Source organism: Nonomuraea sp. NPDC049758, from assembly GCF_040674635.1.
Taxonomy (GTDB): domain Bacteria; phylum Actinomycetota; class Actinomycetes; order Streptosporangiales; family Streptosporangiaceae; genus Nonomuraea.
The window spans coordinates 281,268-336,263 of record NZ_JBFAMZ010000010.1 but is presented as its reverse complement, the minus strand read 5'-3'; the positions used below and the strand labels follow the sequence as shown (position 1 = coordinate 336,263).

Genomic DNA, 54,996 nt, shown 5'->3' with positions numbered 1-54,996 from the left:
CGCAGGGGACCGCGATCGCGGTGGCGATGGACATGACCGAGGGCATCGTCGCCAGGTTCAAGACCATGGCCATCGCCCGCGTCTCGGTCCTGACCGGGCACGTGCTCGGCGCGCTCGTGCAGAACTTCACCGCGATCGCCGCCGTGACGCTGACGGCCCTGCTGATCGGCTTCCGCCCCGCCGCCTCCGCGCTGGACTGGCTCGGGGTGGTGGGCGTGCTGGCCATGTTCACCTTCGCCGTCACCTGGCTGTCGGCCGCGCTGGGCATGGTCACCAGGAACGTGGCCACGGCCAGCAACCTGCCGATGCCGCTGATGCTGCTGCCGTTCCTGGGCAGCGGCGTAGTGCCGCCGGAGTCGATGCCGGGCCCGTTGCGCTGGTTCGCCGAACACCAGCCGTTCACGCCCGTCATCGAAACCCTGCGCGCGCTGCTGGCCGGGCGGCCGGCGGGGCCCAGCCTCGTGGCGGCGGCACTCTGGAGCGCGGTCATCGCGCTGGGCGGGTACCTGTGGGCCCGCAGGCTCTACAACCGGTGAGGTTTCCCCTTGGCGTCGGTCTTCCCGCTGACGGACTCCTGGTAGAGGTCGGCGTAGGTGCGGGAGTCCTTGATCAGGTCGTCGGCGAAGGCGGCGACGTCCTCGCCGATGAGTTCCAGGACTCCCTTGCCGGCCGCGACGCCCTCCTCGAAGAAGTCGACGATGCCCGGCAGCAGGGACCCGTCGGTCAGCCCGACCGGCCCGACCTTGAAGAAGTACCGCTGCATCTCCTTGTAGACGATCTGGTAGTCGGGCGGCAGCGCCTTGACCCGCGCCAGGTGCGCCCGCCACTGCTTCTTGCCCTCGATGATGTCCTGGATGCCCACGTCAGCCTCCCAGCCGGCCCAGCTTCTTCGCGACGTTCCTGTTCAGCTGCTCGCGCCACCGGTCGCGGAAGTTGCGGCCCCCGGCCTCGCCGGCCAGGGCCGCGCAGAATCCCGGGATGTCGTCGCCCAGCACCTCGTGGATGTTCTGCCCGTCGGCCGCCGTCTCCTCCAGCAGCCCCAGAACGCCGTCGAAGATCGGCATCAGGTTCCGGCCGGTGAAGTCCCCGTAGAGGAAGAGGTGACCTTTGATCTGTTCCCAGGCCGCCCGGTGGTCGGCCGGCAGTGCCGCGGCCCGGGCTTCGAACGCCTTGTAGTCCCTGGTGAGGTCGCTGCCGGTGATGGTCTCCCAGAAGCTCATTTCCCGCCCTCCTTGAGCTTGTCGATCCGGGATGTGATGTACGCCCATTTCGCCCAGAAGGTCGCCAGTTCCGCGCGTCCCGCGTCGTTGAGCGCGTAGAACTTGCGCGGCGGCCCCTGCTCGGACGGTCGTTTCGTCACCTGGACGAGCCCGTTCTTCTCCAGTCGCAGCAGGATGGTGTAGACCGTCCCCTCGACGACGTCGGCGAAGCCCAGGTCGTTCAGCCGGCGCGTGATGGCGTACCCGTAGGTCTCCTCGCTGCCGATGATCTCGAGCACGCAGCCCTCAAGCGTGCCCTTCAGCATCTCCGTCAGATTGTCCATGGTGGCTCTTCTTCCGCCGCCTTCCGAAGTACTCGGTGGTACCGAGTACTGCTATACGGTACCACAGAGTAGAGCCTTCGGGTCAGGGGCGCAGCAGGCTGCGTACCCGGTCGATCGTCGCCTCGGCCTGCTCCAGGTTCGCCAGCAGGGCGCCGGTCGAGTCGCGCAGCCGGGCGGCGACGAGCCCACGGCCGGTCAGGAGCGCCTCGCCCGCGCCCAGGAACTCCTCCAGCCGGGCGCGCTCCTCGGCCTCGGCCTGCCGCCTGGCCTGGTGGATCAGGCCGAGGACGGTCTCGGCCAGGCGCGCCGACTCCATGCGCATCGCCCGCGGATCCAGGCGCAGGTCCTGGACGCCGGACGTGCAGCTGTACTCGACGCTCACCCAGCCGTCCGGGGATTCGGCCCGAGCCGTGGCGGCTTCGCCGGGGAGCCGGCTCAGCCGGCCGAAGAGGTGGTCGGCGTCGGCCGCGAGCCGTTCGGGGTCGAGGCCGAGTGCCTGCGCGAAGTCCATGGCGGTCACTCCCAGGGGAACGAGTAGGAGCCTTCGGCGGCCTGCGCCGGCACGTGCCGGCCGGTGATCGTCTGGCTGCCGGTCATGACGTCGCCGAGCGCCTTGGCGCCCGCCGCCTGCGGGACGCCCTGGGGGAGCGGCCCGCCGGTGCCCGCGCGGCGGCCGGTGAGGCCGTGCGCGGTCAGGTCCCGCTCGATCCGGTTCGCGGTGCCCCAGACCAGCAGCGGGCCCTGGGCGAAGGTGGCGGCGGCGAGATCGCGCAGCCCGCCGCCGTCGCCACGGGCCGCTCTGGCGCCCGCGTCCACGGCCACCGCCGCGGACAGGGCGGCGGCGCAGCCGTGCAGCAGCGTGTCGAGCAGCGACTCCACTGCCCGGTAGTTCCCGTACAGGCCGGTCAGGCAGCGGGTGGCCGCCGTCCGGGCGGTGATCAGGCTGAGCGGTGTGAGCGCGGCGGTCAGCACCCAGAGCGCCAGCGCGGCCATGGCCGCCGCCACCAGGAACTGGTACAGGATCATCGCGACGAGCGCGGCGCCGACGGTGCGGAGGACGAGGGCGGTGACGACCGCGCGGATCTCGATCGAGCGCAGGCCGGCCAGGTAGGCGTCCATGCGGCGGTCGAAAGCCCGGCCGTCCTCGCTCCGCCAGCTCGTCGTGGCCACCTCGCCGACCAGCGCCTCGACGTTCAGCCGGGTGGCCGCCACGTCGTCGTGCACGGCCAGCCAGGTGTCCGCGCCGTCGAAGAACGCCTGCGGGTCGTACTGGTGGACGTACATCCTGCCGACGAACGGCCAGGCGGCGGGCACGCCGAGCGCGGACAGCGTCACCGCCGCGCCCGCGCCCGCCGCCAGGGCGTCGCGAGCCAGCTCGGCGGCGTTCACCGCATCCTCACGGTGGCGGCGGTCTCGGCGTCCTGCCAGGTGGTGACCGAGGTGTCCAGGTCGTCCTGGACGCGTGCGGTGTCGTCGAGGCGGCGGCGCACCTCGGTCATCGTGACGGCCTCGACCTCGTTGTAGGCCAGCGCCAGCGAGTAGGTGAACGAGGTGAAGGCCGACTCGGCCACGGTCAGCGACACCAGCTTGGGCACCACCTCGTCGAGCCGTCTGGCGGCCTCGGGCAGGCGCGAGCGCAGCTCCCTGAGCCGGGACCGGTCGATCTCGATCTCGTGGGGGCCGGAAGGTGTCCATGGATTCATCGGCATGCGTGACTCTCGTCCGTGCGGGAATGATCTGTCCAGCCTGTCCCGCCTGGGCGTGAACCGCCGCAATCCTGACGAAATCCCTACGCGCCGCGCCGCGTCACCGCCGTGGCGTCCGCCGACGGACGGCGAGCCGGCAGTGCCGCATGCGGCCGGTCAGGCGGACGCGCAACACCTCCGGCGTGTCGTCGTCGGGTTCCCTGTCGACCGCCAGCGTGCCGTGCCGTACCGAGAGTTCGTCGCTCTCCAGCACCATGCCCGGCGCGAGGACCAGTTCCACGCTGCCGCCGCTCACCCGCAGCTCGATGATCAGCTCGGGCGCGCCGCGCACCGCGCTGGTCAGGTCCAGCAGCACGTCGCTCCACGCGGTGCGCAGCGCCAACCGGTGCGGCAACGTCCAGCGGCCGTCGCGGCGCACCGAGCCGTGCTTCTCCTTGATGGTGAGCAGTTCGGCGGCCGGAGCCCCGGCGGGCGGCAGCGCGAGCGCACTGTGGCTGCCCGGTCCTGCGATCAGGTCGGTGACGAGCGGGGCCAGCGCGTTCACGGTGCGGGCGGACAACGCCACCTCCAGCCGCTCCTCGAACTCGGCCAGGTCGAGCCGGCCGTCGGCGACGGCCGTCCGCAGCAGTTCGGTGACGCGGTCGCGGTCCGTGTCGGAGGCCCGCAGCGCCGGCGAGGAGGGCTTCACGAGATCCGCTGGGAGATCTGCCATGGGGTGATTCCTCTCTGGAGCTCAGGGATCGGCGCCACCGGGGCAGGGTCAGGCGTCCCAGGTGACGGGGAGGCTCTTGACGCCGTAGATGTCGGCGAGCTCCGGTCGCAGGGCGACCTGGTCGGCCGGTACGGCCAGGCGCAGGGTGGGGAAGCGGCCGAGCAGCGCGGGGAAGGCGACGCGCATCTCGACGCGGGCGAGCTGCTGGCCCAGGCACTGGTGGATGCCGTGGCTGAAGGCCAGGTGGCCGCCGTCCTGCCGGCGCAGGTCCAGGGTGTGCGGGTCGGGGAAACGCTCGGGGTCGCGGTTGGCGGTGTTGAGAGACAGCAGGACCATCGTGCCGGCCTTGACGGTCTGGCCGGCCAGCTCGACGTCCTCCAGGGCGACCCGGTAGAACTGCTTGGCGACGGACAGGTAGCGCAGCAGCTCCTCGACGGCCTGGTCGGTGAGCGTGGGGTCGGCGCGCAGCGCGGCGAGCTGGTCCGGGTTCTGCAGCAGGGCGAAGGTGCCGAGGGCCAGCATGTTGGCGGTGGTGTCGAACCCGGCCGACAGCAGGATCAGGGCCATGCCCTGCAGCTCCTCGTCGGTCAGGTCGCTGTCGAGCAGGTCGCTGAGCACGTCGTCGGTCGGGTGGGCGCGCTTGGCGGCCACGAGTTCGGCCAGGTACTGCCGGGTGGCGAGGTAGGCGGCGATCAGTTCCTCGTCACCGGCCTCGCCGCCGAGGAACTTGTCGATGTTCTCCTGGAAGCGGTCCCGGTCCTCGTACGGCACGCCCAGCAGCTCGCAGATGACGATGGCGGGGATGGGCTTGGCGAACGCGGTCACCAGGTCGGCGGTGGGGCCGGCCTGTTCCATGGCGTCCAGGTGTTCGGCGGTGATCTGCTCGACGCGCTCGGTCAGCAGCCGCATCCGGCGGACGGTGAACCTGCCGACGAGCGGCTTGCGGTAGCGGCTGTGCTGCGGGTCGTCCATGAGCAGGAACTCGCCGGGCGGGGCCGGGGGCACCTCGATGTCGCCGTAGTCGATGGTCGGGTGGTGGCTCATGAGCTCCTTGCGGGAGCTGAAGCGGGGGTCGGCCAGAATCGAGCGGGCCAGGTCGTAGCCGGTGACCAGCCAGCCCTGGTGCCCGTCGGCGAAGGGGAAGCGGCTGATGGGGCCGTGCTCGCGGGCCTCGACGAGCTCCTTCGGCGGGTCGAACGGGCAGCCGGGAGGGCGTTCGGCGGGCATCGGCGTGACGGTGTGGAGGGAGTCGGTCATGATCGTCCTTTCAGGAGATCTTGCGGCGGTAGGTGTTCATGGCGAAGACGTAGGCGACGACCAGGATGCCGACGCACCAGGCGAGGGCGATCCAGATGTCGTTGCCGACGGGCTGCTCGGCGAACAGGGCGCGGACGGCGTTGACGATGGAGGTCACCGGCTGGTTCTCGGCGAAGACGCGCACCACGGTGGGCATGGTGTCGGTGGGCACGAACGCCGAGCTGAGGAACGGCAGGAAGATGAGCGGGTAGGAGAACGCGCTCGCGCCTTCCATGGTCTTGGCCGACAGGCCGGGGATGACGGCGATCCAGGTCAGCGCCAGGGTGAACAGGATCAGGATGCCCGCGACCGACAGCCAGGCCGACAGGCCCGCGCTCGATCGGAAGCCCATGAGCAGGGCGACGAGCATCACGACCACCAGCGAGACCAGGTTGGCGACCAGCGAGGTCAGCACGTGCGCCCACAACACCGACGAGCGCGCGGTCGGCATGGACTGGAAACGCTCGAAGATGCCGCCCTTCATGTCCATGAACAGCCGGTAGGCGGTGTAGGCGATGCCGGAGGCGACCGTGATGAGCAGGATGCCGGGCAGCATGTAGTTCACATACGAGTCCGACCCCGTCCTGATCGCGCCGCCGAACACGTAGACGAACATCAGCATCATGGCGATCGGCATGATCGCGGTCGTGACGATGGTGTCCGGGCTGCGGGAGATGTGACGCAGGGACCGTCCCAGCAGGACGGTGGTGTCACCGAAGAAGTGCTTGCTCATCGTGGGGTTCCTTAGGCTTTCGTGCCGACGAGGGTGAGGAAGACGTCCTCCAGGGTCGGCTGCTTCTCGACGTACTCGACCTTGGCGGGCGGGAGGAGTTGCTTGAGCTCGGCGAGGGTGCCGTTGACGATGATCCGGCCCTCGTGCAGGATCGCGATCCGGTCCGCGAGCTGCTCGGCCTCGTCCAGGTACTGGGTGGTGAGCAGCACGGTGGTGCCCTGGGCGGCCAGCTCCTTGACGGCCTGCCACACCTCGATGCGCGCCTGGGGGTCGAGGCCGGTGGTCGGCTCGTCGAGGAAGATGACCGGCGGGTCGCCGATGAGGCTCATCGCGATGTCGAGGCGGCGGCGCATGCCGCCCGAGTACGTCGCCGCCTTCCGGCCGCCCGCGTCGGTCAGCGAGAACCGTTCGAGCAGGTCGTCGGCGATCTTGCCGGGGTTCTTCAGGTGCCGCAGCCGGGCGACCAGCACGAGGTTCTCCCGCCCGCTGAGGATCTCGTCCACGGCGGCGAACTGGCCGGTGAGGCTGATGGACTCGCGCACCTGGGCGGCCTGCCCGGCGACGTCGAGGCCGTTGACACTGGCCGTGCCGGCGTCGGCCCTGAGCAGCGTGGCCAGGATCTTCACCAGCGTGGTCTTGCCCGCGCCGTTCGAGCCGAGCAGGGCGAAGATGCTGCCCCGCGCCACCTCGAAGTCCACGCCGCGCAGCACGTGGAGTTCCTTGTACGACTTCTCCAGGCCGTGCACCTGGATCGCCGGAGCTTGTCGTGTCGTCATCACTTGGCCCTGTCTTCTGTTCCGGGGGTCTCGCCGTCGGCGTGACTACTTAGTGGTGCTGACTACTGACTACATAGTGGCACGAGGTACCAGTACCTAGCAACACGGAATAGTCGTGATCGCCGAGGTGTTCATGGCGTTCACCTTCGCGGGCCGCGCTGACACCGCGCCGACGCCGGGCTGACACGGCACAACCCTGTCCTGACACCGTCAGGGGCGGCGGGATGAACCTTTCATCGCCTGCGGGACGTTCGCGCTGGTCGCCGGGGCCGCGCGAGGGCCGATATTGCGGCGGGGACGAGCCCTGTCGTGCAATTCACGGTGATCGCTTCTCACATAATCCGACCCTTGATGAGGGGAGAGCCGATGCGTCGCGCAATCACCGCCCTGGCGCTTGCCGCGGTCACCGTCCTGACGCCCGTCCTGGCCATGAGCGCGCCGGCGGACGCCACGTCCACGCTCCAGGTCGTCTACACCAGCCTGCCGTACGACGTCTGCGTCTCCTTCGGCCAGTCGGGCCAGCAGAACGGGCGCTGGCAGACCTGGTGGTGCAGCACGCACTACCCGCAGAGCTACCCGGGCTCCACCACCTACGACCTGTGGGCGTACGTGAACTGACGCCCTTCTTCCGCATATTCCGCTGGATAAGTTGCGTACATGGGCAATCAGCCCCGAACCTATGATCTCGGGGGACGTACCACATAGAGATCATGAGGGCGGATGGGCACCAAACGGGGCGCGGGGGCAGCCATCGGCTGGGCAGCGCTGTCGATCGTCATTCCGGGCGCGGCCCATCTGCGGGCCGGGTACCGCCTGCTCGGGCTCGGCCTGCTGGGGCTGTTCCTGGCCGCGGGCGTGGCGGTGGCCCTCGTCGTGGCCTCGGCGGGCGGGGTGGCCATGGCGACCCAGGCCACCTGGGCCTCGGCGATCAGCGGTGGCGCCATCGGCGTCGGCGTCGCGTGGGGGCTGCTGGTGGTCGCCTCCTACACCGTGCTGCGGCCGCGGCGGCGGCTGGTCTGGTCGGACGGCGTGGCGCTGCTGCTCGTCGCGGCCGTCGTGTCGCCGTTCGTGGTGGCCTCGCAGACGGTGTCGGAGGTCGACGCCACGCTGACCGACGTGTTCAACGCCCCCGAGCCCACGCCCATCAACCACGCCGACCCGTGGGCCGGCCGGACGAGGGTGAACATCCTGCTGCTCGGCGGCGACGGCGCGCGCGGCCGCAACGGGACGAGCATCCGCACCGACAGCGTCAACGTCGCCAGCATCGACGTCAGGACCGGCGACACCGTGCTGTTCGCGCTGCCCAGGGAGATGGAGAACGCGCCCTTCCCCAGGGGGAGCGTGATGGGGAAGCTGTTCCCGCCGCCCAAGGGCTTCTACATCGCCGGGGCCGGGCGGGAGTCGGAGGACCTGCTGAACGGCGTCTGGGCCTACGCCGACACCCATCCCGCGCTGTTCCGCAACTCGCCCACCCGGGCGCCGGACGCCGTCAAGGGCGCGGTCGGCGAGATTCTCGGCCTCAAGATCGACTACTACGTGCTGGTCAACATGTGGGGCGTGGCCCGGCTGATCGACGCGCTCGGCGGCGTGCGCATCCACGTCGAGCAGGACATCTGCTACGGCGTGGGCCGCAGCGACGGCGGCGTGATCAAGGCGGGCACCCGCCGGCTGAACGGCAACGACGCGCTCTGGTACGGCAGGGCCCGCGACCACGACGGCTCCAGCTGCGCCGGAGGCGACAACCACACCCGGATGCGCCGCCAGCACTGCGTCATCTCCGCCATGCTCGACCAGCTCGACCCGGCCAACGTGCTGCTGAAGTTCAAGCAGCTGGCCGGCGCGGCCCGGCAGACGTTCCGGACCGACATCCCGCGCGGGCTGCTGCAGGACCTGGTGCCGCTGGCCGACAAGGTCAAGGGCGCCCGGGTGGGGACGTTGTCGATCGTCCCGCCGCGCTACAACCCGGCCTATCCGGACTTCCCGCGCATCCGGGCCGATGTCCGCAGGGCCATCGTCCGCTCGCACCGCGCGCCCGCCACCGTCGCCGCGGGCACGCCGTCCGCCCGGCCGTCGGGCACGCCGTCGAGCACACCGTCCGCCCGGCCGTCCGGCACGCCCACCAGGACGGCGATGGCGTCGTCGGGGAAGCTGGCCGACTCCTGCGTGGCCTGAGCTACGGGCGCGCGCAGGGACCGGCGGGCGCCTTGCCGAGGCTCACCCGCAGGGCGTTCTCGATGAACTCGCTGCTCTGCTTCTTGGACACGGTCTCCGCCTGGGTGAGGGTGCCGGTCATCGCGAGCCGCTGCTTCGGCACGTAGATCTGGAACGCGCCGAAGAAGCCGCTGTGCCCGTAGGCGGCTTCGCCCGTCGCGGTCAGCCGGGCGATGCCCAGCCCGTACGGCGACCCGGCCTTGACGCTCTGCGGGGTGCTGCGCACCATCGTCCGCAGCGTCGCCGGGTTCTTGAAGAGCTTGCCCTCGAACAGGCCGCGCATGAAGCGGTTGAGGTCGGTCCCGGTGGAGACCAGGCCGCCGCCGCCGAACGTGTCGAAGGTCGGGTTGTAGTCGTAGGTGTCGCGCTCGCCGAGGTAGTTGTGGGCGCGCGGGCCGCGGTGCGGCTCCCACCACTCCAGGTACGTGCGGTCCATCTTCAGCGGCTCCAGCAGCAACGACCGGTACAGCCGGTGCAGCGGCTCGCGGCCGGCCCTCTCGATGACCATCCCGGCCAGGACGTAGCCCGTGTCGGAGTAGTGGTAGCCCTTGGCGGGAGCGAAGTAGGGCTTGCCCGACCGAAGCGCCCAGTCCACCAGTTCCAGCGGCTTCCAGGTCTTGTCCGGATGGTCGAGCACGTACTGGAACCACTTCTCGTCGCCCACGTAGTCGTACAGACCGGCGGTGTGGTCGAGGAGCTGCCGGACGGTGATCCGCGACCCGTACGGGATGCGCGCGACCAGCTTCCGGTCCAGGTATTCGCTGATGGGAGCGTCCAGGCGCAGGTCGCCGCGTTCGGCGAGGCGGAGCGCGACGGCCGCGGTCATCGTCTTGGTGACGCTGGCCGTGCGGAAGGCGTCGGAGCTGCGCAGGGCGCGTCCGCCCAGCTCGTACACGCCGGCCGCGCCGTCGAAGGCGCGGCCGGGGCCGGTCACGGTGAGGATCGCGCCGGGCACCGGCGGCTTGACGACGTCGTCCAGCAGGCAGCGGAGCTGCTCGTCCGTGGCGTCCGTGGCGCTGTGGGCCGCGGCGGCAGGAACATGCGCCGTCCGGGCGTGGGCCGGGACGGCGAGGCCGCCGCCGAGCACCACGCCGGCCAGGACTGCGCCGAGCAGGCAGGTTTTCTGGACGTGATGATGATTTTTTGACCGCATGGCCAGGATTTAATCCAGATGGTATGAGTGAGACAAGAGGTTCGCCCGGATCTTGCGGTTTCCCGCACCGAGGAGGTGCCACCATGCCCGACCCCGGCTGGGACGAGTCCCTGCTGCCTCGGGAGCGCGAGGTGCTCGCCCTGATGGCCGAGGGCTGGTCCAACACCGGCATCGCCGACCAGCTGTACGTGTCGCTGAGCGCGGTGGAGAAGCACGTCACCGCGGTGTTCGCCAAACTCGGCCTGCCCGCGTCGGCGGCCGGCAACCGCCGGGTGCTGGCGGTCCTGCACTACCTCGCGGCGACCGGCCGGCCCCGGGAACGGCCGGGCGAGGGGTGGGGGAAACCGCACAGTCGGTGAGCGGGGCTTGCCGCACGCCGTCCGCCGGGCTTGAATCCTGGCCATGCGGTCAAAAATCGATCAGGACGGCCAGAAGAAGGCCTCGTTCATCGAGGAGGCCCGGCGGCGGCAGATCGTGGAGGGCGCCATCTCCACCATCGCCAGCGCCGGGCTGCCCCAGGCGTCGCTGGCCCGGATCGCCCAGGACGTCGGCGTCAGCAGGGGCGTGATCTCCTACCACTTCGCCGGCCGGGACGAGCTGATCCAGCAGGTCGTCAACGCCCTGTTCACCGAGACCAACCGGTTCATCAAGGCTCGGGTGGACCGGGCGCCGGACGCACCGCACCGGCTGCGCGCCTTCATCGAGGCGAGCTTCGAGTTCATGGCGGCCAACCGCGCCAACTTCGTCGCGCTGGTGGACATCTGGGGCAGCTTCGGATCCCCCGAGGCCAAACGCCGGTTCAACGCCGACATGTACGACCCGTGCCGCCACCACCTGGAGGGCATCCTGCGGCGCGGCCAGGACAGCGGCGACTTCCGCGACTTCTCGCCGCGCACGCTGGCCGCCACCGTCCAGGGCGCGATCGACGGCGTCATGCTCCAGTGGGTCTTCGACGAGGGGGCCGTCGACCTGGCCGACTGCGCCGCCGAGCTGACGACGATGTTCGACATGGCCACCCGGCGGCGGGCGTGACGGCCGCGCCGCCGTCCGGCGGGGAAGCGGCCGAGCGGATCGCGGGCGGCCTCGGCGGGGGAGCGGCCGGGCGGATCGCGGGCGGCCTCGGCGGGTTGCTCCGGGACCGGGCCGCCGCGCACGGCGACCGGGTGCTGTTCCGCTTCGACGGCGTCGAGACCACCGTCGCGCAGGTGGAGCAGCGGACCGACCGGCTGGCGGGCGTGCTGGCCGCGCACGGCGTCCGCCGCGGCGACCGGGTGGCGGTGATGCTGGGCAACGGCGTCGGCTTCCCGGTCGCCTGGCTGGCGATCGCCAAGCTGGGCGCGGTGATCGTCCCGCTGAACCCCGGGTATCGCAGCGCCGACCTGGCCCACGTCGTCAAGGACTCCGCGCCGGCGCTGGCGCTGGCCGGCTCGGCCGCCGCGGCCGGTGCGCTGCTGGCGCTGGGCCTGGGCGAGGTCGGGCTGCTCGACGCCGCCGACGCCGGCCCCGCGCCCGAACCCGTCCCCGCGGGCGCCTTCGACGCGGGGGCCGAGAGCGCCGCCGCGTCCGGCGCCGCCGACCTGCCCGACGTCGGCTGGGACGACCTGCTCAACCTCCAGTACACCTCGGGCACCACCGGGTTCCCCAAGGGCTGCATGCTCACCCACCGCTACTGGCTCCACCTGGCCGAGCTGGCGGCCGACGTCGCCGCCGTCACCCCGGACGACGTGGACCTCACCGCCCAGCCGTTCTACTACATGGACCCGCAGTGGAACACGGTGCTGTGCCTGCTGACCGGCATCCCGCTGGTGATCCTGCCGCGTTTCTCCGCCTCCGGCTTCTGGCCGTCGGTGCGCGAGCACGGCGCCACCTTCTTCTACGTCCTCGGCACGATGCCGCTGCTGCTGCTCAAGCAGCCGCCCGACCCCGAACAGGACCGGGCCCACCGCGTCCGGCTCGTCCTGTGCTCGGGCATCGCGCCCGCCCTGCACGCCGCGATCGAGGAGCGCTGGGGCGCGCCCTGGCGGGAGGCGTACGGCAGCACCGAGGCCGGGGTCGTGCTGGCCGTCCGGCCGGAGGACACCGCGTGCGTCGGCACCGGCGCCATGGGACGGCCCGTCCCCGGCAAGGAGGTCAAGATCGTCTTGGCGGACGGATCCGACGCCCCGGACGGCGAGGCCGGCGAGATCATGGTCCGCGGCCGGCCGATGCTGACCGGCTACTGGAACCGGGACGAGCCGCTGCTGCGCGACGGCTGGTACCCCATGGGCGACCTCGGCCGCCGGGACGCCCGCGGCCACTACCACCTGGTCGGGCGGCTCAAGGAGATGATCCGGCGCGGCAGCGAGAACATCGCCGCCGCCGAGGTGGAGGCGGTGCTGACCGGCCATCCGGCCGTGCGCGCCGCCGCCGTGATCCCGGTGCCCGACGAGCTGTTCGGCGAGGAGGTCAAGGCGTTCGTGCAGGTCGCCGAGCCCGTCGAGCCGCACGAGCTGGTCGACTACGTACGGGCGCGGCTGGCCGACTTCAAGACGCCGCGGTTCGTGGAGTTCGTCGAGGCGTTCCCGATGACGCCGTCCGAACGCATCGCCAAACACCTGCTGCCGCCCGGACGGGACGGCGCCTACGACGCCCGGGAGGGCAACCGATGAGCACCGATCTGCGGGTGCGCCGCGCCGGCTCGGCCCTGGTGGTCGCCTTCGACCGGCCCGAGGTGCTGAACGCCTTCCGGCAGCGCACCTACGGCGAGCTGGTCGCCGTCCTGGACGAGGCCGCCCGCGACGACGCGGTGGGCGCGCTGGTGCTCACCGGCACCGGCCGCGCCTTCTCGGCCGGGACCGACCTGAAGGAGGCCGGCGCACAGCTCGCCGCCGGGTCCGACGCCGACCTGGTCGAACGGACCGCCGCGCTCCAGGACCTCACCCGCCGCTTCACCACCCACCCCAAGGTGATCATCTCGGCGGTCAACGGGATCGCGGTCGGCGTCGGCGTGGAGCTGGCCATCGCCAGCGACCTGCGGCTGGCCGGCCACGCCGCCTCGTTCGCCTTCAAGGAGGTGCACCGCGGCCTGTTCCCGAGCAACGGCGTGCTGTACTCGCTGCCCCGCCTGGTCGGCCACGGCCGCGCGGTGGACCTGCTGCTGACGGGCGAGACCGTCGGCGCCGCCGAGGCGTACCGCGCCGGGCTGGTCAGCAGGCTGGTCCCCGACGCCGACCTGCTCGACACGGCGCTGGAACTGGCCGAACGCGTCGCCGCCGCGGCGCCCACCCCGGTACGCCTGATCAAGCAGGCCATGCGGCAGGTCTGGGAGCTGGACCTGGAAGAGGTGCTCGACCTGGAGACCGAAGGGCTGCTGGCCTGCCTGCGCGGCCAGGACGTGCTCGAAGGCGTCCGCTCCTTCGTCGAACGGCGCCCCGCCGTCTACCGCGGCCACTGACTGCGGCCACTGACCGCGCCGCCCGTACCGCCCCCGCGATCAACCAGACCCCGCGATCAACCAGACCCCGGCCCGGCCATGGGCCGGGGTCCGACCTCCCCTATCCGAGAACAGCAGGGAGCCGAACGCCATGACCGGGCACGACAGCGGGGGATCGCTCCACCGCGGACTCAAACGACGCCACATGACCATGATCGGGCTCGGCGGCGTCATCAGCGCCGGCCTGTTCGTCAGCAGCGGCAAGGTGATCGCCGACACCGGCCCGGCGGCGCTGGTCGCCTACGCCCTGGGCGGCCTGATCGTCGTCCTGGTGATGCGGATGCTCGGCGAGATGGCCGCCGCCCGGCCCTCGGCGGGCTCGTTCGCCGACTACGCCCGTGCCGCCCTCGGGCCGCGCGCCGGGTTCCTGGTGGGCTGGTGCTACTGGCTGTTCGCGATCGTCGCGGTCGCGTTCGAGGGCGTGGCGGGGGCCAAGCTGCTGCACTCCCTGTCCGGCGCCGTCCCCGTGCTGCCGACGGCCGTCGCGCTGCTGGCGGCGCTCACCGCGGCCAACCTGGTCTCGGTGCGGCTGTTCGGCGAGACCGAGTTCTGGCTGGCCTCGGTCAAGGTCGTGGTGATCGTGGCCTTCCTCGCCGCCGGGGCGCTGTACGTCCTGGGGCTGTGGCCGTCCGGCGGCGGCGCCGGTCTCAGCGCGCTGACCGGGCACGGCGGATTCGCCCCCAAGGGCTGGGGAGCGGTCATCACCGCGCTCGTCACCGTGCTGTTCTCCTACTTCGGGGCGGAGATCGTCACCATCGCGGCCGCCGAGTCGGCCGAACCCGCCAAGGAGGTCGCGCGGGCCACCCTGCGGGTGGTCTGGCGGGTGCTGATCTTCTACGTCGGCTCGGTGCTGGTCATCCTGGCGGTCGTGCCGTGGAACCGCGTCCCGGCCAACGGCGCGGACAGCCCGTTCGCGGCCGCCATCGCCGAGCTCGGCGTCCCCGGCGCGGCGACCCTGATGACCTGGGTGATCCTGGTCGCGGTCGTGTCGGTGATGAACGCCGCGCTGTACGCCGCCTCGCGCGTCCTGTGCGCGATGGCCGCCCGCGGCGACGCTCCGGCCGCGGCGGCGCGGGTGCGGGCGTCCGGGGTGCCGGCGCACGCGCTGCTCGGCGGCGGCGCGCTCGCGCTGGCCCTGATGGCCGGCGCGTTCGCGGTCGGCGACGACGCCTTCGACCTGCTGATCAACACCGCGGGGCTGCTGGTGCTGCTGCTCTACGTCTTCGTGGCGCTCAGCCAGCTCCGGCTGCGCCGCCGTATGGAGGCCGAGTCGCCCGAGCTGCTGCGGCTGCGTATGTGGGGCTTCCCCTGGCTGAGCCGGGTGGTGGTGGCGCTGCTGGTGCTGGCGTTCGTCGCCGTGGCCTCGTCCGCCGAGGCGCTTCCCGTGGTCGGGGCGGTCGCCGTGGCCGTCGGCGGCACGCTGCTCGCCTACGAGATCAGATCCCGCCGCAAACGGCCCGCCGACGCGGTCGCCTGAACGGCGGCCGGTCGGCGGCCGTCAGCGCAATGAAGGTCGCCGACCGGCGCCGCCTCCACCGCGGCCCGTCGCCGTCGAGGCACGCCCGCATGACGCGCTCGTCGGCGGGGGCCGGCGACGAGGTCGACGACACGACCACGGCACGAGGGGCCCGACTCCGCGCCGGCATCGGACGTAGACCTTCGAGCGTCGCGACTGCGCCGAAGTAGTTCGTCGCGAGCAGCCCGGTCGTGCCGCCCCCGGCGACGGCGAGCACCGCGTCGACGGCCCCCGCCCCGCTCAATCTGGCCAGGTAACAAACTGACAAACCATATAGAACTTGCGAATTTTCGCAATTCGTATAACACTTATCTCGTCAAGGCAGGCATGAAGGCGGGGGACAGTGTGAGCGAGGCGTTCGCTGCGGCGATCCGGCGCCGGGTGGATGAGGCGGCCGGCGCGCTGCGCGCGGCCGAACAGGACGGCGACGCCGACGCCGCCCTGGCCGCCGCCGGTGGGCTGGACGAGGTGCTGCGGATGGCCCGCGCACACGGCGTCAACACCGACGAGAGCCCCGGCGCGGACCCCGGCCCGGCCCGCGGGGGAGAGGAGGCGCGCTGATGTCCGTCCCCCTGTACGAGGCCAAGGCCGAGCTGTTCCGGCTGCTCGGGCATCCGGTGCGGATCCGCGTGCTGGAGCTGCTCCAGGACGGCCCGATGCCGGTGCGCGACCTGCTGGCCGAGATCGAGGTGGAGCCCACCGGCCTGTCGCAGCATCTGGCCGTGCTGCGTCGCTCGGAGCTGGTCACCGCCCGCCGCGACGGATCGACCGTCGTGTACGCGCTGTCCGGCGGCGACGTGGCGGAGCTGCTGCGCGCCGCCCGCCACCTGCTGCAGGCCAAGCTCTCCGGCCGGCACGCCCTGCTGAACGAGCTGCTCGAGTCGGAGGCCGGCGAACGGTGACCTCAGTGCTCCGGGCGGGCTGGGCCCGTCTGCGTCCCGTCCTGCCCGGCCGGGCCGATCTGGCCGCGTTCGGCCGTCATCCGCGCCGCGACCTGCTGGCCGGGCTGACGGTGGCCATCGTGGCGCTGCCGCTGGCGCTCGGCTTCGGCATCTCCAGCGGGCTGGGCGCGCAGGCGGGGCTGGCCACCGCGGTGGTGGCCGGCGCGCTGGCCGCCGTCTTCGGCGGCTCGGCCCTGCAGGTGTCCGGCCCGACCGGGGCGATGACGGTGGTGCTCGTCCCGATCATGCACGCGCACGGCGCCGCGGGCGTGCTGACGGTGGGGCTGCTGGCCGGGCTGTTGCTGCTCGGCCTGGCCCTGGCCCGGGCGGGCCGGTTCATGATGCTGGTGCCCGCGCCGGTGGTGGAGGGGTTCACCCTCGGCATCGCCTGTGTGATCGGCCTGCAGCAGGTGCCCGCCGCGCTCGGCGTGCCCACGCCTGCGGGTGACAAGGTGCTGGCCGTGGCCTGGCAGGCGGTACGCGACTTCGCCGCCCGTCCGAACTGGGCCGCCCTCGCCATGGCCGCGGCGGTCGCGGCGCTGATCCTGGTCGGCGGACGCCGGCGGCCCGCTGTGCCGTTCTCGCTGCTCGCCGTCGTCGCCGCCACGCTCGTCGCGGAGCTGGCGGGGTTGCCGGTGACGCGCATCGGCGCCCTGCCCGCGGGGCTGCCCGCCCCGTCCCTGGAGTTCCTGGACGTCGGCGCGCTGAGCTCCCTGGTCGCCCCCGCGTTCGCCGTGGCCGCGCTGGCCGCGCTGGAATCGTTGTTGTCGGCCGCCGTCGCCGACGGCATGAGCGTCAACCATCGGCACGACCCCGACCGCGAGCTGTTCGGCCAGGGCATCGCCAACCTGGTCGCCCCGCTGTTCGGCGGCGTCCCGGCCACCGGCGCGATCGCCCGCACCGCCGTCAACGTGCGCGCGGGCGCGTCCTCCCGGCTGGCCGCGCTCGCGCACGCCGCCATCCTCGGCGTCATCGTGTTCACCGCCGCCGGCCTGGTCGCCCGCATCCCGCTGGCGGCCCTGGCCGGGGTGCTGCTGGCCACCGCGGCGCGGATGGTCGAGGTCGGCTCGGTGACGTCGATGTTGCGCTCCACCCGGGCCGACGCCGTCGTCCTGGTCTCGACCGCGGTCGCGACCCTCGTCCTCGACCTGGTCACCGCCGTCATCCTCGGCCTGATCGTGGCCGGGGCGCTCGCGCTGCGCGCCATCGCCGGGAACGTGCGCCTGGACACCGTGCCCCTGCAGGCCGACCTGCCCGGCGACCACGACGCCGAGGAGCACGAGCTGCTGGCCGAGCACATCGTCGCCTACCGGCTGGACGGGCCGCTGTTCTTCGCCGCGGCGCACCGCTTCCTGCTGGAGCTGTCGGAGGTCGCCGACGTCTCGGTGGTGATCCTGCGCATGTCCCGCATCACCACGATCGACGCCAGCGGCGCCCTGGTGCTCGGCGACGCCGTCGCCCGCCTGGAACGACGCGGCATCACCGTGTACGTCTCCGGCATCCGGGACGGCCACCACCGGCCGCTGCGCGCCCTGGGCGCGATCGCCCGCCTGGACGAGGCCGGCCAGGTGTTCGCCTCGACCCCGGAGGCCATCGCGGCGGCCCGCCGCCATCTCCACCGCACCGGCGTCCTCCCCGCCCCCATCGGCTGACCGCCGGCGAAGGCGAGGCGGGCAGGTGGTGCCGCGATCAGTAGCAGTACCAGGAGAAGGCGTTGCGCTCGTCGTGGAAGGCGGCGTGGGACAGGCCCGCGCCGTGTTGCCGGCGGCACGCGTCGTGCATGTTGATGCCGTGCATGGTGCCGTCCACGCCGACGCAGCGCCAGCTCCAGACCGACTTCGGATTCTGGGCCACCGAGTTGAGGTGGCCCAGGCTCTGGCAGTACGCGTGCAGCCGGTCCAGGCCCGGCTGGCCGGTCGCGGGGCCGGCCGCGTGGGTCGCCTGGGCGGGCGGCGCGGTCGGCCGCCTCGCACCTCAGGCAAGCGGCCGGGCCGGGGTGTCCAACAGCGGCTCGGACGGACCCGGACGGACTCGGCTGGCACCGTCCCTCCGGTACCGCCTCATTCGGAAGTCTGGTCCAGCAGGCTCTGGGCCAGGCGGCGGACGGCCGTGCGCAGCTCCGGCGGCGACACGATCGTGAACGGGAAGCCGAGCCCGGCGAGCATGGCGGCCATGCCGTCCAGGGACTCGGCGCGCATCCGCAGCAGCACTCCGTCCGGGGTCTCGGTGAGCGTGGCCACCGACGGCGGGACGCGACGGGCCGCCTCCGCGAGGGGCACGCCCAGCACGACCTCGACGAGGTGCGCGTACGGCACCCGGGTCAGCGACGCGGTGACCTGCCGCACCGGGTCGGACTCCGCGGGGATCTCGTAGGAGGCCGTCCCCGGGACGACGGAGGAGATCCGGTCGAGGCGGAAGGTGCGCAGCTCGCCGGACAGGTGGTCGAGGCCGGTCACGTACCAGCGGCCGGAGTGGAAGACCAGGCCGTGGCCGTCCAGTTCGCGTTCGGTGGTGGCGCCCTTCCAGGAGCGGTAGCCGAGCGTGACCCGGCGGCGGTCGCGGATCGCGGCGGCCAGGGTCAGCACGGCCCGGCTCGCGGGCGTCCGCGCCGCGCGGGCGGCGAGGGTGAAGTCGAGGGTCTCCTCCAGTGCGCCGGCCTGCTGCCGCAGCGTGGCCGGCAGCACCCGCCGGATCTTGGCCAGGGCGGCCTCGGTGGCCTCGGCGGCCAGGCCCAGGCGGCGTCCGGCGAGCAGGCCGAGGACGACGGCGGTGGCCTCGTCGTCGGTGAGCATCAGCGGCGGCAGCTTGTAGCCGGGCATCAGCCGGTAGCCGCCGTACCGGCCGCGCTCGGCGGCGACGGGGATGCCCAGGTCGGCGAGCCGGGCGGCGTAACGGCGGACGGTCCGTTCGTCCACGCCGAGCCGCTGGGCGAGGTCGCGGCCGGCCAGCACGTGGTGGGCCTGGAGCAGTTCGAGCATCGCCAGCATCCGGGTCGCCGGATATGACACAGGTCACCCTCTTTATCCGGGCGGGTTCTGTCCGCTTTCGGCTTTAGCGTAGCGACATCGGCTCACTTGGAAGGACGACGAGATGGCGAACTACGTGCTGGTACCCGGTTTCTGGCTCGGCGCCTGGGCCTGGGACGAGGTGGCGCACGAACTGCGCGCCGCCGGTCACCAGGTGCGGGCGGTCACCCTGACGGGGGTGGCGGAGCGGGCCGGCGAACTGTCACCGGAGGTCGGCGTGGAGACACACGTCGCCGACATCCTGGCGGCGATGGACGGATGGGACGAGGTCGTCCTGGTCGGGCACAGCGGGGCGAACGTCCCGGTGACCGCGGTCGCCGACCGGCATCCCGAGCGGCTCAGCCGGGTCGTCTACGTGGACGCCGGGCCGCTGCCGTCCGGGGCGGCGGTGATCGACTTCAACGACGAGAACACCCAGAAGGCCTGGCGCGCCCAGGTCGGGGACGGCCACGCGCTCGACGTGCCCGCCTACGAGCAGGGGGCGGGCAAGTTCGCGGGCCTGACCGAGGAACGATGGGAGCAGATCCGCGCGAAGGCGACGCCCCAGCCGTGGGGCGCGGCCGTGCAGCCGGCGCAGCGGCCGGAGCGGATCCCGGCGACGCCGAAGACGTTGGTCGCCTCGACCATGCCGGTGGCGCTGATCCGCGAGCTGATCGACTCGGGGAACCCGGCGTTCGCCGCGCTCGGCACGCCCGAGTGGACGTTCGCCGAGCTGCCGACCGGCCACTGGCCGATGTTCTCGCGGCCGGCCGAGCTCGCCGCGCTGCTCTGACGTCCGCCCGGGCGTTTCTGCCGGAAGGGGCGGGGTCAGCGCGGGTTCCCGCGGACGGGGGCCTGCTCGGGCGGGCGCGGCGTGCCGTCCAGGTAGGCGAGGACGGCGCGGACGCGGCGGTGGCCGGAGTCGTCCGGGGCCAGGCCGAGCTTGGCGAAGACGTTGCCGATGTGCTTGTGGACGGCGTTGTCGGAGATGCGCATGCGCTCGGCGATGGTGGCGTTGTCGTGCCCCTGCGCCATGAGGGCCAGGGACTCCCGCTCGCGGGCGGTGAGGGCGGCGAGGGGGTCGTCGGCGCGGCGGGCGAAGAGCTGGGCGACCACTTCCGGGTCCATCGCGGTGCCGCCGGCCGCGACCCGCCGCAGGGCGTCGACGAACTCGGCCACCCGGCCGATGCGGTCCTTGAGCAGGTAGCCGATGCCGCCGCGGCCGTCGGCGAGCAGTTCGCCGGCGTACTCGCGCTCGACGTACTGCGAGAGCACCAGGATCGGCAGCGCGCCGTGCTCGCGGCGGGCCCGCAGCGCGGCGTGGATGCCCTCGTCGCGGAACGACGGCGGCAGCCGCACGTCGACGATGGCGATGTCGGGACGGTGCTCGGCGACGGCGAGCAGGAACGCCTCGCCGTCGCCGACGACCGCGACGACCTCGCAGCCCCTGGCCGCCAGCAGCAGCTTCAGCCCACTGGCCAGCAGGACGTTGTCCTCGGCGATCACGACCCGCAAGGGGCCTCCTTCGACGGTCACGACGCGCACGGCATCCGGACGGCGAGCGTGGTGGGGCCGCCCGGCGGGCTGTCGAGGCGCAGCGTGCCGTCGAGGGCGGCGACCCGCCGGCGGATCCCGGGGATGCCGGTGCCGCGCGCCTCGTCGGCGCCGCCCCGGCCGTCGTCGGTGACCTCGATGGACAGCACGTCGCCGGCCCGCTCGATCCGCAGGGACGCCCGCGTGGCGGCGGCGTGCTTGGTCACGTTCGTCAGCGCCTCGGCGATCACGTAGTACGCCACCGTCTCCACGGACGGCGGCAGCACGCCCAAATCGGCGAGCTCGAGGCGGACCGGCACGCTCGACCGGGCGGCCAGCGCCGTCAGCGCGCCGTCGAGCCCGCGGTCGGCGAGGATCGGCGGGTAGATCGTCTGGAGCACCGCGCGCAGCTCGGCCATCGCCTCCTCCGCCGTCTCGTGTGCCTCCTGGAGCAGCAGGGCGACCGTGTCCGGGTCGTCGGCGAGCGACTCGCGGGCCAGGCCCAGGTGCATGGCGATGGTCACCAGGCGGGCCTGCGTCCCGTCGTGCAGGTCGCGTTCGATGCGCTGGAGCTCCGCGCCGTGGGCGTCGACCACGCCGACCCGGCTCCTGGTCAGCACGTCGACCCGCTCGGTGAGCCGGTCGCGGGCCGACGGCGCGAGCAGCGTCAGGGACAGCCGGGCGTGCAGCCGGGCCAGCGCGGGCAGCCCCCACCAGGCCGCCGCGCCGAGGACGACGATCTGGGCCGCCCCTCCGGCCAGCGCGGTCGCCCAATCGTCCACGGGGACGTCGAAGAACGAGAACAGCGTGGGACGCGCGTCCGCCGGGAACGCCTGCCACGCGACCATCGCCACCGCGGCGACCACGATGTTGCCCAGGCACAGCAGGGCGGCCAGCCCGAGCGGGAATCCGGTGGCGACGTGCGCGAGCGCCCAGGCGAGATCCCGCCGCCCGCCCGGCACCCCGCCGCCCGGGACGCCGAGCAGCCGGCCGGCCCGCCGGCGGTGCCAGGCCGCCCAGCCCCGCCCCGCCGCCGGCGCGAGCAGCACCGGGAGCGCGAGCGCCGTGGCCACGGCGGTGGCCAGCGCGCCCAGCAGGTAGGCCGACCCGGACGACAGCCGGGACACCGAGCCGGACGACAGCCAGGACGTCGAACCGGAGAACAGCCGGGAGACCGAGCCGGGGAGAGCGCGGTCACGCATGCGTACCTCCTCCTGACCTGCGTACCGGGGCACCAGTATCCCGTCACCGTCCGCGGCCGGACACTACAGCGGGCTGTACCAAGGGCGTGCGGCCGGCTGTATCGTGCCGGGCGTCCGGCCGGAATAGCGTCCCCGGCCATGAAACCGACACGTGTGCGGCCGCTCGGCCGTCTGGTCCCGGCCCTGGCCCTGATCGCCCTGTCCGTCGCCGTCGCACCCCCGGCCGGAGCCGATGCCGGCGCGCCCGCGGCGACCGGCCGGAAACCCCCGGCGCTCGACTGGAAACGCTGCGCCCTGGGCCCGGACGACGCCGTCGGCAGGCAGCTCGACCAGGCGGGCGCGCGTTGCGCGGAGCTCGCCGTCCCGCTCGACCACTCCAGGCCGGGCGGCCGCACCATCAAGCTCGCGCTGTCCCGCATCCCCGCGACCGACCGCGCCCATCGCATCGGCGCCCTGGTGCTCAACAGCGGCGGCCCCGGCGAAAGCACGCTCGGCATGCCCCTGCGGACACGCGCGGCCATGAAGGACGTCGCCGCCCGGTACGACGTCATCGGCCTGGACCCGCGTTTCGTCGGCCGCAGCACGCCGCTCGACTGCGGCTGGCCCATCGGCCTGTGGCTGCGCTCGGCCGGCTCGACCCGCGCCCGGTTCGACCACCAGGTGGCGGTGCAGCGCGACCTGGCCGAGCGCTGCGCCCGGCGGCACGCCGACGTGCTCCCGTACGCCAACACCCGCGACACGGCCCGCGACATCGACCTCGTGCGCCGCGCCCTGGGGGAGCGCCGGATCTCCTTCCTCGGCTACTCCTACGGCAGCTACCTGGGCGCGGTCTACACGCAGATGTTCCCCGGCCGCACCGACCGGGTGGTCCTGGACAGCGCGGGCGACCCGGGCACGTGGGGCCCCAGGGCGATGCAGGGCACCGAGGACGAGGCGGACCGCGCGCTGCGCGCCTGGGCGTCCTGGGCCGCCGGACGCCACGGAACCTACGGGCTCGGCGCGACCCGCGCCCGCGTGCTCGCCACCGTGGACACGATCGTCGCCGCCGCGGAGGAGCGTCCGCTGCGCGTCGGCGCGTACGAGGTGGACGACCAGGCGGTCCCGTACCTGCTCTCCGTCGGCTCCGCGAACGACCGTCCGGAGGCGCGCGCCGAGTTCGCCGCCACCGTCCGGACCCTGAACGAGGCCGCGCACGGCCGCCCGGCCGAACCCGGCGCCGAGCTCGCCGGATTCCTGGCGTTCGTCCTGACCAGCGCCGGTTCGCCGCTCGCGAGCCCGGCCGCCGCGATCACCTGCGGCGACCGGGCCGCGCCGGGCGACCCCGACGTCTACTGGGACGACGTCCAGCGCAGCCGGGCGCGCCACCCGCTCTTCGGCCCGGTCAAGAACAACATCTGGCCCTGCGCCTTCTGGCCGGACGAGCCGCGCGAGCCGCTCACGCACGTCGCCAACCCCACCCCCGCGCTGATCGTGTCCGCCACCGGCGACACCGCCACCACCTACGAGGGCAGCAAGGCCATGCACCGGGCGCTGACCGGCTCTCGCCTGCTCACCCTGCGCGGCGCCATCGCCCACGGGATCTACGGCGAGTACGGCAACGCCTGCGTGGACGCCAAGGTCAACGCCTACCTGGCCACCGGCGCACTCCCCGCCACCGACCAGACCTGCCGCCCCTGACCGGCCCGCCAGTGGGGGGCCTGGGAGCGCACGCGTCGGCGCCGATCGCCGCGTCCGGGCGGCGATCGGCGCCTTGTGGTTCGCCGCCCGCGTTAGCGGCCTCTCACCCGTACCTCCGCCAGGGCGAGCGGGTCGGTGCCGGAGGAGAGCTGGATGCGCACGTGCCGGCCGGTGGTGCCGGCGGGCAGTTTGACCGTGCTGGGCCGGCCGGCCTGTTCCTGGACGTGCACGGCGGTCACGCCCGGCGTCGTGCGGGCCGCCTCCAGGCCGTCGGCGGTGATCGGCTGCTCGGAGGACATCACCCAGTAGTCCCGCAACCGTTCGGCGCAGCAGTCGGTGCGGTTCCAGATCTCCACGCTGTCCAGCGCGGCCGAGGCCCCCAGATCGACCTGCCACCAGGCTTCCCTGGCCGGTTCCTGGGTGTGGGTGACCGAGCCGTTCCAGAAGCCGCCGTCGGTGTTGCCGTCCACGGCCCGCGCGGCCGGGGCGTCGTAGCCGGTGCTCTGCTGGGTGGCCGGCTTGCCCTGGGCCAGGTTCGGCAGCACCACCGAGACGGGGATCCGGTACGCCGCGCGCAGCCGTCCGGACTTGAGCGTCGCCTGGATCCCGAGCGCGGCGGGCTCGGCCCCGGGCGGCACGGTCACGGTGACCGGCACCTCGGCGCTCGCCCCGGCGGCCAGGTGGCCGATCCGGGTGCTCGCCGGGGTCACCGTCCAGCCGTCGGGCGCGGCGAGGGTCAGCGAGGCCGCGCGCAGCGGCGTGGAGCCGGGGTTGGTGACGGTCACCTTGCCGGTGAGGGTCTCACCGGCCTGCGCCTGCTCGGGCAGGTCGGTGCCGAAGCGCGGCAGGGCCGTCACCCCGGGCGTCTCGATCTTGAACGAGTAGGCGTACTGCCCGGTCTCGGCGGGCGTGGTGACGACCACCCGGCCCTGCTCGTCGCGCTGCCACGGCAGCGGGCCGGCGTCGGAGCCGAGCAGCGTGATCCGCGTCCCGGGGCCCGCCGGCACGTCCGCGCCCAGCGTGAGCCGCTCGCCCGGCCACTTCAGCGCGGTCGCGTAGAGGACGCCGTCCTTGGCGGTGTACCGGACGTCGTCCGGGCCGCCCTTCTCCTCGGCGCGCGTCCAGTACGTGGTGCCGTACATGGCCTCGCCGTTGACCTTCAGCCAGGAGCCCATGTCCAGCAGCCGTTCCCGCTGCACGTCGGGGATGGTGCCGTCGGCCTTCGGGCCCACGTCCAGCAGCAGGTTGCCGTTCTTGCTGACGATGTCCACGAAGGAGTCCACGAGCTGGTCGGAGGTCAGGTAGTCCTCGATGGGCTCGTTCTGGTTGTAGCCGTAGGAGTGCGCGATGCCGCGGCTGGCCTCCCACTTGACGGGGTCGATGTCCGGCTTGACGGAGTACTCGGGCGTCTGGAAGTCCAGCTCGTGGCTCTCCAGCGCGCCGCTCTCGATCTTGCACCGGTTGGCGACCGCCACCTCCTTGCCCTTCTTGGCCGCCTTGTTGTAGTAGTCGGCGATCACCCCCGCGGTCTGCCACTGGGCGGCCGAGCGGTCCCACTGGCCGTCGCACCACAGGATGTCGGGGTCGTAGCCGTCGATCAGCTCGCGCATCTGCGGGAGCATGTAGTCCTTGACGTAGTCGCCGCTCTGCGGGGCCCCGGTGTAGGGCACCGGCTGGCCGGTGTACGGGTTGGTCGCCGGGTGGCCGGTGAACAGCGGGTTGTACCACTCCATGAGCGAGTAGTAGAAGCCCGCGCGCAGCTTCCCGTCGGCGCGGGCCGCGGTGAACAGCTCCTTGGCCAGGTCACGCTTCGGGCCCAGCGCCATGGTGTCGCGCTCGCTCACCTTGCTGTCCCACAGGGCGACGCCCTCGTGGTGCTTGGAGGTGAGGACGAAGTACTTGGCCCCGGCGTCGTTGAAGAGCTTGACCCAGTCGGCGGCGTCGAACTTCTCGGCCTTCCACTGCTCGGCGAAGCGGTCGTAGGCGAAGTCCGGCCCGTAGGTGTCCCGGTGGTAGCTGTTGGTCGCGTTCCCGGGGGAGTTCATGTAGTACCAGTACCACTCGGCGTAACTGCCGCGCGGGCCCCAGGCCGGGACGGAGTACGCCCCCCAATGGAGGAAGATGCCGAACTTGTCGTTGTTGAACCACTTAGGGGTCGGGTGACTGTTCAGGGATTCGACGGTCGGCTCGTAGGGGCCGTCCGTAGCGGCATGAGCAGGAGCGGGAAGACATCCGATGACACTGAGCATGGAGACGGCGAGAAGTCGACGTAAGCGGGCCATGTCCACTCCAAAGCGGTGAAGAGATTGGAGGAAAGGTAGCCCGATCTTTGTTCTCCCGGCAAGAGCTGCACGGAGATTCATCCGATGTCTGCTTGGGGAGGCGCAGCTGTCAGAAGTAGTCCGCCGGCCAGTGCGCGGCGTTCTCCGCGCCCACCACGGGGCCCGGGTCGCCCAGGATCGCGCGGGCCATCCCCGTGCGGTCCCGCTCCCGGACGACGCTCGCGAACAGGTGCGGCAGGGCCGGCTCGGCCCAGGTCAGCCTGGCCCTGCCGGTACGGACGCCGCGGGCCGTCGCCTCGGCGGCCAGCGCGGAGAGCACCCCGGGCAGGTCCCCTGCCACCTCCAGCACGTCGAGGACGCCGCCGTCCCAGCGCACGGCGGCGTACCCGGCGTCCCCGGCCAGCAGCTCGACCGGGTCGCCGTACCAGATCGGCAGCCGGTCCCGCCAGTGCGCCTCGTCGCGCACGGCGGTCAGCGGACGCCGCGCGTTGTGCCGCTCGTACACCTCCCTCAGCACCGCCGCCTCGCCGGCCGGGATCCTGCGCAGCGCCCGCCCGGCCGGGCCGGTCCGGCGCAACGGGCCGGACACGGTCCGCAGCTCGAAGCCGGTCCACTCCTTGTAGACCCCCGGCGTGCCGGTGAACAGCAACGACCAGGCGCAGCCGTCGGCCGCCATCGCCTCGGCCGCCAGCGCCAGCAGCCGCCGGACGTGCCCGCGCCCGCGGACCGACGGATGGGCGGCGACGTTGGCCACGCCGCCGGCCCGCACCTCGCCGCCCAGGCCGTCGTGCAGCCGGCGCGGCAGGTAGTACACGCAGGCCGACACGTCGCCGGTCACGAACGTCCTGCCGTACCGGCCGGGGTCGGTCTCGTACAGGGGCACCACGTGCGGGGCGTCGAAGCAGGCGGCCCACAGCGCGTAGAGCGCCTCCCGGTCGCCCGGACGGGCGGTGCGCAGGGACGTCATCCCATCCTCCCCAGCAGCTCCGGCGTCACCTCGTGCGCCAGCGGGACGCCACCGGCGTACCGGGCGATCTCCTCGACCACCACCCGGCCCTGACGGGCCCGCCCCGAATCGGTGCCCGCCGCCTGGTGCGGGGTGAGCAGCACGTTCGGCAGCGCGCGGAACGGGTGCCCGACCGGCAGCGGCTCCTCGTCGAAGACGTCGATCGCCGCGTCCAGCCGTCCCGGACGCAGCTCGGCCAGCAGGGCGGCCTCGTCCACCAGCCACGACCTGGCGGTGTTGACCAGCCCGGCGCCGTCGGGCATCAGCGCCAGCTCCCGCGCCCCGAGCAGGTGGCGCGTCTCCGGCAGCGCCGGTGCGTGCACGGCCACGATCCGGCTGGTGGCCAGCAGCTCGTCCAGCTCAACGGCACCCTCGTGGTACGGGTCGGCGACGGTGACCTCGGCGCCGAGCGCGCGGACGAGGTCGAGGTAGGCCCGGCCGGTCCTGGAGGCGCCGATGACGCCGATCCGGCAGCCGAGGATCTCCCGCCTGGCCGGCGCCCGCTCGGCCGCCTCCCACGGCCGGCCGCCGCGCAGGGCGTGGTCGAAGCGGTGCACCTGGTGCAGCAGCGCCAGCGTGAACGTCAGCGCCACCTCCGCCACCGACCGGGCCATGGCCGCGCCCGCCTGCGTCACCCGGACGCCCCGCGCCCACAGCTCGCCGGTGACGAACGGCTTGACCGTCGCTCCGGTGTGCGCGACCAGCCGCAGCCCCGGCGCCCGGTCGAGCAGCTCGGCGGTCAGCGGCGGCACGCCCCACGAGGTCACCAGCACCTCGGTGCCGGGCAGCGCCTCGGGCAGCGCGCGGTGGTCGTCGAGCAGCCGCACGTCCCCCAGGGCCAGCAGGGCGGCGGGGTCGGGGAAGAACTGCGCGCGCAGCGGCGGCGGGACGCTGACCAGGACGCGCACGGCGGAGTCAGCCGAGCCAGGCATCGCGGTGCTCCGCCACGAAGTCGTCGTCGGTCAGCCACGGGTAGGCGGCGCTGACCCGGGTCAGCTCCTCGGCCTGGCCGGGGGAGAGGCCCTCGTCCGGGTCGAGGCACCAGGTGCCGGCCAGCAGGCCCTGCCTGCGCAGCACCTCGTGGACGCCGGCGATGCAGCCGGCGAAGGCGTTGGCGCTGTCGAAGACGGCGGCGTTGGCGTCGGTGAGCGCCGTGGCCCGGCCCCACCACCGCGCCGGATCGTCGCGCAGGCCGTCGACCATCTCCACCGCAGCCCGCGTCCACACCGCCCACTGGCCGAGCAGGCCGCCGGCGAAGCGCAGGCCGCCGGGCAGCTCGGCCAGCAGGTCGCCGATGATGTGGTCGTCGTTGCCCGTGTAGAGGGTGACCTGGTCGGCCCGGTCGGAGGCGGCCACGCCGTGCGCCACGTCCAGCGAGCGGTAGCGGTCGAACGCCGCCACCTTCACCGCGACCGTGGAGGGCTGGTCGGCCAGGGCCCGCCAGAAGCCGCGCGACAACACCGGCCCGCCGATCGCCGCCTGGAGGTAGAAGCCGACGACCGGCAGCACCTCGCCCACGGCCCGCGCCCGCGCCAGCAGGTCGTCCTCGGAGGCGCCGGGCACGACCGGCGAGAGCAGCACGGCGTCGTACCCGAGCGAGGCGGCCAGCTCGGCCTCGGCCACCGCCTGCGCGGTCGGCCCGCACGCCCCGGCGACCAGCACCGGCCGCTCCCGGGCGGACTCGCGGGCGGACTCATGGGCGACGTCGGCGGCCAGCCGGAGGACCGGCTCCAGCAGCCCGGCCCCGCGGATCCCGAACTGGGTCGTGTGCACGCCCACGGCCAGGCCGCCGGCCCCAGCCGCCAGGTAGTACCGGGTGAGCGCGGCCTGGCGGCGCTCGTCCAGCGTCCGGTCCGCGGTGAGCGCCAGCGGGTGGGCGGGGATGACGGTCCCCGCCCGCAGGCGCGACAGCGCGGGATTCGGCGTGGGCATCAGAATCTCCCGTCTCGTACGGCGAACTTGGTGGGCTTGCCCGACGTCGGCAGCCCGGCGGCCAGCCAGTCGGCCTGCCAGTCGACCAGCGTGCCCAGCGGCACGTGCGGGTAGCCGAACAGGCGGTGGCACAGCGTCGCGTCGTTCAGCAGCGCCGTCGCGGCCTCCGCGCCCTCGAAGGACACCGGCGTGCCGAGGCGCGCGCCGAAGGCGGCGGCCACCCGGCGCACCGAGGCGGTCTCGGGGCCGGTCAGGTTCAGCGTGAACGGCGTGCCCGCCGTCGCGTGGGCCAGCGAGCGCAGCACGACCTCGTTGGCGTAGCCCTGCCAGACAACGTTGACGTGCCCGGTCGTCACGTCCACCGGAGCGCCGGACAGCACCCGCTGCCCGATGTCGGCCAGCACGCCGTACCGCAGGTCCACGGCGTAGTTGAGGCGGACGATCGTCACGGCCGTGCCGCGGGCGGCGGCCGCGTGCTCGAAGACGCGCTCGCGGCCGAGGCAGCTCATCGCGTACTCGCCCACCGGCCCGACCGGGTCGCCCTCGACGCTCCCGCCGGAGGACAGGGGCACCAGCGGATAGACGTTGCCCGTGGACAGCGCCGCGACGCGCGCACCGCCGTACCGTTCGGCGACGCGGGCGGGCAGGGCCGCGTTGACGACCCAGGCCAGGTACGGCGCGGCGGACGTGCCGAACTTCGCCCCGACCATGAAGACCACGTCCGCGGCGTCGGGCAGCGTGCCCAGGTCGCCGTCGAGCAGGTCGAAGGGGACGACGTCCACGCCGTGCCCGGCGAGGGCGCCGGCCGCCGCGCGGTCGGACCACCGGGAGACGGCGAAGACGCGGTCGGCGCCGCGCCCGGCCGCGTCCAGGCCGCGCCGGGCCAGGCGGCACAACGTGGGCCCCATCTTGCCCCCGGCGCCCAGCACGACCAGGTCGCCGGAGCCGGCGGCGAGGTCGGCGACGAGCGACTCGGACGGGCGGGTGAGGTGCTCTTCCAGATCGTCGACGGAGGTGAACATCAACCCTTGATCCCCGACATCGTGACTCCTTCGGTGAAATAACGCTGGCCGACCAGGTAGGCGGCGAAGATCGGTACGAACGCGACCGTGGCCCCGGCCAGCACGACGCTGAGCGGGACGTTCTCCGTCTGCAGGGAGGCGATGCCCACGGTCAGGGTGCGCATGTCGGCGCCGCCGCCGATGATGAGCGGCCAGAGCAGGTCGTTCCAGTGCCACAGGAAGACGAAGACGCCCAGCGTGGCCAGGATCGGCTTGCACAACGGCAGGACGATCCTGATGAAGATCCGCCATTCGGAGGCGCCGTCGAGCCGGGCCGCCTCGAACAGCTCGTCCGGCAGGCCCATGATGAACTGCCGCATGAGGAAGACCGCCTGCGCGTTGGCGAGCGTCGGCAGGATCAGCCCCCAGTACGTGTCCACCCCGCCCAGCTCGGCGATGAGCATGAACGTCGGGATGAGCGTCACGTGGTAGGGCACCATGACCATGGCCAGGAACGACCAGAACATGGGCTCGCGGCCGGGGAAACGCTTCTTGGCGAAGGCGTATCCGGCCAGCGAGGCCAGCAGCAGCACGGCCACCACGCTGACGACGGAGTAGATGAGCGTGTTGACCGTCCAGGTGACCAGGTCGCGTCCGCCCAGCACCTCGCCGTAGGCGCTGAAGTCGACCGGCCAGGGCAGCATGCTCTCCGGGAACGTCACGGCCGTGCCCGGCTTCAGCGACAGCACGACCATCGCGTAGAACGGGAACAGCGTGACCGGCGTGGCGACGGCCAGCAGGACGAACCTGGCCACCTTCCCGGCCCTGGTCGGCTCCAGCGCCTTGTACGAGCGATATGTCGTCACTTCGACCTCCCGATGATCAGACGCTGGACGAGCGCGACCACGAGGGTCATGACGAACAGCGCGACGCCGATGGCGCTGGCGTAGCCGAAGTCGAAGTTCTTGAACGCCTGCTCGTACAGGGCCATGACCAGCGTGAAGCTGCCGTGCGCCGGGCCGCCGCCGGTCATCACGTAGACCAGGTCGAACACCTGGAAGGAGTTCGTCGTCTCGATCACGGCGACGAAGAACAGCGCGGGGCGCAGCTGCGGGGCCACGATGTAGCGGAACCGCTGCCAGGTGGAGGCGCCGTCGGTGAGCGCGGCCTCCTCCAGCTCCCGCGGCAGGTCCTGCAGCCGGGCCAGGACGATCAGCATGCCGTACCCGAACCTGGACCAGACCGAGACGATCACCAGGGCCGGGATGACCAGCGTGGTGGAGGCCAGCCAGGACTGCCCGGTGAGCTTGGTGATCGGCCCCTCGGAGGAGAACAGCCAGGTGAAGACCGTCCCGGCCAGGACCAGGCTGGTGACGACGGGCAGGAAGAAGACCGAGCGGAAGAAGGCCGCCCCGCGGAAGGCGCGGCGCACCAGCAGCGCCATGCCCACCGAGGCGGCCATCGACGCCGGCACGTACAGGATCGTGTAGATCAGCGTGATGCGCAGCGACTCCCAGAAGACGGGGTCGGCGGCCATCCGCCGGTAGTTGTCCACGCCGGTCCACTCCGGGCTGGCGCCGATGGAGGAGTCGAAGAACCCCAGCAGCACCCCGGCGACGGACGGGCCGAACCGGAACAGCAGGAAGAGCAGGAGGCACGGCAGGACGAACAGCAGTCCGGTCCGCGCCTCCCACCGCCTGACGTCGATCGCCGCCATCAGCCACCCAGCAGCGCGTCCGCGGCCTTGGCCGCGTCGGCGAGCGCCTGCTCGGGCGTCTTCTTGCCGATCAGCGCGGCCTGGATCTCGGGAGCCAGGACGCCCATCACGTCACGCGCCTTCTCGTGCAGCGGCCCGGCCGTGGTCAGGTCGAGCGCCTTCTCCACCTCGGCCTGCACCGGGTCGGCCGCGTACAGCGAGCCGGTGGACTTGCGCGGGGAGAAGTAGCCCGAGGCCAGGTCGTAGGCCTTGCTCGGGGCGGCGCCGGTGGCGAAGCCGATCCACTTGCCCGCCGCCTCCTTGTGGTCGGACGCCTTGAGCAGGGCCAGCGAGCCGACCGTGCCGTAGGCGACCTGCTTGGCGTCGGTCAGCGGCGGCAGGACCTTGATGTTCTCCTTGCCCCAGAACGACTCGACGTCGGCGGGCAGCTGCTGCCAGGTGCAGGCCACCTTGTTCTGCGCGGTCCTGGTCTGCTCGAACTTGGGCAGCCCGGTCAGCAGGTCCTTCTCCACGTAGCCGCCATCGGCCAGCTTCTTCAGGAAGGTCAGCGCCTTGACGCCCTCGGCGCCGCCGAAGGCCGCCGACTTGCCGTCGGGGCTGAACACGTCGCCGCCCGCCTGCCACAGCAGCGGGTAGAACGACTGGTTGAGGGTGGCGGCGGGGTCGGCCCAGTAGTTGGTGACGTCGACGTCCTTGGCCTTGAACTTCGGGGCCAGGGCGAGCACGTCGTCCCAGGTCTTGGGGAACTCGGTGACGCCGGCGGCGTCGAAGGCCTTCTGGTTGCAGACCAGCGGGTTGGCCGACATGAGGATCGGCGCGCCCATGACCTTGCCGTCGATGGTGACCGACTTCAGGGCGTTGTCCCGGTAGTCGGCCTTGTCGGCGAGGTAGGCGTCCACCGGCTCCAGCGTCCTGGCGTACTTGGGGAGCTGGTCGGGGATGAGGTAGACCACGTCGGGCGCCTTGTTGCCGGCGATCGCCGTGGACAGCGCCTCATCGCGCTTGGCCCACGGGTAGATCTCGACCTTGACGTCGATGTTCGGGTTGGCCGCCTCGAACGCCTTGGTCTGCTCGTCCCAGAACGCCTGGTGCTTGGGCTGGTCGGCGATGTTCGGGTAGATCCACATGGTCACGGTCTGCTTCTCGTCGCCTCCGGAGCCGCCGCCGCAGGCGGTCAGCGTGCCGAGGGCGGCCGCAGCGGCGGCCAGCGCGCGCAGTCGCATGATGGTTCCTTCCTAGAGTGCGGGCACGGTGACGACCGTGCCGCTGTGCCGGGCCTTCTCGGCGGCGAAGACCGCGAGGTGGCTGTGGAGCGACTCGGTGGGGCCCGAGCGCACGTGTGCGGGGTCGCCGGTGGCCAGCGCGGTGACGAAGGCATCCATCACGCCGTCGTCGCCGCCGCCGTGGCCGTCGCCGGCGTTCGAGCCGGTCTCGGCGACGCTGCGCCGGCTGCTGCGGCCGTCGCGGAAGTCGAGGACCTCGACCGACTCGCCGTCCCCGATCAGCCGCCCGTGGGTGCCGAAGATCCTGGTCTGGCGGTGGGTCTGCTCGGTGAAGGCGGTCATGGTGAAGGTCGCGGTCGCGCCGCCGGTCAGCTGCATGGCGAGCACCTGGTGGTCGACCACGTCGTTGTCGCAGGCATAGACGCACCTGCCGTACGGGCCGGTGCGCAGGGCGTCCATGACCTGCTCCTCGTTCTCGCCGAGGACGCTGGTCGGCCAGTCGTAGCCGCGGTCCAGGTACAGGCGGGGAGCCGAGTACGGGCACCGGGGCTCCAGAACGCAGTCGAGGCAGCGGTCGGCGGCCTGCTCCGGGCGCCGCTCGGGCCTGAAGTGGCCGAGCGAGCCGAAGCTGGCGACCTGCTCGATCCTGAGCCCGGTGACGTAGGTCAGCCAGTCGAGGTCGTGGGAGGACTTGGCCAGCAGCATCGGGCTGGCCAGGCGCTCGCTGCGCCAGGGGCCGCGCACGTAGGAGTGCGCCTGGTGCCACCAGCCGACCGGCTCCAGGTGCTCGACGCTCATCACCTCGCCGAGCACGCCGCTGTCCACGGTCTGCTTCACCAGCGCGGTGTAGGGCGTGTACCGCAGCACGTGGCAGACGGCGAGCAGCACGCCGGTCTCGCCGACGGCCGAGACGATCTCCCGGCACTCCTCCTCGGTCGGCGCCATGGGCTTCTCGACGAGCAGCGCGTAGCCCGCCCGCGCCAGGGCGATGGCGGGCTCGACGTGCAGGCGGTCCTGGGTGGCCAGGACGACGGCGTCGGCCACCCGCTCGCGCAGGAGGTCGCGCCAGTCGCCGAACTCGCGCACGCCGGGGCCGGCCAGCTTGGCCCGGCGGGCGGGGTCGGGGTCGGCCACGGCGACCAGCTCCGCGCGATCGGGGTGCGCGGCGATCCAGGAGGCGTAGGTCTGCCCCCGGTTGCCCGCTCCCGCGACCGCCAGCGTTATTTTTCGCACCTAAATCACCAGATTTCCTGATGTGAGGACCTTCGGACCGTCGGCCGGCAGCTCCCTGGCGACGCCCTCCTCGACGTTGCCCGTGTGCTGGACCACCTCGAAGGCCTTGATCGACAGCCGGCCGCCGCCGAACTGGCAGCCGGTCGCCGCGTAGCGGTTCCGGCCGGAGTCGAGCTGGACGTGGGCCCCGGCGTTCTGGCTGCGGACCCCGGCCAGCTGCCAGGAGACCAGCCCGGCGGCCTCCACCCGCGACAGCCCGGCCTGGGCCAGCTCGGTGCCGCCGTCGAGGCGGATGCGCTGGTCGGCCTTCCCGGCGGCGGCCAGGCCCACGTTCTTCACCGTGCAGCCGGTCAGCGCCACCGAACCGGCCAGGACCAGCGGGGCCGCGCCCTCGGCGCCGTTCAGCGTCGAGCCGGACAGGCGCAGGTCGGCGCCGTTGAAGGCGTTGCCGTTCAGGCCGTGGAACGTGGTGCGGCTGACGTGCAGCGGCGCGGTCACGTTCGCCTGGACGATCTCGCTCTTGGCCGGGACGTTGAAGACGCAGCCCTCGATCAGGTTGGGCCGGCGCGACAACTTCGACTGCTGGGAGACGATCAGCGTGTGGCTGGCCGAGCAGCCGCGCATCTGCACGCCGTCGGCGTTGACCCAGATCATGCCCGAGCCCTCCAGCGACGGCTTGCCGATGACCTGGAGGTCCTCCAGCGTCAGGTCGGTGACCTTCACCCGGGCCACGAACCACGAGCAGACGTGCTTGCGCACCGTGATGCGCTTGGCCGCCGAGCCCCAGGCCGCGCCGGAGTTGGCGAAGGTCATCAGGCCGGAGTTGCCGGTGTAGGTCAGGTCGTGCTCGTACTGGCCGTGGGTGACGAACGGGCCCTGGTCGTCGCCGTCGCCGTGGCAGTTCTCCACGTAGCAGTAGGCGCTGGCGGTGAAGTCGTTCAGGTGGCGGGCGTTGGCCGTGTGGCAGTCGCGGACGTGGCCGTACAGGCAGTAGATCTGCTGGGTCAGGTAGCCGGCCCCGCCCCAGGTCACGCTGGCGGGGTTCTTCAGCGTGCAGCGCTCGGTGCGGAAGTGGGTGGCCCAGCGCCGCATGACCAGCGGCCAGAACGTGCCCGTGCCGTGGATGCCCTCGACGTCGCAGTGGACGGCGTACTCGTAGGCCAGCGGGTGCGAGCCGGTGTACTGGTCGCCGTCCGCGACGCCCTCGAAGCGCAGGTTGCGCACGTGCACGCGCTCGACCGGCTCGACCAGGGTCCAGGTGATCGTGCGGCCGGCGGCCAGCTCCCAGCCGTTCTTGTAGTTGACCCGGATGTGCGTGCCGTCGACGATCTGGGTGATCTCGACCAGCTTCTGCAGCTCGCGCTCCCAGCGGCCGGACAGCGCGTTGACCTCGGCGCTCCACCACTGCCCGACCTTGAAGGCGGCGGAGTCGGCGACCTCGAAGACGTCCGACAGGTCGGGCACCGGGGCGCTCAGCTTGTGGCTGACCGTGGTGGCGGTGACCTTGCCGCGGAAGAACATCACCGCCGCGAACGGGTCGTCCTGGCCCGCCTTCTCGATGCCGACGGTGCGCATCGTGTGGCCGCCGAAGTCGAGCACCAGGTCCGAGCGCTGGAACTTGTGACGCTTGACGAAGTTGAGGTCGGTGTGGGCCTCGATCCTGGAGACGGCGGGGTCGCCGACCATGGCCTCCAGGGCGGCGTCGGCGGGGGTCTTGTCGTCGAAGACGCCGAAGGCGCGGAAGTCGAGGCAGCCGTCGTGCAGCTGGATCCAGCGGCCCTTGGGCGCGGAGCCGAGCACGGTGCCGCCGTTGGCGGGCGCGGTGGATGCGGCGTCCCAGCGGACGAGCTTGCCACCGCCGTCGCCCGGCTTGAGATAGCCCGCGACCTGCGCCAGCGTGCCGTCCGCCAGTTTGGCGGCCTCGAAGGCGAGCAGCTCGGCCACGGTGGCGACCGCCTGCACCTCGTCCTTGGGCTTCTTGTCCGGCTCGGCGAGCGCGGGCTTGGCCATCAGGACGGTGCCGACAGCCGCTAAACCGGTGACGCGCAGGATGTCACGACGTTCCATGGGGGTGGTTCCTTACAGTGCGAGGGTGTCGGCGATGAGGACGCGGGGGCCGGCGGGCGGGAAGGCGCGCTCGACGCCCTCCTCGGTGCAGCCGGTGTGCACCAGGACGGTGGTGGCGGTCAGGTCGAGCCGGCCGCCGGTGAACCGGGAGCCGGTGGCGCGCCAGCGGTTGTCGCCGGTGGCCGGCTCGACGCGGGTGCCGGTGGCCGTGCAGGCAGCGAGTTCCCAGGTCAGGACGCCCGGACCGGCGGCCCGGCCGAGCGCGGCGTTCTCCAGCGTGACGCCCTCCAGGCGCAGCCGCTGGTCGCGTACGGCGCTCAGCTCGACGCGCACGCCGTCGAGCCGGCCGCCGCTGATCACGACGTCGGCCGAGCCCACCGAGACCTTGCCCGATCCGCTCAGGACGCAGCCGGTGAAGCGCAGGGGGCCGGAGCCGCGCAGGGTGGCGCCGTCGAGACCGGTGACGACGCACTCCTTGAAGTGCAGCGCGTTGCTCACCGGCGTCTGCACCAGCACCTGGTCCTTCGGCAGCTCGAAGGAGCAGCCCTCGATGACGTTGGGCCGGCCGGAGCGGTTGGACCGCTGGCCGATCGCGACGGTTCTGGCCGAGCAGCCGCGCATGTGCAGGCCGTCGGCGTTCACCTGGAGCGTTCCCGCCGGGTCGAACGTCGAGCGCGGGATCACCCGGACGTCCTCCAGCGTCAGGTCGGTGATTTTGGTTCCGGCGACGAACCACGAGCACAGGTGCTTGCGCACGGTGATGCGCTTGGCGCTGGTGCCCCAGAGCGCGCCGCTGTTGGCGATGTCCATGAGGCCGGAGTTGCCGGTGAAGACCAGGTCGTGCTCGTACTGGCCGTGGGTGGTGAAGGGGTTGCCGCCCTCGTCGTCGCCGTCGCCGTGGCAGTTCTCGACCGTGCAGTAGGCGCTGGCGGTGAAGTCGTTGAGATGGCGGACGTTGGAGGTGGTGCAGTCGGCGACGTGGCCGTACAGGCAGTAGATCTGCTGGGTCAGGTAGCCGGCTCCGCCGTACATGACGGTCGGGGGGTTCTTCAGGCTGCAGCGCTCGGTGCGGAAGTGGGTGCACCAGCGTCGCATGATCACCGGCCAGAAGCTGCCGGTGGCGTGCACGTCCTCGACGTCGCAGTGGACGGCGTACTCGTAGGCGATCGGGTGCGAGCCGGTGTACTCGTCGCCGCCCGGGGCCGCCTCGAAGCGCAGGTCGCGCACGTGCACGCGCTCGACCGGCCGGACCAGCGTCCAGGTCAGCGTACGGCCGGCGGCCAGCTCCCAGCCGTTCTTGTAGTTGACCCGGACGTGCCGGCCGTCGACGACCTGGGTGATCTGGACCAGGCGCTGGAGCTCGCGTTCGTACGTGCCGGCCAGCGCGTCGACCTCCACGGCCCACCACTGGCCGACCTGGAACTGCCGGGAGTCGACCTCGAAGACGTCGGCCAGGTCGGGGAGCGTGGCCGTGAGCGTGCCGGTGACGGTGGTCCCGGTCCGCTCGCCCTGGAAGAACAGGACCGCGCCGAAGGGGTTGTCGTGGGAGTTCTTCTCGATTCCGGCGGTGGTCATGGTGTGGCCGCCGAAGTCGAGCACCAGGTCCGAGCGCTGGAACTTGTGGCGCTTGACGAAGTTGAGGTCGGTGTGGGCCTCGATCCTGGAGACGGCGGGGTCGCCGACCATGGCCTCCAGGGCGACGTCGGCGGGGGTCCTCTCGTCGAAGACGCCGAACGCGCGGAAGTCGAGGCAGCCGTCGTGCAGCTGGATCCAGCGGCCCTGGGGCGCGGAACCGAGCACGGTGCCGCCGTTGGCGGGCGCGGTGGAGGCCGCGTCCCAGCGGACGAGCTTGCCACCGCCGTCACCGGCGCGGTGATAGCCCGCGACACGCAGCAGCGTGCCGTCGGCGAGTCGGGAGGCGTCGAGCGCGAGAAGGCGCGCGACGTCGGCTACATGGTTCATGGGGGGAGGCCTTCGGGAGCGGGGTGATGGGAAGGCCGGGCGACGTGCGAAGGCGGGCAGGCGGCGGTGCTGCGGCCCAGACGTCCGGCGCCGGGGGCCGCGGCGCTCGGAGTCGGATCTTCGCCCGAAACGATTGGCGAGGACGCTAGACAGTGGATGAGGCATCTGTCAAGCCGTCACGTGGCATGCCCGAGATGCTGGGAGATCATCGCCGCCGTCTCTCTCACCTCCCGGCCGAGCTCCTGGTAGCGCCAGGCGGGCAGGTCGCGCTTGAGCGAGGTGATGCTGATCGCGCCGACGCAGGCGCCGGTGTGGTCGCGCAGCGCGCTGCCGATGCAGAAGATGCCGTCGGCGTCCTCCTCGTCGTCGACCGCGTAGCCGAGCTCCCTGACCGTCTTCAGGTGGGCCAGCAGCACCGGCAGCTCGATGATCGTGTTGCCGGTGCGGCGCGGCAGGCCGACGTGGCCGACGACCCTGGCGACCTCCTCGTCGTCCATCTCGGCCAGCAGCGCCTTGCCCAGCCCGGTGCAGTGGGGCAGCTCCCTGGTGCCCATCCGCAGGTCGACCTGGATGCGCTCGCCGTTGCTCACCTGGTCGACGACGACCGCCTGGCCGGCCTCGGGCACCGCGAGCCTGGAGTTCATCCCGGTGCGTTCGGTGAGCGCGACCAGCGCGGGGCGGGCCACGTCGCGCAGCGAGAGCTGCTCCTGGGCCCTGGCGCCCAGCCTGGACAGCGCCATGCCCAGCCGGTAGCGGCGGTTCATGCCCTCGCCGTCGTCGGCGACCAGGCTGTAGCCGCGCAGCGTGTAGAGGGTGGCGAAGGCGGCGCTCTTGCTCAGCCCGCAGGCCGCGGCGACCTCGGTCACGCTCATGCCGCCACCCGGCCCCACGCGGGACAGGACCTCCAGCACCTCGGCGGCGCGGGCGACGCTGCGGACCCAATATCGCGATTCCTCAGCAGCAGTGTTCGTCACAGCCGAACAGCTTAGCGGAATTCATCGTTGACCCCCACCCAATCTCGTGTTTCAATCTCCCTCACCTGTTCGGTATTGCCAAACACTGTTCGGAATTTGTGGCGGACGATCAGCGCTTCCCAGGCCGGGCCGGGCCGGGAGGCGCGTCGGAGGAGAGAGATTTGAAGCACCTAGCCGAGCGCGCACGCCAGGTCATCCCCGGCGGCGTGAACAGCGGGCAGCGCAGCATTCCCGGGCTCACCGACCTGGTGATCACCCATGCCGCCGGCGCCCGCTTCCGCGACTCGCAAGGACGGGAGTTCGTCGACTACCACGCCGCCTTCGGCCCGCCGCTGCTCGGCCACAACGACCCCGACGTCGGCGCGGCCGTCGCCGAGGCCGGCCGCACGGTGGACCTGTGCGGCGTGGGCGTCACGGCCGGCGAGGTCGAGCTCGCCGAGACGCTGGTGGAGCTCGTGCCGAGCGTGGAGAAGGTGCTCCTGACCAGCACCGGCAGCGAGGCCACCTTCCACGCCCTGCGCGTGGCCAGGGCCGCGACCGGCCGCCGGCTCGTGGTGAAGTTCCAGGGTTGCTACCACGGCTGGCACGACGCGGTCAGCCTCAACGTGATCTCCGCGCCGGAGAAGGTCGGCAGCCACGACCCCATCTCGACCGGCATCCTGCCCGAGGTGCTGCAGGCCACGCTGGTCCTGCCGTTCAACGACCCCGAGGCGGTACGCCGGGCGTTCGCCGAGCACGGCGACGACATCGCCGCCGTCATCCTGGAGCCGGTGCCGCACAACGTCGGCTGCCTGCTGCCCGAGCAGGAGTTCCTGGAGACGCTGCGCGCCGAGTGCACCAGGGCGGGCAGCGTGCTGATCTTCGACGAGGTCATCACCGGCTTCCGCCACCACCTGGGCGGCTGGCAGGCGATCTGCGGGATCACCCCCGACCTCACCACCATGGGCAAGGCGATCGCGAACGGCTACCCGGTGGGCGCGCTCGGAGGCCGCGCCGATCTCATGGAGCTGTTCAGCTCGCGGCCCGGCGGCCCCGCCTTCTTCGCCGGCACCTACAACGGCCACCCCGCCGTCGTGGCGGCCGCCCTGGCCACGCTGCGCAAGCTGCGCGAGGAGCCGGTGCACGAGCACGTCTTCCGCCTCGGCGAGCGGATCAGGACCGGCCTGGCCGAGGTCTTCGCCTCGCTGGACATCCCGGCGCTGGTCAGCGGGTACGGCTCGGTCTTCGTCGGCTACTTCATGACCGGACCCGCCCGCACCTACGACGACCTGCTGCGCAATGATGCCAACATGTTCATCGGGTACCGCCGCCGGCTGCTGGAGCACGGCGTCTTCGAGCTGCCGCTGAACCTCAAGCGCAGCCACGTCTCCTACGCCCACACCGACGCCGACGCTGATCACCTGCTGGAGGCGGCCGCCACCGCGGCCAGGCTCGCCCGCGGCGACGTGCTCGACCTGACCGACGTCAGCACCATGGGCGGCGCCGATGCTCACCGTTGACACCAGCCGCCCGGCCGGGCCCGCCGGCCGGATCAGCCGCGTCGAGACCCTCTCGCTGGGCACCGCCTGGCGCGACTTCTCCTACGTGCGCATCCACACCGACGAAGGGCTGAGCGGCATCGGCGAGATCACCCACCCCTACCGGGGACGGGAGACCTGCTCGCTGACCGAGGCCATGGCACAGCGCCACCTGATCGGCGCCGATCCCTTCGACGTCGAGGAGATCTGGCTGCGCATGTACCAGGGCGACTTCCTGCGCGGCGGCGACGTCGGCGGCATCGTCGTCTCCGGCGTCGACCAGGCGCTCCACGACATCATGGGCAAGGCGCTGGGCGTGCCCGTCTACCGGCTGACCGGCGGCGCCTGCCGCGACCGGGTGCGGGTCTACGCCAACGGCTGGTACACCGGCGAGCGCGACCCGCAGGTGTTCGCGGCCAAGGCCAAGGAGGTCGCCGCCCGCGGCTACACCGGGCTGAAGTTCGACCCGTTCGGCGCCGGGCTGGGCGAGTTGTCGCGGGCCGAGCTGCGGCTCTCGGTCGACATCGTCGCGGCGGTCCGCGAGGCCGTGCCCGACCTCGACCTGTTCGTCGAGGGGCATGCCCGGTTCGCGATGCCGACCGCCGTCCGGCTCGTGCGCGAGCTGGAGCCGTTCGACCTCGGCTGGTTCGAGGAGCCGCTGCCGTGGACGCACATCGAGCGCTACGCCGAGCTGCGCGCCCGCGCCGCCATGCCCATCTCCGGCGGCGAGCACTTCCACAACCGCTACGAGTACGCCCGGCTGTTCGCCACCGGCGCGGTCGACATCATCCAGCCCGACCTGTCGATGGCCGGCGGGTTCACCGAGATCAGGAAGCTGGCCGCGCAGGCCGACGTGCACGCCATGCTCGTCGCCCCGCACAACTCCAACTCCCCGCTGTGCACCACGGCCTCCGTGCACGCCGTGCTCGGCATGCCGAACCTGCTCGTCCTGGAGACGTTCGACGGCATGCTGGAGCCGTACGTCTTCGACGCGCTGAAGGGCGTGCTGCCGGTGGTCGACGGCCACGTCGGCCTGCCGGAGCGGCCCGGCCTCGGCGTCGAGCTGGCCGACGAGGTCTTCGCCGAGCACCCGCCGTCCCACCGGTTCTGGAACATGTTCAAGGAGGGCTGGGAGAAGCGTGATCGTTGACGTCCACTCCCACCTGTTCAGCTGCCCGGACGACGTCGGCGATCCGTTCGCGGCCGAGTCCGCCCGCGCGCACGGCGGTCACGTCGACCTGACCGTGCGCTGGGCGGACTACGCCGCCACCTCGCCCGCCGGCACCCGTACCGTCGTGGTGGGCGGCAAGGCCAGGCGGTCGGGCCTGTGGGTGGACGACGCCGCCGTGGCCGCCTACGCCGGCGAGCACCCCGACCGGCTCATCGGCTACCTGTCGCTCGACCCCACCCAGCCCGGCTGGCGCGACGAGCTGGAACACGGTCACCGCGACCTGGGGCTGCGCGGCATCAAGCTCATGCCGATGTACGCCGGTTTCGACCCGGCCGCCCCCGAGCTGGACGACCTGTACGCCTACGCCGCCCGCCACGGCCTGCCGTTGCTCGTGCACACCGGGACCACGTTCGTCTCGGCCGCGCCCCTGCGCTACGCGCTGCCGGTGCACCTGGACGAGGTCGCCATCAGGCATCCGGAGCTGCGCATGGTCCTGGCCCACCTCGGCCACCCGTACGAGGGCGAGTGCATCGCGGTGATCCGCAAGCACCGCCACCTCTACGCCGACGTCTCCGCCCTGCACTACCGCCCCTTCCAGCTCTGGCACAGCCTGCGCCTGGCCCAGGACTACGGGGTGTGGGGCAAGCTGCTGTTCGGCAGCGACTACCCCTTCACCACGGTGGACGCCTCGGTGGAGGGGCTGCGGGCGGTCGGCGCGGTCCCCGGCATCCCCGGCCTGCCGCCCCTGGACCGGGAGGAGATCGAGAAGCTGATCCACCGCCCGTCGCTCGACCTGCTGGGGCTGTCATGACCGAGCTGGCCGTGGTCACCGGAGCCGCCAGGGGCCTCGGCCAGGCCATCGCCGCGCGCCTGACGGCCGACGGCTACCGGGTGATCACCGTCGACCGGCCGGGCGCGGGCTGCGCCTACGACTTCGACCTGGCCGACACCGAGGGCCTGGCCGGGCTGGCCGACGCGGTCCGCCGCGACCACGGGCCGATCCACGTCCTGGTCAACAACGCCGGGGTGGCCCGGCTCGAACACTTCAACGAGATCACCGTGGCCGGCTGGCAGGCCGTCATGCGGGTCAACTGCGACGCGCCGTTCTTCCTGGCCCAGCGGGTGGCCGAGCACATGATCGCCGACGGCGTGCGGGGGCGGATCGTCAACGTCTCCTCCAAGAACGGCCTCATGGCCGAAGCCGGGCTGGCCCACTACAACGCCTCCAAGGGCGCCCTGGAGCTGATCACCCGCTCGCTCGCCGCCGAGCTGGGCGCCCATGGCATCACCGTCAACGCCGTGGCGCCCGGCATGATCGCCACCCCGATCGACGGCGACTTCCCCTTCGACCGCGCGGCCTTCGAGGCGGCGTGGGAGGAGCGCATCCCGCTGCGCGGCGGGTACGGCAGGCCGGACGACGTGGCCGGCGCGGTGGCGTACCTGGCCTCGGAGTCGGCCCGTTACGTCACCGGCTCCACCCTGGTCGTGGACGGCGGCGTGCTGGCCGACCAGATGCCGAGAATGCGATTCATGCCGCCGTACCGGAACTCGTTGCGGCCCGGTTCCTGACCCCGCGTCGCCGGGGCTCGGGTCAGCCGCCGTCCAGCGGGTTGGCGGCGATCCGCCCCGCGACGTCGTTGCGGACCGACGCCGCGGCGGCGCTGTCCGGCTTGCGCCTGGCCTGGTCCTCGAAGCAGGCCAGGAACTCGGCGCCGAAGCCCAGCCTGGGGTAACGGGCGAGCAGCTCCGCCCTCGCGTCCGGCGCGAACTCCTCGGGCCGCCGCCCGACCACGTCCCAGCTCGTGGCGACCTGCAGCAGGTGGGACTCGGGGTCGTCGGCGGCGGACACGTCGGCGCGCATGTGCAGCCTGATGATCTCGACGGCCCGCCCGGCGCGCTCCGCCGGCCAGCCGGCCGCCGTGCCGAACACCCAGGCGAGCTGCCCGCCCGCCTCCTCGAACGGCAGCCGGTGGCTGTCGAAGGGCTCGGTCAGCCCCATGTCGTGGAGCAGCGCCGAGACGTAGTAGAGCTCGTCGTCGAAGGCGATGCCGTGGGCCGCGCCGTACATCGCTCCCCACAGGTAGGCGCGGACGCAGTGGTTGAGCAGCGCGGGCGAGCAGTAACGGCCGGCCACCGACACCGCCGCGGCGGCGGCGGGAGTCTCCGGGAACATGCCTTCAGCCTTTCATCCGGCCACCGGATCTCGCCAGCAGGGGCCGTCACTTGCCTTCTGGATACCATAGGGGGGTATAGTGTCCTCAACGGCAACGAGCCGAGGGAGGGCTGACATGGCTGGACACGGCAGTGGCAAGCAGGACCAAGGGATGCGGTTGCGCCGCATCGAAGGGCAGGTCCGCGGCCTGCAGCGCATGGTCGAGGACGACAAGTACTGCATCGACATCCTGACCCAGGTGTCGGCCGCGACCAGCGCCCTGAAGTCGTTCTCCCTGTCGTTGCTGGAGGACCACCTGGCCCATTGCGTCGCCGAGGCCACCTCGAAGGGCGGCCCGGAGGCCGAGGCCAAGGTCAAGGAAGCCTCCGACGCCATCGCCAGACTTGTTCGTTCCTGACCGGATTGAAGGAGAGACCGATATGAGCACCACCACCTACACCGTCAAGGGCATGACCTGCGGCCACTGCGTCAGTTCGGTCAAGGAGGAGGTCGGCGAGGTCGCCGGGGTGACCGGCGTCGAGGTCGATCTGGCCTCCGGCCTGCTGACCGTCGAGAGTGACAGCCCGATCGACGCGGCGAAGATCGTCGCCGCCGTCGAGGAGGCCGGGTACGAAGTGGCGAACCAGTCGTGAACACCGCAGCCAAGCTCGGCTCCTACGCCCTGGGGCTGGCCGTCGTCTTCGGCGGCGCCCTGGGCGCCGGCAAGGTCGTGGGCCCGGTGGGGGCCGCTCCCGCCGCCGACCACAGCGCCATGACGGCCGCCACGGAGACCGCACAGAGCGCGGGCCACAACCAGCACACGGCCCAGCAGACGACGACGAAGAAGAACGATACCCCCGGGGGGCTCCAAGTGTCCGAGAACGGCTACACCCTCAACCCGCTCACCACGTCGCTCAAGCCTGGCGAGCCCGCCGACTTCCGCTTCTCCGTGACCGGCCCCGACGGCCGCCCGGTCACCGACTACCAGGTCCAGCACGACAAGAAGCTGCACTTCATCGTGGTCTCCCGCGACCTGGGCAGCTTCCAGCACGTCCATCCGGAGATGTCGGCCGACGGCATCTGGTCGGTCAAGGTCACCTTCCCCGAGGCGGGCGGCTACCGGGCCTTCGCCGACTTCGCGCCGACCGGCGGCGAGGCCCTGACGCTGGGCGCCGACCTGGCCGTGGCGGGCGACTACCAGCCCAAGCCGCTGCCGGAGACCGGCCGCACCTCCAAGGTCGACGGCTACGAGGTCACCCTCGACGGCGACCTGACGCCGGGCCAGGCCGGCAAGCTCACCCTCAAGGTCAGCAAGGACGGCAAGCCGGTCACCGACCTGCAGCCCTACCTCGGCGCCTTCGGCCACCTGGTCGCCCTCCGCGCCCGTGACCTGGCCTACCTGCACGTCCACCCCGACGGCGAGCCGGGCGACGGCAAGACGCAGCCGGGCCCCGAGATCGTCTTCTACGCCGAGGTGCCGAGCGGCGGCGACTACCGCCTGTTCCTGGACTTCCAGCACGGGGGCGAGGTTCGTACCGCCGACTTCACGCTCGCGGCCGGGCCGCGGCCCGCCACCCCCGACGCGTCGGCGACGCCCGCCGGGCACGGCAACCACAGCCACTGAGAAAAGCCACTGGGAAAGGGGAACGGTGATGACCTCTGTCACCGATGACCGGCAGAACGCGGTCGAACTCTCGATCGGCGGCATGACCTGCGCCTCGTGCGCCAACCGCATCGAGCGCAAGCTCAACAAGATGGACGGCGTGACCGCCACGGTCAACTACGCCACCGAGAAGGCGAAGGTCACCTTCCCCGAAGGCGTCGATCCGCAGCAGCTGATCGCCCAGGTGGAGGCGGCCGGCTACACCGCCGCGCTGCCCGCGCCGCCCCGGACCGAGGGCGAGCCGGGCGAGCGGGAGCCGGAGGACGAGCTGCGCCCGCTGCGCAGCCGGTTGATCACTTCGGTGGTGCTGGCGGTGCCGGTGATCGCGATGGCGATGATCCCGCCGTTGCAGTTCACCAACTGGCAGTGGATGTCGCTGGTGCTCACCGCGCCGGTCGTCGTCTACGCCGGCTGGCCGTTCCACAAGGCCGCCTGGACGAACCTGCGTCACGGCGCGGCCACGATGGACACGCTGATCTCGGTCGGCACCATCGCCGCGCTCGGCTGGTCGCTGTGGGCGCTGTTCTTCGGCACGGCGGGCACCCCGGGCATGACCCACCCCTTCGCGTTCACGATCGAGCGCACCGACGGGTCGGGCAACATCTACCTGGAGGCCGCGGCGGGGGTGACCGCGTTCATCCTGGCCGGCCGCTACTTCGAGGCCCGCTCCAAGCGCCGGGCGGGCGCCGCCCTGCGCGCCCTGCTGGAACTGGGCGCCAAGGACGTCGCGGTGCTGCGCGACGGCGTGGAGACCCGGATCCCCAGCGACCGGCTGGCCGTGGGCGACCGGTTCGTCGTGCGGCCCGGCGAGAAGATCGCCACGGACGGCGTGATCGAGGAGGGCACCTCCGCGGTCGACGCCTCGATGCTGACCGGCGAGTCCGTGCCCGTCGAGGTGCGTCCCGGCGACACCGTCACCGGCGCCACCGTGAACGCGGGCGGCCGGCTGGTCGTCCGCGCCACCCGGGTCGGGGCCGACACGCAGCTCGCCCAGATGGCCAGGCTGGTCGAGGACGCCCAGACGGGCAAGGCGCAGGTGCAGCGGCTGGCCGACCGCGTGTCGGGCATCTTCGTGCCGATCGTGATCGCGCTGGCCCTGGGCACGCTGGGCTTCTGGCTCGGCACCGGCGACGGCGTCGGCGCGGCCTTCACCGCCGCGGTGGCCGTGCTGATCATCGCCTGCCCGTGCGCGCTCGGCCTGGCCACCCCGACGGCGCTGCTGGTCGGCACCGGCCGGGGCGCGCAGCTCGGCATCCTGATCAAGGGCCCCGAGGTGCTGGAGTCCACCCGCCGCATCGACACGGTGGTGCTCGACAAGACGGGCACCGTCACCGAGGGCCGGATGACGCTCACCGGCGTGCACCTGGCCGAGGGCGAGGACGAGGCCGAGGTGCTGCGCCTGGCGGGCGCTCTGGAGCACGCCTCCGAGCACCCGATCGCCCAGGCCATCGCCAAGGGCGCCGCCGCCCGTGTCGGTGACCTGCCCACCCCCGAGGACTTCGCGAACGTCGAGGGTCTCGGCGTCCAGGGCGTCGTCGAGGGGCACGCGGTCCTGGTGGGCCGGCCGAGGCTGCTGGCGGAGTGGTCCCAGCACCTGCCGTCCGACCTGGAACGCGCTCTGCACGCCGCCCAGGCGGGCGGCCGGACCGCCGTGGCGGTCGGCTGGGACGGCAAGGCCCGCGCGGTGCTGGTGGTCGCCGACGTGATCAAGCCCACCAGCAAGGAGGCCATCCAGCAGCTCCGGGCGCTCGGTCTCACCCCGGTCCTGCTGACCGGCGACAACGAGGCCGTCGCCCGGCAGGTCGCGGACGAGGTCGGCATCGACGAGGTGATCGCCGAGGTGCTGCCCGCCGACAAGGTCGACGTCGTCAAGGAGCTCCAGGGCGAGGGCAAGGTCGTGGCGATGGTCGGCGACGGCGTCAACGACGCGGCCGCGCTCGCCCAGGCCGACCTGGGCCTGGCCATGGGCACCGGCACGGACGCCGCCATCGAGGCGTCCGACCTGACCCTGGTCCGCGGTGACCTGCGGGTGGCCGCCGACGCGATCAGGCTCTCCCGCCGGACGCTCGGCACGATCAAGGGCAACCTGTTCTGGGCGTTCGCCTACAACGTGGCCGCCCTGCCGCTGGCCGCGCTCGGTCTGCTCAACCCGATGATCGCGGGGGCCGCGATGGCCTTCTCCAGCGTGTTCGTGGTCAGCAACAGCCTCCGGCTGCGCCGGTTCAAGTGAACATCGGCCTCAAGTGAAGAGGGCTCCGGGCGTCACGCCCGGAGCCCCTTTCGCGTACCGGGCCGGAGCACCCACGCCACGGCACGCCTGGTCCCGGACATCATGTCCGGCATCGTGGAGATCCTCCGGATCATCACCGAACCCGGTGACCGCGTCGTCGTCAACACCCCCGGCCACCCGCCCTTCTTCTCCGGGCTCGAACGCATCCGCCGCCGGGTGGTCACCAGCCCGCTGGCCCACGGGCCCGGCGGGCACCGCCTCGACCTGAACCGGCTGGAGCACGACTTCGCCTCGGGCGCGCGCGGGCGTACCTGCTGTGCAACCCGCACAACCCCACCGGCCTGGTCCTCACCCGCGAGGACCGCCCTCGACGGCAACCGGCGGCTGCTCGCCGACCGGCTGGCCGGCCTGCTGCCCGGCGTCGGTCACCACCCGCCGCAGGGCGGCTGTGTCGCCTGGCTCGACTGCCGGTCGCTGGGCCTGGGCGACGACCCCGCCCAGGCGTTCCTGGACGAGGGCAGGGTCGGCCTGTCGTCGGGGCCGCGGTTCGGGCCGGACGGGCGCGGGTTCGTCCGGCTCAACTTCGCCACCTCACCGGACCGGCCGGCCGAGGCCGTCGAGCGCATGGCCGCCGTCGCCGGTCAGGGGCGGACCGCGCCGAGCAGCCGGGTGCGCCAGTAGTCGTCCAGGTCGACCACCTTGACGACGTCACCGGTCTGGGGCGCGTGGACCATTTTCCCGTTGCCGGCGTACATGCCCATGTGGCCGAGCCCCTTGCTGAAGAGCAGGTCGCCGGGCTGCAACGCGTCGAGCGAGACGCGTCTGCTCGCGCCCCAGGCCCATTGCGTCCAGGTGGTGCGGGGCAGTTCGACGCCCGCGGTGCGCCAGGCGGCCTGGGTGAGGCCGGAGCAGTCGTAGGAGCTCGGGCCCTCGGCGCCGTACTGGTAGGGCTTGCCGACCTGGGCGAAGGCGAACTGCAACGCCAGGCGGGCGTTTCCGGAGGCCGAGCCGGTGTACCTGATGCCGGCGCTGTTCGGATCGCCCGCCCGGAAGGCGCCCAGCCTGCGCAGGAGCTTCGTCTGCGCCTTGACCAGCTTGTCGACCTTCGCCTTCTCCGCCCGCACCTTGTCGCGCGCCGCGTCGGCCTCGGCCAGGACGGTCCGGGCCTCGTCGCGCCGGACGCGCAGGTCCTTGGTGGTCGCCTGGAACGCCGCCAGTTTCGCCGCCCTGGCCCGGGAGATCTGCTCCAGGGCGGCCATGCCGCTCAGCACCTCGTCGGGGGTGCCGTCGGCGACGAAGCGGCCCCAGGTCGTGAGCGGGCCCGACTGGTAGTCGCTGACCACCGCCGAGACGAGGTCTTTGCGTAACCCGTCCGCCTGGGCGTTCTTGCGCGCGACCTCGGCGTTGAGCGCGTCGTACTTCTGCTTGGCCTTCTTGTGCGCCTCGGTCGCCTGGTTGTACTGCTCGACCACCTCGTCGGCCCGCTCGTTCAGCTTCACCAGCCTGGCCTTGGCCTTGGCGGGCGACGGATCGGCCGAGGCGACGCCCGGGATGGAGACCGCCGCGACCGCCGCAAGTGTCACGGCCACTGCCGCTCGCCCCAGCCTCGTCGCCACGACCACTACGATGCCTCCTCGTACGCCTCCATGCCTGAGGCGGAATAGTACCGAAGGTCGCCCTGCTTGTTGGCATTTCGTCGGTACTATCCGGCATAACAGGCCGTCGTTCCGGCTCGTGTGGGGATACGCACGCCAGGTCCGGCGCGTTCACCGGAACGCCGAAACGCCCGGCTCCGATGGGAGCCGGGCGTCTCTCGGCGACCTCAGCGGGCCGCGCGGTGCTCGGCGGCGCGACGGGCGTCGGCCAGCGGCTTGGACGGGACGATCAGCGTGGGGCGCGCGGTGGCGTGCATGACGTGGGTGGACGTGCTGCCCGACAGCAGCGCCCGCAACCCCTGCCGGCCGCGCGAGCCCAGGACGATCAGCGAGGCGTCGATCTCCTCGGCGGCGTCGACGATGGCGGCGGCGACGACCTCCTCGGGGACCGAGGCGACCCGCGGCTCGGCCCGCAGCCCGAGGGAGCGGGCCAGGTCGGCGCCCTCGGCGGCCAGCCGTTCCGAGGCGTCCATGGTCCTGGCGTCGATGTCCCGCAGGTCCTCCAGGGCGGGATGCCCTTCGAGGTGGGCGGCGAGGCTCTCCAGGGGCTGACGGGCGTACAGCACCACCGCGGACGCGCCGGGGAACAGCCGGGCGGCCTCCTCGACGGCGTGGCGGGCGTCGGGTGAACCGTCGTAGGCGATGAGGATGGACATGGGGATCTCCTTCGGAGCTGTGAGCGTCGAGGTCAGCCGCGGGTGGCGGCGGTGGTCTCGGCGGGGTCGGCGGCCTCGGCGGGTGCGGCGCCCCGCGAGCGGAGCGTCAGCGCGGCGATCAGGGCGCCGGCGACCGCGATCCCGGCGGCTCCCACGAAGGCCGAGGAGAAGCCGTCGGTCAGCGCGGGCAGGTTCCCGAGCTGGGCGGCGCCGTTGGCGGCGGCGACGGCCGTCATGGCGGCCAGCCCGAGGGCCGAGCCGACCTGGTAGCTGGTGTTGACGATGCCGGAGGCCAGGCCGCCCTCCTCGGGACGGGCGGAGGAGATGGCGGTGCCGAGCGAGGGGATGAAGGCCAGCGACATGCCGAGCGCGGCCACCAGGCTGGCGGGCAGGACGTCGACCGCGAAGCTGCCCTCGGGGCTGATCAGCGACAGCCAGCCCATCCCGACGGCGAGCAGGACGAGGCCCGCCACCGTGACGGCCTTGGGCCCGAACCGGTTGATGGCGCGCGGCGCCAGGACGATCATGCCGAGCATGATGAGGACGGTCATCGGCACCAGGGCCGCGCCGCTGGGGAAGGCGCTGTAGCCGAGGACCTGCTGCAGGTAGAGGTTCAGGAAGAACCACATCGGGATCCAGGCCCCGCCGAGCAGGAGCTGGGTCAGGTTGGCGGCGGCGAGGTTCGGCGTACGGAAGATCGACAGCCTCATCAGCGGCTCGCGGCGGCGGGCCTGGATCGCCAGGAAGGCGATGAGCAGCGCGATCGCGGCGGCCAGCACGCCCCAGGTCTGGGCGGAGCCCCAGCCGACCTCGGGCGCCCGGACGATGGCGTAGACGGCCGCGCCCAGCCCGGCGGTGACGGTCAGCGCGCCGAGGATGTCGATGGAGCCGCGCTGGGACTGACCGGCGGGCATCAGCGGACGGGTGGCGAAGAGTGCGACGAGCGCGATCGGGATGTTGATGTAGAAGACCCAGGGCCAGCTCAGGTACTCGGTGATGACGCCGCCGAGGAACACGCCCGCGGTGCCGCCCGCCGGGGCGGCCGCGCCGTACAGGGCGAGGGCCTTGGTGAGCTCCTTGGGGTCGTGGCCGAACAGCATCATCAGCAGGGTCAGTGCGGACGGGGCGATCAGGGCCGCGCCGACGCCCTGGACGGCACGTCCGGTGAGCTCGACCCACACCTCGGGGGCGATGCCGGCGACGAGCGAGCCGGCGAGCAGGATGAGCCAGCCGGCACTGAACAGCTTGCGTGCGCCGAACAGGTCCGAGAGGCGGCCGCCGAGCAGCAGGAGCCCGCCGAAGGCGACGACGTAGGCGTTGAAGACCCACGACAGGTTCTCCTGCGAGAAGCCGAGGTCTTCCTGGATGCGGGGGAGGGCCACGCCGATGATCGACGTGTCCATGATGACGATGAACTGGGCCGTGGCGATCAGGGCCAGGGCGGTCCATCGCCGGGGGGATGGTGCGGACATGAGCATTCTCCAGCGCTACGCCGTACCCCGGTGGGGATGCGGGCGGGTCTTTTGGGTTCCTCGGAAATACCGGTAGGGGGTATCTGGCGATGAACATACATACACCGGGGGGGTATCTGTCAAGTCCGCACGCCGGAGACCGTCCGGGCGGCACTGCGTGACAGCGGGCCCGCGCGCGCCGGCGATGCCTGAGGACGACCGTGCGGCGACAGCATTCCCGCAGCTCCGACGGCCTATGGCGAGGCGTCGGGGGGTGATGTCACGGGGCAGGGACGCGCAAGTGACACATCCAGGGGGCTGGATGTGCGGGACGTGCCGGGGGCGAGGATGTGCGGGACGTGCCGGGGGCGAGGGTGTGCGGGATGTGTCGGAGGGCGGGGGTATAGGGGTGAGCCGCGCGGTATGCAGGGGCGGGGTATGCGGCACGCGTAAGGGGCGGGCGCGCGCGTCGAGCGGCGGTATGCGGGGCAGGGGTATGCGGTACGCGTAAGAGGACTGGGTGTGCGGGCCGGGCCGCGCCTCCATGCCTCACCCTCGCAGCCCTATACCCCGCCCCCTGCATACCCCCGCCGCCGCCACTCCGCCCCAGGCACTCCGGCCCCCGCACTCCAGCCCGCACACCCCGGCGCCACACACCGCGGCCCCCGTATGCCGGGGGTATGCGGAGCGCGCCAGGGGCTGGGGAGTGCGGGGGGGTATGCGGAACGGGGCAGCGGGCCGGGGTGTGCAGAGGAGGGGTATGGGGGGCGTCAGGGGCTGGGGTGTGCGGGACGGGGTATGCGGGGGCCGTCGGCGCGCCGGGCGTCAGGGGTCGGGGGTGTGCGGGCTTGGCCTGCCCAGGGCAGCAGGGTGTGCGGGTTGACGCGTCGCAGGTGGCGTCGCGTCGGGGGATCGCCATGCGCTCTTGGCGCGGCGTCGGGGGCGGCCCGTGGTGGCGCGGGAACTGCCCGCTCGTGGTGGCGAGGCGGGGGTATGCCGGGGTGGCCGTGCCTTCCTGGCTCGGCGTTGGATGAGCCCGCGATGCCGCCAGGGGATTGCCCGGTCGTCGTGGCGAGCCGGGCGTCGTGTCGGGGTTGGCGCGATCTACGGGTTCGGCGTCGGGGCCGGCCTGTGCGGGGGCGGCCTGTGCGGTGGTCGGGGAGGGCCGGTCATGGGGGGCGGGGGTCTGTGAGCGGGCCCGCCTTTCGTCCGGGATCCGTCGGCGATCGCGGACGGCGGGCGGGGCGGCTCGTGTCGTGTTCGGTCAGTGGCCCTGGTGGCCGTGATGGTCCTCGTGTCCCTGATGGCCTTCGTGGTCGCCGTGACCTTGGTGGCCGCCGTGGCCCTGGTGGTACTGGTGGATCACGGCGTGACCCTTGCCGCGGGAGATCAGCCACTTGTTCACCGGCGTCGTCAGCAGGAACGCCACCAGCAGCGACCCGGCCAGCGCCACCCAGAACAGCCAGTTGCCCAGCCCGGCGTCCATGGCGCCCGGCACGGTCACCATCACGGTGTTGTCCAGCACCTCCATCACCGCGATCGAGATGGTGTCGGCGGCCAGCGCCACCTTCAGCGCCGACTTGAAGTCCACCCCGGCACGCAGGACGCCGCGCATGGTCAGCGCGTAACCGAACACGAAGGCCAGCGCCACCGAGAGGATCACGGTGGTGAGGTTGGACAGGCCGAGCGCGGTGCCGATCACCATGCCGAGCACTTCGCCGATCGCGCACCCGGTCAGGCAGTGCAGGGTCGCCTGGGCGGCCATGGCCCACGTGGCGGCGGGCGGAGCGGCGTGCTGGTGCTCCGACGAGGGGGAGGGAGGGTGATGTCCACTATGGTCCATGGTGATACTCCTTAGGTGGGGTGACCGATTTTAGGGGTATGGGGTATGCCGGTAAAGAGGGAGGTGAGCCTCATGCCGGCGTCATAGGGGCGAAGAGAGAGGTCTGGGACGGGCTTGGCATGGACGGCCAGACTACTATTCTGAATAGTAGACCCAAGCGGCCCGATGCCGTCCGTCCGCCTCGGGAACACGGCGGCGCGGTGTGGCTGCGCCGGACCGTGCCCTGCCGCTCCACGGCGATCCGGCCCGGCCCCGCGCGCTGACTGCGGGGAACCCCCTCCGTACCCGTGGAGCAGGTCATGTCGCTGTTCGCGCAGGCTTTCGTCACGCTGCTGGTCATCTTCGACCCGCTGGCGGCCATCCCGATCTTCCTCACCCTCACCAGGAGCCAGGACCCGGCGGGCCGCCGCCGTACGGCCAGGGTCTCCGTGCTCGTGGCGGCCGGCATCGTCGCCGTGTTCGCGGTGCTCGGCAACGGGCTGCTCGACGCGCTCGGCATCCCCCTGCTGCAGGTGGCCGGCGGCGTGCTGCTCGCGCTCATCGCGCTCGACCTGCTCAAGGCCGACTGCGCCCGCAACCGGGCCAACGCCGGGAGCGGAGCCGTGGCCTTCGTCCCGCTCGGCACGCCGCTGCTGGCCGGGCCGGGGGCCATCGCGGCGACGATGCTCTACATGGAGAAGGCGGCCACCGCCGCGGCCGTGACGGCGGTCGGCCTGGCGCCGGCCGCGGCGCTGCTCCTGACGTGGCTCACGCTGCGCTTCTCCTCCGTGATCGGCCGGCTGCTCAAGGACAACGGGCTCAACCTGGTCACCCGGGTGATGGGGCTGCCGGCCGCGGCCATGGCGGTGCAACTGGTCGCGGCGGCCGTGCAGCACTGGACGCGCTGGGGCGTCGCCTGACCCCGTCCGGCCGCCCTGTTACTAACGGCGGTAGTAGGTCAGAGCGACAGCAGCGAGTGGCAGTGGTGGGCCAGGAACGAGCCGACCCCCGGCGCCAGCGCCACCGCCGCCGGCCCGCCGAGCAGCGCGCTGACCGCCAGCAGCCCGGTCAGCCGTTCGCGGCGGCCGAGCGGCTGCTCGGGGCCGAGCAGCCGGCGCACGCGGCTGAGCGCCGTCTCCCCGCCCGCCCCGAGCGTGAACGCGGGCGCGCGCCCGGTGGCCAGGCTCACCAGCGCCGCGGCGATCTGGGCACGTGGGTGGCGGCGGGCCGCGACGTCGTCGGCGAGCAGCTCGACCAGCCGCGCGATCTCGGTCCTGGCCCGCTCGAACAGCGGCACCCTGGGAAACGCCCGGACCAGGGCCTCGGCCCCGGCCAGCACCAGATGATGACGGCCGCGCAGGTGCGCCCGCTCGTGCGCCAGCACGGCGGCGATCTGCTCCGGCGTCAGGGCCCGCAGCGCGCTCGTGGTGATGACCGTCTGAGCGCGCCGGCCCGGCACGCAGTACGCCAGCCGCTCGTCGTAGTCGATCACCACCACGCCCAGCTCGGCGTCGCGCCGCCCGAGCAGCCGCAGCATGGCGGCGTGCCGGCGACGTTCCACGGCGGCCCGCACCAGCACCGTCCCGCCGCACCAGAGCACCCTGGACAGCACCGCGCCGGCCGCCAGCATGGCCGCGAACCCCACCCGGGACACACGGGAGCCGTCGCCCAGCATGTCGGCGCACGCCTCGAACAACCCCGCCAGCCCGTGGCCGACGATCTCGGCCGGCACGGCGAAGGCCAGCGCGGCGAGCACGGCCGAGGCGACCACGGACGCCGCCCCCGCCTGCCACAGCGCGATCGCCA

Annotated in this window: 55 protein-coding genes and 1 pseudogene (2 of these 56 running past the window's edge); 23 read left to right on the top strand and 33 right to left on the bottom strand. The window is 72.5% G+C overall.

Annotated elements, in window-relative coordinates; all coding sequences use genetic code 11:
- Positions 1-536, top strand: partial view of an ABC transporter permease gene (locus tag AB0J46_RS27410; protein WP_364336718.1) — the 3' portion only. Its footprint begins 223 nt before the window's first position; only the last 536 of its 759 coding nucleotides appear in the window; its start codon lies off the left edge, out of view; the stop codon is at positions 534-536.
- Here the strand turns inward: AB0J46_RS27410 and AB0J46_RS27405 are convergent.
- The 10 genes from AB0J46_RS27405 to AB0J46_RS27360 all read right to left on the bottom strand — a co-directional run bounded on the left by AB0J46_RS27405 (position 524) and on the right by AB0J46_RS27360 (position 6,766).
- Entirely contained in the window at positions 524-862 is a 339-nt protein-coding gene (locus tag AB0J46_RS27405; protein ID WP_364336716.1) for a DUF1048 domain-containing protein, read from the bottom strand. The genes AB0J46_RS27410 and AB0J46_RS27405 overlap by 13 nt on opposite strands.
- A 1-nt stretch (position 863) precedes the next feature.
- Positions 864-1,220 carry a DUF1048 domain-containing protein gene (locus AB0J46_RS27400; RefSeq protein ID WP_352356108.1) on the bottom strand — a complete coding sequence of 119 codons (357 nt, stop codon included), beginning with the start codon at positions 1,218-1,220 and terminating at the stop codon, positions 864-866.
- The gene (locus AB0J46_RS27395) at positions 1,217-1,543 is read right to left on the bottom strand and encodes a PadR family transcriptional regulator (RefSeq protein WP_352356106.1); all 327 of its coding nucleotides are present in this window, start codon (positions 1,541-1,543) and stop codon (positions 1,217-1,219) included. The genes AB0J46_RS27400 and AB0J46_RS27395 overlap by 4 nt, the downstream gene beginning before the upstream one ends.
- Positions 1,544-1,625: 82 nt before the next feature.
- Positions 1,626-2,054, bottom strand: a complete 429-nt coding sequence (locus AB0J46_RS27390; protein ID WP_364336714.1) for a YbaB/EbfC family nucleoid-associated protein — start codon at positions 2,052-2,054, stop codon at positions 1,626-1,628.
- 5 nt (positions 2,055-2,059) lie between these two features.
- Positions 2,060-2,932, bottom strand: coding sequence for a hypothetical protein (locus AB0J46_RS27385; RefSeq protein ID WP_364336712.1), 873 nt, complete (start codon positions 2,930-2,932; stop codon positions 2,060-2,062).
- Positions 2,929-3,252 (bottom strand): hypothetical protein, encoded by a 324-nt coding sequence (locus AB0J46_RS27380; RefSeq protein WP_364336710.1) that lies wholly within the window; start codon positions 3,250-3,252, stop codon positions 2,929-2,931. Before AB0J46_RS27380 ends, AB0J46_RS27385 begins: the two co-directional genes overlap by 4 nt.
- Positions 3,253-3,349: 97 nt before the next feature.
- Positions 3,350-3,961: a DUF1707 domain-containing protein gene (locus tag AB0J46_RS27375; protein WP_364336708.1), complete on the bottom strand. Its 612-nt coding sequence runs from the start codon at positions 3,959-3,961 to the stop codon at positions 3,350-3,352.
- 48 nt (positions 3,962-4,009) lie between these two features.
- Entirely contained in the window at positions 4,010-5,218 is a 1,209-nt protein-coding gene (locus tag AB0J46_RS27370; protein WP_364336706.1) for a cytochrome P450, read from the bottom strand.
- Positions 5,219-5,228: 10 nt separating this feature from the next.
- Positions 5,229-5,990, bottom strand: a complete 762-nt coding sequence (locus tag AB0J46_RS27365) for an ABC transporter permease (protein WP_364336704.1) — start codon at positions 5,988-5,990, stop codon at positions 5,229-5,231.
- An 11-nt stretch (positions 5,991-6,001) separates the two neighbouring features.
- Complete coding sequence (locus AB0J46_RS27360) at positions 6,002-6,766, bottom strand: ATP-binding cassette domain-containing protein (RefSeq protein ID WP_364336702.1); 765 nt, start codon at positions 6,764-6,766, stop codon at positions 6,002-6,004.
- Between the two features lie 366 nt (positions 6,767-7,132).
- Here AB0J46_RS27360 and AB0J46_RS27355 point away from each other — a divergent pair, with 366 nt between their 5' ends.
- Positions 7,133-7,384, top strand: a complete 252-nt coding sequence (locus AB0J46_RS27355; protein WP_364336700.1) for a hypothetical protein — start codon at positions 7,133-7,135, stop codon at positions 7,382-7,384.
- 102 nt (positions 7,385-7,486) lie between these two features.
- Entirely contained in the window at positions 7,487-8,938 is a 1,452-nt protein-coding gene (locus AB0J46_RS27350; RefSeq protein WP_364336698.1) for an LCP family protein, read from the top strand.
- A 1-nt stretch (position 8,939) separates the two neighbouring features.
- Here the strand turns inward: AB0J46_RS27350 and AB0J46_RS27345 are convergent, their stop codons facing one another.
- Positions 8,940-10,130, bottom strand: coding sequence for a serine hydrolase domain-containing protein (locus tag AB0J46_RS27345; RefSeq protein ID WP_364336696.1), 1,191 nt, complete (start codon positions 10,128-10,130; stop codon positions 8,940-8,942).
- A 110-nt stretch (positions 10,131-10,240) separates the two neighbouring features.
- On the opposite strand from AB0J46_RS27345, the pseudogene AB0J46_RS27340 reads away from it, so the two are divergent.
- From AB0J46_RS27340 to AB0J46_RS27305, 8 genes and pseudogenes are all read left to right on the top strand, one after another.
- Positions 10,241-10,489 (top strand): annotated as a pseudogene (locus tag AB0J46_RS27340) (helix-turn-helix transcriptional regulator); the annotation flags it as partial.
- 43 nt (positions 10,490-10,532) lie between these two features.
- Positions 10,533-11,162 carry a TetR/AcrR family transcriptional regulator gene (locus tag AB0J46_RS27335; RefSeq protein WP_364336694.1) on the top strand — a complete coding sequence of 210 codons (630 nt, stop codon included), beginning with the start codon at positions 10,533-10,535 and terminating at the stop codon, positions 11,160-11,162.
- Positions 11,159-12,778, top strand: coding sequence for an AMP-binding protein (locus AB0J46_RS27330; RefSeq protein ID WP_364336692.1), 1,620 nt, complete (start codon positions 11,159-11,161; stop codon positions 12,776-12,778). Before AB0J46_RS27335 ends, AB0J46_RS27330 begins: the two co-directional genes overlap by 4 nt.
- Complete coding sequence (locus tag AB0J46_RS27325; RefSeq protein WP_364336690.1) at positions 12,775-13,563, top strand: enoyl-CoA hydratase/isomerase family protein; 789 nt, start codon at positions 12,775-12,777, stop codon at positions 13,561-13,563. Before AB0J46_RS27330 ends, AB0J46_RS27325 begins: the two co-directional genes overlap by 4 nt.
- A gap of 184 nt (positions 13,564-13,747) precedes the next feature.
- Positions 13,748-15,079 carry an amino acid permease gene (locus AB0J46_RS27320; RefSeq protein ID WP_364336688.1) on the top strand — a complete coding sequence of 444 codons (1,332 nt, stop codon included), beginning with the start codon at positions 13,748-13,750 and terminating at the stop codon, positions 15,077-15,079.
- A gap of 384 nt (positions 15,080-15,463) precedes the next feature.
- Positions 15,464-15,679, top strand: coding sequence for a hypothetical protein (locus AB0J46_RS27315; RefSeq protein WP_364336686.1), 216 nt, complete (start codon positions 15,464-15,466; stop codon positions 15,677-15,679).
- Positions 15,679-16,020, top strand: coding sequence for a metalloregulator ArsR/SmtB family transcription factor (locus tag AB0J46_RS27310; protein WP_352327141.1), 342 nt, complete (start codon positions 15,679-15,681; stop codon positions 16,018-16,020). The genes AB0J46_RS27315 and AB0J46_RS27310 overlap by 1 nt, the downstream gene beginning before the upstream one ends.
- Positions 16,017-17,711, top strand: coding sequence for a SulP family inorganic anion transporter (locus AB0J46_RS27305; protein WP_364336684.1), 1,695 nt, complete (start codon positions 16,017-16,019; stop codon positions 17,709-17,711). Before AB0J46_RS27310 ends, AB0J46_RS27305 begins: the two co-directional genes overlap by 4 nt.
- 37 nt (positions 17,712-17,748) lie before the next feature.
- Here the strand turns inward: AB0J46_RS27305 and AB0J46_RS27300 are convergent, their stop codons facing one another.
- The gene (locus tag AB0J46_RS27300) at positions 17,749-17,913 is read right to left on the bottom strand and encodes a hypothetical protein (RefSeq protein ID WP_364336682.1); all 165 of its coding nucleotides are present in this window, start codon (positions 17,911-17,913) and stop codon (positions 17,749-17,751) included.
- Between the two features lie 206 nt (positions 17,914-18,119).
- Entirely contained in the window at positions 18,120-19,067 is a 948-nt protein-coding gene (locus AB0J46_RS27295; RefSeq protein WP_364336680.1) for a YafY family protein, read from the bottom strand.
- Positions 19,068-19,149: 82 nt separating this feature from the next.
- On the opposite strand from AB0J46_RS27295, the gene AB0J46_RS27290 reads away from it, so the two are divergent.
- Positions 19,150-19,857: an alpha/beta hydrolase gene (locus AB0J46_RS27290; protein WP_364336678.1), complete on the top strand. Its 708-nt coding sequence runs from the start codon at positions 19,150-19,152 to the stop codon at positions 19,855-19,857.
- A gap of 35 nt (positions 19,858-19,892) precedes the next feature.
- Here AB0J46_RS27290 and AB0J46_RS27285 read toward each other — a convergent pair whose 3' ends face one another.
- Positions 19,893-20,579, bottom strand: a complete 687-nt coding sequence (locus AB0J46_RS27285; RefSeq protein WP_364336677.1) for a response regulator transcription factor — start codon at positions 20,577-20,579, stop codon at positions 19,893-19,895.
- A gap of 17 nt (positions 20,580-20,596) precedes the next feature.
- Positions 20,597-21,799, bottom strand: coding sequence for a sensor histidine kinase (locus AB0J46_RS27280; RefSeq protein ID WP_364336675.1), 1,203 nt, complete (start codon positions 21,797-21,799; stop codon positions 20,597-20,599).
- Positions 21,800-21,937: 138 nt separating this feature from the next.
- On the opposite strand from AB0J46_RS27280, the gene AB0J46_RS27275 reads away from it, so the two are divergent.
- Positions 21,938-23,476 carry an alpha/beta hydrolase gene (locus AB0J46_RS27275; RefSeq protein ID WP_364336673.1) on the top strand — a complete coding sequence of 513 codons (1,539 nt, stop codon included), beginning with the start codon at positions 21,938-21,940 and terminating at the stop codon, positions 23,474-23,476.
- 92 nt (positions 23,477-23,568) lie between these two features.
- On the opposite strand, the gene AB0J46_RS27270 is transcribed toward AB0J46_RS27275, so the two are convergent.
- From AB0J46_RS27270 to AB0J46_RS27215, 12 genes are all read right to left on the bottom strand, one after another.
- Entirely contained in the window at positions 23,569-25,758 is a 2,190-nt protein-coding gene (locus AB0J46_RS27270) for an alpha-L-fucosidase (RefSeq protein ID WP_364336671.1), read from the bottom strand.
- A 109-nt stretch (positions 25,759-25,867) separates the two neighbouring features.
- Positions 25,868-26,725: a GNAT family N-acetyltransferase gene (locus AB0J46_RS27265; RefSeq protein WP_364336669.1), complete on the bottom strand. Its 858-nt coding sequence runs from the start codon at positions 26,723-26,725 to the stop codon at positions 25,868-25,870.
- On the bottom strand, positions 26,722-27,696 hold the full coding sequence (locus AB0J46_RS27260; protein ID WP_364336667.1) for a hydroxyacid dehydrogenase: 975 nt from the start codon (positions 27,694-27,696) through the stop codon (positions 26,722-26,724). The genes AB0J46_RS27265 and AB0J46_RS27260 overlap by 4 nt, the downstream gene beginning before the upstream one ends.
- Positions 27,680-28,696 carry a dihydrodipicolinate synthase family protein gene (locus tag AB0J46_RS27255; RefSeq protein ID WP_364336665.1) on the bottom strand — a complete coding sequence of 339 codons (1,017 nt, stop codon included), beginning with the start codon at positions 28,694-28,696 and terminating at the stop codon, positions 27,680-27,682. Before AB0J46_RS27255 ends, AB0J46_RS27260 begins: the two co-directional genes overlap by 17 nt.
- Positions 28,696-29,718, bottom strand: a complete 1,023-nt coding sequence (locus tag AB0J46_RS27250; protein WP_364336663.1) for an NAD-dependent epimerase/dehydratase family protein — start codon at positions 29,716-29,718, stop codon at positions 28,696-28,698. Before AB0J46_RS27250 ends, AB0J46_RS27255 begins: the two co-directional genes overlap by 1 nt.
- The gene (locus AB0J46_RS27245; protein WP_352356047.1) at positions 29,718-30,563 is read right to left on the bottom strand and encodes a carbohydrate ABC transporter permease; all 846 of its coding nucleotides are present in this window, start codon (positions 30,561-30,563) and stop codon (positions 29,718-29,720) included. The genes AB0J46_RS27250 and AB0J46_RS27245 overlap by 1 nt, the downstream gene beginning before the upstream one ends.
- A complete protein-coding gene (locus AB0J46_RS27240; protein WP_352356045.1) occupies positions 30,560-31,414 on the bottom strand; it encodes a sugar ABC transporter permease in 855 nt (284 codons plus the stop codon). The genes AB0J46_RS27245 and AB0J46_RS27240 overlap by 4 nt, the downstream gene beginning before the upstream one ends.
- Positions 31,414-32,637, bottom strand: coding sequence for a sugar ABC transporter substrate-binding protein (locus AB0J46_RS27235; RefSeq protein ID WP_352356043.1), 1,224 nt, complete (start codon positions 32,635-32,637; stop codon positions 31,414-31,416). Before AB0J46_RS27235 ends, AB0J46_RS27240 begins: the two co-directional genes overlap by 1 nt.
- Positions 32,638-32,649: 12 nt before the next feature.
- On the bottom strand, positions 32,650-33,870 hold the full coding sequence (locus tag AB0J46_RS27230; RefSeq protein ID WP_364336660.1) for a Gfo/Idh/MocA family oxidoreductase: 1,221 nt from the start codon (positions 33,868-33,870) through the stop codon (positions 32,650-32,652).
- A complete protein-coding gene (locus AB0J46_RS27225) occupies positions 33,871-35,937 on the bottom strand; it encodes a hypothetical protein (RefSeq protein ID WP_364336658.1) in 2,067 nt (688 codons plus the stop codon).
- A 12-nt stretch (positions 35,938-35,949) separates the two neighbouring features.
- Positions 35,950-37,899: a hypothetical protein gene (locus AB0J46_RS27220; RefSeq protein ID WP_364336656.1), complete on the bottom strand. Its 1,950-nt coding sequence runs from the start codon at positions 37,897-37,899 to the stop codon at positions 35,950-35,952.
- A 176-nt stretch (positions 37,900-38,075) separates the two neighbouring features.
- Positions 38,076-38,873 (bottom strand): IclR family transcriptional regulator, encoded by a 798-nt coding sequence (locus AB0J46_RS27215; protein WP_364336654.1) that lies wholly within the window; start codon positions 38,871-38,873, stop codon positions 38,076-38,078.
- A gap of 161 nt (positions 38,874-39,034) precedes the next feature.
- Between AB0J46_RS27215 and AB0J46_RS27210 the strand changes: the two genes are divergently transcribed.
- The 4 genes from AB0J46_RS27210 to AB0J46_RS27195 are packed head-to-tail and all read left to right on the top strand — an operon-like array spanning position 39,035 to position 43,130.
- Complete coding sequence (locus AB0J46_RS27210; RefSeq protein ID WP_364336652.1) at positions 39,035-40,372, top strand: aspartate aminotransferase family protein; 1,338 nt, start codon at positions 39,035-39,037, stop codon at positions 40,370-40,372.
- The gene (locus AB0J46_RS27205; protein WP_352356031.1) at positions 40,359-41,540 is read left to right on the top strand and encodes a mandelate racemase/muconate lactonizing enzyme family protein; all 1,182 of its coding nucleotides are present in this window, start codon (positions 40,359-40,361) and stop codon (positions 41,538-41,540) included. The genes AB0J46_RS27210 and AB0J46_RS27205 overlap by 14 nt, the downstream gene beginning before the upstream one ends.
- A complete protein-coding gene (locus AB0J46_RS27200) occupies positions 41,530-42,372 on the top strand; it encodes an amidohydrolase family protein (protein WP_364336650.1) in 843 nt (280 codons plus the stop codon). Before AB0J46_RS27205 ends, AB0J46_RS27200 begins: the two co-directional genes overlap by 11 nt.
- A complete protein-coding gene (locus tag AB0J46_RS27195; RefSeq protein ID WP_364336649.1) occupies positions 42,369-43,130 on the top strand; it encodes an SDR family oxidoreductase in 762 nt (253 codons plus the stop codon). Before AB0J46_RS27200 ends, AB0J46_RS27195 begins: the two co-directional genes overlap by 4 nt.
- Before the next feature lie 22 nt (positions 43,131-43,152).
- Here AB0J46_RS27195 and AB0J46_RS27190 read toward each other — a convergent pair whose 3' ends face one another.
- Positions 43,153-43,734 (bottom strand): HD domain-containing protein, encoded by a 582-nt coding sequence (locus tag AB0J46_RS27190; RefSeq protein WP_364336647.1) that lies wholly within the window; start codon positions 43,732-43,734, stop codon positions 43,153-43,155.
- Between the two features lie 115 nt (positions 43,735-43,849).
- Here AB0J46_RS27190 and AB0J46_RS27185 point away from each other — a divergent pair, with 115 nt between their 5' ends.
- The 5 genes from AB0J46_RS27185 (at position 43,850) to AB0J46_RS27165 (ending at position 48,287) form a co-directional block, all read left to right on the top strand.
- Positions 43,850-44,131, top strand: a complete 282-nt coding sequence (locus tag AB0J46_RS27185; protein WP_364336645.1) for a metal-sensitive transcriptional regulator — start codon at positions 43,850-43,852, stop codon at positions 44,129-44,131.
- A gap of 22 nt (positions 44,132-44,153) precedes the next feature.
- Positions 44,154-44,366, top strand: a complete 213-nt coding sequence (locus AB0J46_RS27180; protein ID WP_358301136.1) for a copper ion binding protein — start codon at positions 44,154-44,156, stop codon at positions 44,364-44,366.
- A complete protein-coding gene (locus AB0J46_RS27175; protein ID WP_364336643.1) occupies positions 44,363-45,337 on the top strand; it encodes a hypothetical protein in 975 nt (324 codons plus the stop codon). Before AB0J46_RS27180 ends, AB0J46_RS27175 begins: the two co-directional genes overlap by 4 nt.
- A 28-nt stretch (positions 45,338-45,365) precedes the next feature.
- Positions 45,366-47,606, top strand: a complete 2,241-nt coding sequence (locus tag AB0J46_RS27170; protein WP_364336641.1) for a heavy metal translocating P-type ATPase — start codon at positions 45,366-45,368, stop codon at positions 47,604-47,606.
- Between the two features lie 114 nt (positions 47,607-47,720).
- Complete coding sequence (locus AB0J46_RS27165; RefSeq protein WP_364336639.1) at positions 47,721-48,287, top strand: hypothetical protein; 567 nt, start codon at positions 47,721-47,723, stop codon at positions 48,285-48,287.
- Here the strand turns inward: AB0J46_RS27165 and AB0J46_RS27160 are convergent.
- The 4 genes from AB0J46_RS27160 to AB0J46_RS27145 form a co-directional block, all read right to left on the bottom strand.
- The gene (locus AB0J46_RS27160) at positions 48,248-49,195 is read right to left on the bottom strand and encodes an NlpC/P60 family protein (RefSeq protein ID WP_364336637.1); all 948 of its coding nucleotides are present in this window, start codon (positions 49,193-49,195) and stop codon (positions 48,248-48,250) included. The two genes, AB0J46_RS27165 and AB0J46_RS27160, sit on opposite strands and share 40 nt — an antisense overlap.
- Before the next feature lie 233 nt (positions 49,196-49,428).
- Positions 49,429-49,917, bottom strand: coding sequence for a universal stress protein (locus AB0J46_RS27155; RefSeq protein ID WP_364336635.1), 489 nt, complete (start codon positions 49,915-49,917; stop codon positions 49,429-49,431).
- A gap of 32 nt (positions 49,918-49,949) precedes the next feature.
- Positions 49,950-51,389, bottom strand: coding sequence for an MFS transporter (locus AB0J46_RS27150; protein ID WP_364336633.1), 1,440 nt, complete (start codon positions 51,387-51,389; stop codon positions 49,950-49,952).
- A 1,243-nt stretch (positions 51,390-52,632) separates the two neighbouring features.
- Positions 52,633-53,211, bottom strand: a complete 579-nt coding sequence (locus AB0J46_RS27145; RefSeq protein WP_364336631.1) for a DUF4396 domain-containing protein — start codon at positions 53,209-53,211, stop codon at positions 52,633-52,635.
- 299 nt (positions 53,212-53,510) lie between these two features.
- Between AB0J46_RS27145 and AB0J46_RS27140 the strand changes: the two genes are divergently transcribed.
- Positions 53,511-54,110 (top strand): MarC family protein, encoded by a 600-nt coding sequence (locus AB0J46_RS27140; RefSeq protein WP_364336629.1) that lies wholly within the window; start codon positions 53,511-53,513, stop codon positions 54,108-54,110.
- A gap of 38 nt (positions 54,111-54,148) precedes the next feature.
- Here AB0J46_RS27140 and AB0J46_RS27135 read toward each other — a convergent pair whose 3' ends face one another.
- On the bottom strand, positions 54,149-54,996 hold the 3' portion of the coding sequence (locus tag AB0J46_RS27135; protein WP_364336627.1) for a M56 family metallopeptidase. 103 nt of this gene lie beyond the right edge of the window; only the last 848 of its 951 coding nucleotides appear in the window; its start codon lies off the right edge, out of view; its stop codon occupies positions 54,149-54,151.

Excerpts from the sequence above, each read along its gene's own strand:
- AB0J46_RS27140 (WP_364336629.1), top strand. The coding sequence starts at position 53,511 with ATGTCGCTGTTCGCGCAGGCTTTCGTCACGCTGCTGGTCATCTTCGAC.
- AB0J46_RS27400 (WP_352356108.1), bottom strand. The coding sequence starts at position 1,220 with ATGAGCTTCTGGGAGACCATCACCGGCAGCGACCTCACCAGGGACTAC.
- AB0J46_RS27205 (WP_352356031.1), top strand. The coding sequence starts at position 40,359 with ATGCTCACCGTTGACACCAGCCGCCCGGCCGGGCCCGCCGGCCGGATC.
- AB0J46_RS27365 (WP_364336704.1), bottom strand. The coding sequence starts at position 5,990 with ATGAGCAAGCACTTCTTCGGTGACACCACCGTCCTGCTGGGACGGTCC.
- AB0J46_RS27275 (WP_364336673.1), top strand. The coding sequence starts at position 21,938 with ATGAAACCGACACGTGTGCGGCCGCTCGGCCGTCTGGTCCCGGCCCTG.
- AB0J46_RS27270 (WP_364336671.1), bottom strand. The coding sequence starts at position 25,758 with ATGGCCCGCTTACGTCGACTTCTCGCCGTCTCCATGCTCAGTGTCATC.
- AB0J46_RS27280 (WP_364336675.1), bottom strand. The coding sequence starts at position 21,799 with ATGCGTGACCGCGCTCTCCCCGGCTCGGTCTCCCGGCTGTTCTCCGGT.
- AB0J46_RS27360 (WP_364336702.1), bottom strand. The coding sequence starts at position 6,766 with ATGACGACACGACAAGCTCCGGCGATCCAGGTGCACGGCCTGGAGAAG.
- AB0J46_RS27235 (WP_352356043.1), bottom strand. The coding sequence starts at position 32,637 with ATGCGACTGCGCGCGCTGGCCGCCGCTGCGGCCGCCCTCGGCACGCTG.
- AB0J46_RS27265 (WP_364336669.1), bottom strand. The coding sequence starts at position 26,725 with ATGACGTCCCTGCGCACCGCCCGTCCGGGCGACCGGGAGGCGCTCTAC.
- AB0J46_RS27240 (WP_352356045.1), bottom strand. The coding sequence starts at position 31,414 with ATGGCGGCGATCGACGTCAGGCGGTGGGAGGCGCGGACCGGACTGCTG.
- AB0J46_RS27220 (WP_364336656.1), bottom strand. The coding sequence starts at position 37,899 with ATGAACCATGTAGCCGACGTCGCGCGCCTTCTCGCGCTCGACGCCTCC.
- AB0J46_RS27325 (WP_364336690.1), top strand. The coding sequence starts at position 12,775 with ATGAGCACCGATCTGCGGGTGCGCCGCGCCGGCTCGGCCCTGGTGGTC.
- AB0J46_RS27395 (WP_352356106.1), bottom strand. The coding sequence starts at position 1,543 with ATGGACAATCTGACGGAGATGCTGAAGGGCACGCTTGAGGGCTGCGTG.
- AB0J46_RS27350 (WP_364336698.1), top strand. The coding sequence starts at position 7,487 with ATGGGCACCAAACGGGGCGCGGGGGCAGCCATCGGCTGGGCAGCGCTG.
- AB0J46_RS27345 (WP_364336696.1), bottom strand. The coding sequence starts at position 10,130 with ATGCGGTCAAAAAATCATCATCACGTCCAGAAAACCTGCCTGCTCGGC.
- AB0J46_RS27375 (WP_364336708.1), bottom strand. The coding sequence starts at position 3,961 with ATGGCAGATCTCCCAGCGGATCTCGTGAAGCCCTCCTCGCCGGCGCTG.
- AB0J46_RS27250 (WP_364336663.1), bottom strand. The coding sequence starts at position 29,718 with ATGTTCACCTCCGTCGACGATCTGGAAGAGCACCTCACCCGCCCGTCC.
- AB0J46_RS27380 (WP_364336710.1), bottom strand. The coding sequence starts at position 3,252 with ATGCCGATGAATCCATGGACACCTTCCGGCCCCCACGAGATCGAGATC.
- AB0J46_RS27155 (WP_364336635.1), bottom strand. The coding sequence starts at position 49,917 with ATGTCCATCCTCATCGCCTACGACGGTTCACCCGACGCCCGCCACGCC.
- AB0J46_RS27370 (WP_364336706.1), bottom strand. The coding sequence starts at position 5,218 with ATGACCGACTCCCTCCACACCGTCACGCCGATGCCCGCCGAACGCCCT.
- AB0J46_RS27190 (WP_364336647.1), bottom strand. The coding sequence starts at position 43,734 with ATGTTCCCGGAGACTCCCGCCGCCGCCGCGGCGGTGTCGGTGGCCGGC.
- AB0J46_RS27255 (WP_364336665.1), bottom strand. The coding sequence starts at position 28,696 with ATGCCCACGCCGAATCCCGCGCTGTCGCGCCTGCGGGCGGGGACCGTC.
- AB0J46_RS27290 (WP_364336678.1), top strand. The coding sequence starts at position 19,150 with ATGGCGAACTACGTGCTGGTACCCGGTTTCTGGCTCGGCGCCTGGGCC.
- AB0J46_RS27195 (WP_364336649.1), top strand. The coding sequence starts at position 42,369 with ATGACCGAGCTGGCCGTGGTCACCGGAGCCGCCAGGGGCCTCGGCCAG.
- AB0J46_RS27260 (WP_364336667.1), bottom strand. The coding sequence starts at position 27,696 with ATGCCTGGCTCGGCTGACTCCGCCGTGCGCGTCCTGGTCAGCGTCCCG.
- AB0J46_RS27335 (WP_364336694.1), top strand. The coding sequence starts at position 10,533 with ATGCGGTCAAAAATCGATCAGGACGGCCAGAAGAAGGCCTCGTTCATC.
- AB0J46_RS27390 (WP_364336714.1), bottom strand. The coding sequence starts at position 2,054 with ATGGACTTCGCGCAGGCACTCGGCCTCGACCCCGAACGGCTCGCGGCC.
- AB0J46_RS27320 (WP_364336688.1), top strand. The coding sequence starts at position 13,748 with ATGACCATGATCGGGCTCGGCGGCGTCATCAGCGCCGGCCTGTTCGTC.
- AB0J46_RS27170 (WP_364336641.1), top strand. The coding sequence starts at position 45,366 with ATGACCTCTGTCACCGATGACCGGCAGAACGCGGTCGAACTCTCGATC.
- AB0J46_RS27145 (WP_364336631.1), bottom strand. The coding sequence starts at position 53,211 with ATGGACCATAGTGGACATCACCCTCCCTCCCCCTCGTCGGAGCACCAG.
- AB0J46_RS27310 (WP_352327141.1), top strand. The coding sequence starts at position 15,679 with ATGTCCGTCCCCCTGTACGAGGCCAAGGCCGAGCTGTTCCGGCTGCTC.
- AB0J46_RS27355 (WP_364336700.1), top strand. The coding sequence starts at position 7,133 with ATGCGTCGCGCAATCACCGCCCTGGCGCTTGCCGCGGTCACCGTCCTG.
- AB0J46_RS27225 (WP_364336658.1), bottom strand. The coding sequence starts at position 35,937 with ATGGAACGTCGTGACATCCTGCGCGTCACCGGTTTAGCGGCTGTCGGC.
- AB0J46_RS27150 (WP_364336633.1), bottom strand. The coding sequence starts at position 51,389 with ATGTCCGCACCATCCCCCCGGCGATGGACCGCCCTGGCCCTGATCGCC.
- AB0J46_RS27180 (WP_358301136.1), top strand. The coding sequence starts at position 44,154 with ATGAGCACCACCACCTACACCGTCAAGGGCATGACCTGCGGCCACTGC.
- AB0J46_RS27185 (WP_364336645.1), top strand. The coding sequence starts at position 43,850 with ATGGCTGGACACGGCAGTGGCAAGCAGGACCAAGGGATGCGGTTGCGC.